The organism is Paenalcaligenes sp. GW821-LYS-B07-1 (genome assembly GCF_058803365.1).
The window spans coordinates 3,087,734-3,145,404 of sequence record NZ_CM179516.1; the positions used below are offsets into that span (position 1 = coordinate 3,087,734).

Genomic DNA, 57,671 nt, shown 5'->3' on the forward strand with positions numbered 1-57,671 from the left:
AGTCATTTTATCTAGCGTTTTTTTTGTCAGTTATATTGTTTTGTAGGTTGTTTATTACCAAGCAGCCAACAGGCTTTGCGCCATACGTTGAGCCGTACGTGCAGACTCTGGTCGACCAGAAACCATGGCCGACACAATAGAGCCGTCAATCAATAAACACCACTGCTCAGCGACCTCCTCCGGCTGCTCCAGACCTGCAGTTTTCGCTAAACCGAACACGCGTTCACGCACCAACTGCAAGTGTGTATGTGCATACGGAGCCACCCAACTCAGTTCTTTATCATGCTCTGCTACAGCATTAATAAAGATACAACCATAAAAGCTTGGGCTACTAAACCATTCATACAACAGGTCAAACAAACACAACATTTGTGTCTGCGAGTGTGGCGACAATGCTGGCAAGTCTATGTCAAACCAGTCAAACCACATCTTCGCTTCTCGCTCAAATACGGCTCTTAGTAAATTTTCTTTTGAACCAAAGTGTTCATATAACGTACGTCTAGCTACCTTCGACTCTTCGATAATGCGCGCCACTCCAGTTGCATGGATACCATTTTTACAAAATAGCTCTCTCGCCGTATTCAACAACCGTTCGTGGACTGTACCGCCAGCGGGTGTAGTTATAGTTTGCACTGCAGGTAAATCCTCCACCAATGACTCCTACCTTGTAACTACTCCTAATGCTTACGTTATCGTCACACTAGGGTATTAGATGAACGCTCATTTTACCTGCGCAGCCACAGATTGCCTTAAGCATTAACTACGCAGTTAGAGACAGCCTCTTTTACCGTTATGGACACTGTCTACACACTCAAACCGTCCATCCACTCTCTAACCACTAAAAATCAGCTAAGCTTGGCTCGCTTCGCTATTTTTATCCGTAAGGCTTACTCACATGACCGCTTCTGCATCTATCCCCACCGTTCGCATTGCTCTGGAATGGTATTTGAACCCTGATCACCTACCCCTGCTGCACGCACAAGCTGAAGCTCGTCGCGACGGTGCTCTGAATATTGAGTTGGTGGTGCCGGATGATCACTACGACGGTTTTGCCGCGTTGGCTGAGGGTGAGGTAGAAGCGGTAGTCAACGAGCCGTTGCACCTGATTGAAAAACACGAAGAAGAGGTTGCTCTGCAATCGCTAGGTACGTTTTTCCACACAGACGGTGGCGTGCTGATTACGCATGCGGCGCAAGCTACGTTAAAAGCAGGCGGCTCTATTCGCGTTGCCTCGCCAGTATCCAACCCTGTGACTGATGGCTTGTGCCAGAACATTTTGGTGGGCTGGATGCGCAAGCAATCCATCACCGTTAAGCCAGAGCAAATCTCGGTATACGAAGCTGGTTTTGATCACATCGACAATCTGCAAAAAGGCGCGGACGCCGCGTGGCTAGCCTTTGCCAACATTGAAGGTGTGCATGCCAAATTATTGGGTCTACCACTTGATCTGTGCCGCACCAGCGATGGTGATGTACCTGGATTTTCTGCATTGGAATTAATTGTGGATCGCAACGCCGATGTCACCACCAAAAACAACCTACAAACACTAGTTCATTATTTGGACAAGGCTGTAGTCGCCCTAAAAGCTGATCCTAAAGCTGCTCTGGAACTGTGGTACAGCACTAGTGGTGAAGCTCCTTCAGACTTAACTCACGCCATGGTGGACGACACGCTAACCCGTTTTGTCGCTCCCGTGAAGGCCGATGCCGCACGTTGGCAGCCTATTTGGGACTACATGCGCACCCACGGTTCTGATGTTGTAGACGCCCCTACTTTTACAGAGATTTTCCGCTGATTTCCCTCTCGTTATATACCAACGTAAGCCCTGAAACCCTTACGTTGGTTACCCTTTAGCTAAACAGCGGCATTTGCTCTGAGGTACACTACCAGCTATAAAAAAACGGCTTAGGCCACTATAGTTAGGCATTTTTGATGCCTGGTTAACCTTCCTCCACAGCATGCAATGAGCAATTTTTCCGCCATCAATGAGTTTATCGCCGCACGTGAATACTGGCCCGGCGACCAAGCAGCTCATCACCACTACATCCTCACCCTATTTGGTTTGTATGGTCGCCCGGCGGGAAAACCCATTCCTGTCTCTGCCATTGTGCGCTTATTGGCCGAGCTAGGCTCTGAGCCATCTAGTATTCGCTCCTCAATTTCTAGACTAAAAAAACGCGGTGTACTCACCAGCAAACGCAGCAAAGCTGGTAGCAGCTACGCTTTGGCAGAAAGCCTTGAGCCACACATGCAAGCGGGTGATAGTAGGATTTTCTCTCCCGTATCGGCCAGCATTGGCGATCCGTGGTTACTGGTGTCCTTTTCCGTGCCAGAAAGCGAGCGCAAAAACCGCCATATTATCCGTTCAGGTCTGACCAAAATGGGTTTTGGCTCGGTGTCTGCGGGCTTATATATTGGCCCCGCACGCTTGCAAAAAGAAGCCTCGGAATACATACAGGAATACCAACTGTGGGCGTACGTAGACTTTTTTGTCTGTGAGGTCAGTGGCATCATGGATGCCCAGCAGAAAGTCAGCCAATGGTGGGACTTACGCAGTTTGGCCACGGAATACGCGAATTTCGTAGAGCTGTATGAGCCCGTGCTAAAAAAATGGCAGCGCCACTTTTTACAGGGCCGCACTGAAACCGCACAAAGCGCGTTTGCGGACTATGTTCCTATGGTCACGCAATGGCGTAGATTGCCATTTTTAGACCCCGGCCTTCCTGCCGAATTACTACCCGAAAACTGGATTGGCATTAAAGCCAGCAAGCTGTTTAACGACTTGCATCGTCTGCTCAAACCCCTGTCTGAGCAATACGTCTTGATGACGTTTGAGAACCCATAAAAAACGCAGTGGTGAAGCACGCTTTTACGATGCCCCACCACTGCGAACCCACCCACATCAATCATTGCTGTCGTTACACACAACCGTGTTTAACGAAGTCCACCACCTCACCAATCAACGCCGTTGATAGCGCCTCGAATCGCCCTTTATCAAAGCCCGCCATCATAGGGGCGTTTTGCCACGCCTCTAGATTTCCGAACTGAAACGGCAAATCAAAACAGTGACCGCTGTGCACATCAGGCTGATGACTTTCTATGCTGAAATGCGTCATTTTCACTGGACTTTTTTTTGCCTGTAAGGCGGCGGCATACTGCTCAGGAAATCGCTGAAATTGCTGCCATGATGACGCTGCTACCAATTGCCGGTACGGTGATAGACCAGAATCCACTCCAGCAAATGCACCGTTTTTTATCAGCACTGCAGGCAAATCACTCACTGGCCATTGCGACAGCACCGCATCCACCTGCTCTTGGGTAGCATCACGTTGCGCTGGCACATTAAAGAAGAACGTCGCCGACTCATCGGCCACATGACGCACATACACCGCTTCAGCATGACACGCCTCTGCCGCCCACGTAGCATCCAATAAATGCTCAGGAAAGGCCGCACTGGCTACCGGTAAAAATGCGGCTGGCGCATGCGCCAACTGCACCTGTTTTTGTGCCACCACAGCGATGCTGGTTTTCAATAACTCATCCAGTGGAGCAGTGTGCACATTGCCGTTTAACGCAGCATCTACCTTGTGCGTCATTTCTGCCTGATACGCAGGTGTCCATGCCGTGCGCGTCCCCATGCTCAATATGGCCACTCGCTTTAACCACCCTTGGGTATACGGCAATACCGACAACAAATGCGCATACCACCCACCGGATGACTGCCCCATCACCGTCAGATTGCTCGCGTCACCACCACAGTGTGCGATGTGCTGGCGCACCCATTGCAGCGCCAGCACTAAATCGGCGGCAGGCAAAGGTAGCTCATGCGCATTCGCCGAACCTAAATGCCCCAATGCACCTAGCCGGTAATTCACATTAACCACCACCACGCCTTGCGCTGCCAATTTACTGCCGTCATACCAGCGCGTCGTGCCGCCACCCGTCATCCAGGCACCACCATGAATAAAGAACAACACAGGCAGACCTTTAGCCTGCTCAGGTGCCCAGATATTCAGGAAGAAGGCATCTTCCGATTGCGGATTACCCTCTTCTGCCCCCATCACTGCCGCTAGCCTACTGGGCAACTGCGGGAAAATGGGGACGTCGCGCTGCTGCTGTACCGCTAAGCGGCCAGTTGCAGACTGCGACGGCATGAACCTGCCCGGTGCTTGAGCATAACGCAGGCCGTACCACCCCAATACGGTAGTGCCATCCACCGATAAGGTGGTGGTTGGCACATGTAAGTCCATCACACTCATGGCATTACAGCTTGTTGGAAATGTATGGCGTACCTGTCAACGCATTACCGTGCAGCTCGTACCCCATAGGCGCGGTAATAGATGCATGGCGTGTACCCGTATTAATGTCACGCCACATACGGCCCAACACACTGTTTTCCGCAAACGATGCAGTGCCGTGCAACCAGCACAACTCATTCACCGCATCCACCAATTCATGACCCGCATGGCCAATACCACCACGTTGACGTGCGCGCTCTTCCAATGGCATAGGCACAGAACCTGATGCCGCCGCATCCACCGCCGCAGCAGTACGCTCTAACAGCATACGAGCACCATCAATTTGCGCGCTGGCCGCACCCAAATTCTGCACAAACGCCCCAGAATCAGTTTGCTTGGTGTAGTGCGTGTACGTGATGCCGCGCTTATTTGCGACGCCACGTGTGAAGTCCAACGCTGCATACGCGGCACCCAATGACGGCGCTTGAATGGTGGTGGACATGGTTAAGTGCGGGGTCAATCTACGGCCAAAAGTAGCGTGAGGATCTTTTTCTGGCACATCACCCATCAAGGCCTCAAACGTAATCACACGATCTTTGGGTACCCAGAGATTTTCCGCAATCATGGTGTTAGAACCCGATCCACGCATACCGATGGTGAACCACGTGTCATGAATCTCAAATTCATCGCGCCGCATCAGCACAAAGCCCACCTTAGGCGGCTGATGATCCATGCCATTTTCATCTTTGATAAACAAGATACCCAACGCCCACTCAGAGTGATTGCTGTTGGAGGCAAAGGGCCATTTGCCTTGAATTTTCCATCCATCGCCCTCTGGCGTTGCAGTACCTTGCGGCTGTGCAAAAATCGAGGCTGAACGTATAGGGCCGTTCGCAAACACCTCGTCTAATACCGCGTCACCAAAACGGTTCATCAACATCACGGAACCGTTAGAAATCACCACACACCATGCTGCCGCTGGGTCGTAATACCCCACAGTACGTGCCACCTCCAACAGCATGGAGGCCCCACCCTCAAAACCACCGTAACGCTTCAATGCCGAAATACGCCATGCGCCAGTTTCCTCTAGCGCAGCAACCGTCTCGGTAGGCAGCAAGCGATTACGGTCAGCGATGATGGCCTGTTCACGCAGAAAAGGGCCGATCTGATGAATACGCTCTACCACTTCCGCTGTTTGCTCATAGCTAGGAGGCAGCGAAACCACCTCACGATTGTTATCCACGATCACAGACATGACTATCCTTTATTTTTTATTTGTTGATTCAAATTGACTACGATCGTCATGGTATAGCAACAAATATTCACGCACAACATTACGCAAGATAGTGGTTTTCCCCTAATAAACTCGAAAACAAACCTGTAAACCCACGCACTGAAGCACTATCGTTTTCCCTATGAATATTGCAAATAACAAATGATCGTTTAATATTTGCACCATACAAAATTTTAGAGTTCAACCTTAGCTCTTCCTTCAAGGAGGACCTGTATGTCCAGCACCATGAGCTTCAATCAAAAAGAATTGCGCGAGGCGTTCAGCCATTTCCCCTCTGGCGTCACTGCCATTGCCGCACTACACGAAGGCCAACGTCATGTGATCGTGGCCTCTAGCTTTTCCGTGGGCGTATCACTAGACCCGCCATTAGCCGCATTTTTTGTACAACGCGGCTCGTCCACATGGCCCTTGTTGGCGCAAGCACAGCGCATAGGTGTATCGGTACTCAATGCCGAGCACTCTCTGATTTGCCGACAACTGGCCAGCGCCGACAAAGCCGCCCGCTTTGAGGGCATAGGCGAACACACTACTGAGCACGGTGCGATACGCATCCCCGATGCACCAGTTTGGTTTGACTGCACCGTCCACGACGTGCACCCCGCAGGTGATCACTTAGCCGTTCAACTACGTATTCACGATCTGCACATACAACAACAGTCCGCTCCCTTGGTATTTCACCAATCACGCTTTACTAGCCTGAGCCCTTGCCACGCGTGAAGCGCGCACTGCCATACGGCAGTCATTCATGACTGCACCACCTTGTCACACACCCACAGCCCAAAGGATCAACACATGCACGCCGAACGTATAGAAGGCAAATGGATCGCCGATTTCGTAGAAGTTTTTCAGCTCTGCAAAGTCAAACCCGGTGAGGTCGCAGCGATCTTGTCGGAAACCCAATCTCGCCCCTTGTTAGCCGACTTAGCCGAACTGGCTCTGACGCAATTAGGGCTGGAGGTTTTTCATGTGCGTTTGCCGTCGCCTCGTATTCAAGAGGCTGTGCCACTGCGTTCTACGGGCACATCGTTAGCCATCAAAGGCTTGGAGCCCGTTATCCAAGCGCTGTCTAACAGTCAATTCATTGTGGATTGCACGGTAGAGGGCTTACTGCACTCGGTAGAACGCAACGCTCTGCTGTCTAAAGGCGCTCGAATCATGATGATCAGCAATGAGCATCCAGAAATTCTTGAGCGCGTAAAACCCAGTGTGGAAACGCATAGAAAAAGCATGATTGGTGGCCAGTTGATCACAGCAGCATCCACCATGCGCGTGACCTCCGAAGCCGGCACCGACCTGACCGTAGACCTTAGCAACGTACAGGGCCGAGGCAGTGCTGGTATTGCTGACCAACCAGGCAGTTTCGGTTACTGGCCAGCAGGCTTATGCATCTGCTACCCCAGCAATGGCAGCGTCAACGGCACCATTGTGTTGGACCGTGGTGATCTGAATCTGACCTTCAAACGCTATCTGGAATCCCCAGTCATTTTCCACTTTGAAAATGACTTCATCACCCATATCGAAGGCAATGGTTTAGATGCCGAGCTGATTCGCTCGTACTACGCCAACTGGCAAGAACGCGAAGCCTACGCGATTAGTCACGTGGGCTGGGGGATGGCCAAAGGTGCTCGCTGGGATTCCATGGTCATGTACGACAAACGCGATACCAACGGTACTGAACAGCGTGCGTTTGCCGGCAACTTCTTGTTTTCCACTGGTGCCAACCCCGCAGCCGGACGCTTTACGTCGTGCCACTTTGACTACCCTATGCGCAACTGCACCATCAGTTTGGATGGCAACGTCGTGGTAGAGAAAGGCGTTCTACAGGGTAAGCTTGCATAATGGCCGCCCCACAACTGATACGCGTAATCAGTCTGACCAAAAGACCTGCCGGCCACACGCCGGTGGCCTTTTGGCAGCAACAGCGAGCGCGAGAAAACGACACCAACTGGTGTGCCGCGTTACAGCAATCTGGCTGTGTCATGTGGACACAATCCCAACCCATAGACACCGAATATACCGCTCAAGACCCTGTAGCTGACTGGGTAGATGAATACGACTTTACCGATATAGCCAACGCAGAACTATGGCGTCGCTGGTTGCTCGCCCACACCCCTGGTGCACTGACAGCATTAACCGATGTGGTCATTGCCAAAGCCTGCCCCGCACACCTTAGCCTCAACACTCTCACACGCGTTTTACGCTTCGCCAAAAAACGGGAGGACCTCACCACCTCACAATTTAGACACTACTGGAAAGACTCCCACGCCCCCATTGCCTGTGCCAGCCCTTTTCTCAGCCACTACGTGCAATTGCACGTCAACGATTGTGAGTACCAACAGCAGCCACCCGAATGGGATGGTTTCACCTTGTCTTGCTTCACCACCATAGAGGACATTTCTGCCCACGCTCAACACCCTGCCGGTGCTGAGGCCGCAAAAGACACACAACACTTTCTTAGCCCCGCCCCTTCCCCTCGCCTCATCATTCAATGCGCGGCGACCATACAACCAACCTAAGCCATAACCACTACAAAAAGAGCAACAACATGACCAAACCACAAGATCAGGGTCAAACGAAGGCAGACAACAGAAAAGTCATACTGGGCGTAGGCGTAGGCAATGCCCTAGAGTGGTACGACTGGACCGCCTACACCATTTTCGCATCCTATTTTTCACGACAGTTTTTCCACAGCGACGATGCCCTTACCTCGCTTTTAGGAGCAATGGCCGTCTTTGCCGTGGGCTTCTTTATGCGCCCTTTGGGCAGCATATTTTTCGGCTGGTTGGCCGATAGAAAAGGCCGTCGATCCTCGATGACACTTGCCATGCTCATCACGGCTGGCGGTAGTTTATTAATTGGTATTTCACCCACCTATGACACCATAGGCCCAGCCGCTGCATTCTTCTTATTGATAGGACGTTTGCTGCAAGGTATAGGCCACGGTGGCGAGGTAGTGTCCTCCTTTACCTATGTGACCGAAATGGCACCAGCGGCCAAACGCGGCTTATGGTCATCGTCGGTGTTTATTTTCGTGACCGTTGGCGTATTGGCTGCAGTGCTATTAAGCGCCACCTTGACCTCTACCCTAGGCCCTGAGCAAGTCTATGCGTGGGCATGGCGAGTACCCTTCATTATTGGCGGTTTGCTGGGTATTTACGCGATTTATCTGCGTAAAAAACTGGATGAAACCCCCATGTTTAAGGCCGAGAAAAAAGCAGCCAAAGCGCCACCTACGGGCAAACAGTTTTGGGCCGATGTCTGGCGCTATCGCAGTTCATGCATACGCGTATTCGCCTTGTCTGCCAGCGGCACAGTGCTGTATTACGTATGGGCCATCATGGCACCTACCTTTGCTATCTCATCCTTAAAAATGAACCCGGCATCCGTCATGTGGACAGGTGTGGGAGCCAACATATTCCTCATCTTCTGCTTGCTGTTCTGGGGCAAGATGTCAGATATTTTTGGCAGAAAGCTGAACTGGTATTTCTTCAGCATAGGCTCCATTGTGTGCATTATGCCGCTTACTATGATCTTCACAGGTGGCAACGGTGAAATCTGGCGCTTAGCGGTATTTATGGCAGGTGGCATGATATTAATTTCCGCCCCTACTGCCATCATGCCCGCGTTCTTCCCTGAGCAATTCCCTACGCATATTCGCGCTGTAGCAATGGGCATGCCCTATGCCATCTCAGGTGCTATTACCGGCGGTACCGCGCCTTATTTACAAGCATGGCTGTACTCTTTAAACAAAGCCTACATGTTTGATATTTACCTGATGGTGCTGTGCCTCTTAGCACTGATAGCCACCATCGTTTCGCCAGAAACCAAAGGCAAAGACTTAAACGACATCGCCTAAGTCGCACAGAGCTAACTCTCTACATGGCAACAAAAAACGCCCCATGTTGTCACACATGGGGCGTTTTATTTGGCTATTGCCTTACCACTTGTAGTTAAGATTCTCCATGCCGCTCATACCCTATGTAGCGCCTGATCCTTGCTTACGGATCAAGCGTGCTAATAACATGGTGCTGTTGCTACCCACTGCATCAAGACGCACGCCCAAACGGGACTGCACCCTATTGTTATGCTGAGCACCATAGCTAGTATCCTGCACTTCGCCATCATCACCCGACAAGCGACTATAGACTAACTGCGTTTTAGGTGTGATCAGCAGAGCGCTTTCTGGCGCATACTTCAAGCCATAGCCCACTTCAGCAACCACCTGCTACCAAACCTTGCTGGTTACGTTCACGCTCGTGGAAGCTGTGCGTAAATCAACTCAACGATGTGCTGCCAAGGACAGAGTACGGTTCAGTAAACATATAGCCTCATTTACTAACCGTAATTTTTATATCCCAATAAATATAAAGCATCCCTTGTACTTGTATACAGAAAACCCTAAATAATATAACAAGCAACATTTTATTTACTGAAAGCGATTAAGTTTTATCTATTTCAGGAATTTTTTCTTAAAAGAATAATTTATTTATACTTACAACACTATACATAAGAATTTATTAACGACTCCTTCTGGCTACAAATTTATCGTCATATTCAAAAAACTATTCTTGCTACATAAAAAAAGGCCACTACGCTGTAGTGGCCCGAGTCGGAGTTTTCTATTTACTTAATTTTCTGCAACCCTGGTACATCTTTCACCAGAGCTTGGTACGTTTCATCATCCATCTTCACAAACACGTAATTTTCATCTGGCTTAGTAAATCGAACCGCTATGACCTCATTACCTTTCATATACATCATAGTGTTGTAATGATCAGTTTCATTTACTTCTTCAGTTTTCTCTGGCTGACCATATTCTGATGTCTCGCGTTGGTAAGCATGCGACGTGAAGATATTATCCTTTTCATTAAACTCCCATCGGTAAAACTCTGTGTATTCGGACTTTGGCTTACCATTCTTCTCATCAATAGTAAGGTAATTAACCCCGATATGGTTTGGCATAAGCACAACCAGGTACAGAAAATCCACCTCGCCCTTATCACTTACCGCCCAAGCGCCATATAAGTCTTTAGTTTTGATTTCTTGCGCGACATTCGCACCATCTACAGCCCCATTATTCGCGCCGCCAATAGAGGACGTCAGCGAAGTCAACGTACTACACGATGCGAGCATGAAACTTGCGGCTATAGCCAGCAAACCTTTCTTGAATAATGTCATTTCCCACCCTCTGCATTTTGAATTCTCCATGCACAGCGAACGCTGGCACATAGCAAGAATAAAGCGTGGGCATTTTTGTTTAGTCACTAAGATGTGTCTAATCGTAATGACTACATGCACGATAAACAGTGCTCTAAACCACTAAAATCCATATAAAGCAGACAGACCTATAACTTGCACTTCCCTTCACCTAAGGCCTCAATCACATAATCCACAAAACAGGCGATACGCGACGCTAATGCAGTGTTGCGGTAATACACCGCATTAACAGCGCGGCGCATGTCTAAGGACTCTTCGGGGAACAACATGACCAATCTGCCGCTCTTCACATCCTCGCCGGTCATGAAGTCCGAGAGACTCACAATGCCTTCACCTGCCAAAGCAAGTTGCCGTAGAGTTTCACCGCTAGACGACATCATGGTGGGGCGTATTTGTAGCAGCTCACCATCCGCACCATTTAACGGCCATTGATTCAATGTTTCTGGGCTAGAGAACCCTAATAATCTATGTGACAGCAGATCTGATGCTTGTCGTGGATTACCCATTTCAGCCAAATACGCCGGGCTTGCCAGTATGCGTAAACGGCTGCTGCCTACGGGGCGTGCATGTAAAGTTGAGTCGCGCAACTGCCCTATTCGGAATGCCACATCAGTGCGCTTTTCCAGCAAATCAGTGATGCCTTCGTTGCTGTTTAGCTCTAATTCCACCTGTGGAAAACGCTCTCTAAACCCTTTCACTAGGGGCACGATCACATGCAGCATAAAGGGGGTTGCCGCATCTACACGCAAGCGCCCTGCTGGCTGGCGACGCCGTGCCGCAACTTGTTCTTCAGCTTCCACTACCGACGCCAAAATAGAACGTGCATGCTTTAAAAACGCGTCACCCTCTTCTGTCAGCTCCAACCGCCTCGTGGTACGGCGCAACAAGGTGGTTTGCAACTTTTCTTCCAACCGCCCTAAAGACCGACTAGTGGCCGAAATCGTCTGCCCCAGATGCTCAGAGGCTGCCGTAATAGACCCAGCATCTACCACTGCTGCAAAGGCTTGAAGTTCATCCAGAGTTACTTTCATATTTGATTTTTATTCAAAAGGTATTTACAGATAGCAAGCTTAATCTACAAATATGATGCTGGCAAAATGCTCTGTATACGATGACGGCATACACACACGTGATGTCACAGCCATCCCCTTACTAGACTCAGGAGCTAGAGCATGACTATCCCTTCTTTTGGTGTGGGCACATTTAGATTGTCTGGCCAAACCGTTATAGATTCGGTACACAACACCTTGGACGTAGGCTACCGCGCCATTGATACTGCCCAAATTTACGGCAATGAAGCCGAGGTAGGACAAGCAATAGTGGAAAGTGGCATTGCGCGCGCTGATCTCTTTGTCACCACCAAAATCTGGACGGACAACTACGCCAAAGACAAGCTCATCCCCAGCCTGCGAGAAAGCCTAGAAAAACTACGTACGGACTATGTAGACCTCACCTTAATTCACTGGCCTGCCCCTAACAACGGTGTGCCACTAGCTGAATTCATGGAAGCCTTGGCCGATGCCAAAGCACAAGGGTTAACACGCCAGATTGGTATCTCTAACTTCAATATCGCTCTGACCCAAGCTGCGATCAACGTGGTGGGTAAAGGCCAAATCGCCACCAACCAAATCGAGCTTAGCCCCTATTTGCAAAACCGGACACTAACAGCCTTTTTGAAAGAGCAAGGCATTACGGTGACCTCGTACATGACGTTGGCCTACGGCAAAGTATTGAAAGACCCCGTATTGACGGAAATCGCCAACAAGCATCACGCAACCGTTGCCCAAGTGGCTTTGGCATGGGCCTTACAACTGGGCTATGCCGTGATCCCGTCATCGACCAAACGCGAAAACTTATGTAGCAACCTGCTAGCTAAAGAGCTGGCTTTGGATGCTGAAGACATGGCACGTATCGCTTCTTTAGAGCGCAACGGGCGTGAAGTGAACCCGGAAGGTTTAGCCCCCGAATGGGACTAATTACACACTCACACCGCACACTGGATGTTTTGTTATGACTGCAGTATCCGCCCCATTATTCACTCCCTACACCTTGGGTGATTTGTCGCTCCCTAACCGTATTGTCATGCCACCTATGACACGGTCTCGCTCAAGCCAGCCGGGCGATGTGCCTAACGACTTGATGGCCACTTACTACGCACAACGTGCCAGTGCTGGCTTGATTGTGAGTGAGGGCACATGGATTGCCCCGCTAGGCAAAGGCTACGCCTGGACACCGGGTATTGTGACCGACGCACACATTGCAGGCTGGCGCAAAGTTACCGATGCTGTGCATGCCGCAGGTGGACGCATTTTTGCGCAGCTTTGGCACGTAGGCCGTTTAAGCCACAGTAGTTTATTGGGTGGCCAACAACCCGTGTCGTCGTCTACGCTGCAAGCCACTGGCGTCAATGTCTACATCGTAGAAGCCGATGGCTCCCCTGGTTTTGCTCAAGCCTCCGCACCACGTGCCTTGAGCGTTGAAGAAATTCACGACATCGTGGGGCAATACCATCAGGCAGCTCGCAACGCGATGACAGCGGGTTTTGATGGTGTGGAACTGCACGCTGCCAACGGTTATTTAGTCAATCAATTTATTGATTCCAACGCCAATATGCGTACCGATGAATACGGTGGCTCACTAGAAAACCGCCTGCGCTTCCTGAAAGAGGTTAGCCAAACGTTGGTAGATGCGGTGGGCGATGCCAATCGCGTAGGCATACGCTTAGCCCCCTTGACCACCTTAAATGGTTGTTCCGATGCCGACCCAGAAACCACCTACGTGGCTGCTGCAGCGCTACTAGACCAAATAGGCGTGGGCTACATACATATAGCCGAAGCCGATTGGGAAGACGCGCCGTATATGCCTGTGGAGTTCAAACAGCGTTTACGCGACGCCTACAAAGGGTGCTTTATCTATGCAGGTAACTACACCGCTGAACGCGCCAATGCGGCCTTGGAACAAGGTTGGGCTGACTTAATTGGCTTTGGTCGCTCATTTATCGCCAACCCTGATTTACCTGAACGTTTGCGCCTAGAAGCCCCGTTAAATCCCCCTAGACGTGACTCTTTCTTTGGTGGCGATGCAACAGGGCTCACCGACTACCCTACACTCGCGGAAGTTACTGCACTGTAACCCCTATAACAAACTCAGGCCGTCATCACACGGTATCAAACGGCCTGATAGAACGACTTTTTATTTGAGGAGACTTCACATGGATTTAGGTATTTCTGGACGTTGGGCCATTGTGTGTGCCGCCAGCCAAGGCTTGGGTAAAGGATGTGCTGAAGCCTTAGCCAACGAGGGCGTGAATCTGGTGATTAATGCGCGTACCGCTGACACACTGGAACAAACCGCCACTGAACTACGCACCCGCTTTCCTAGCATTACCGTGCATACGGTAGTGGGTGATGTAACACAAGAAGCCATACAACACGCCTTGCTCGCTGCTGCGCCACAGGTGGATATTTTGGTGAACAACGCTGGTGGCCCGCCACCCGGTGATTTCCGTGACTGGGATCGCAGCAACTGGCTTAACGCCCTAGATGCCAACATGCTCACCCCCATCGCGCTGATGAAAGCCGTGGTGGACGGCATGGCTGAGCGCGGCTTTGGTCGTGTGGTGAACATTACCTCAGGCGCGGTTAAAGCCCCCATTGATATTTTGGGCTTATCCAACGGAGCGCGCAGTGGCTTAACAGGCTTTATTGCGGGCGTTGCCAGACAACACCGTCTAGCCGGCAAAAACGTCACACTAAACAACCTGCTACCTGGCGCTTTTGATACCGCCAGACTGCAGAAAAACCTGCAAATCGTCAGCCAAAAAGAAGGCAATCTGGAAAGTGTTACCCAAGCCAGAATTAGCACCATTCCAGCGGCACGCTTCGGTACCGCCGAAGAGTTCGGGGCCTATTGCGCCTTCTTATGCAGTAACTATGCCGGTTACATCACCGGGCAAAACCTGCTGATTGATGGTGGTGCGTATCCGGGGACGTTTTAACGCTGCATCACACAACGTTAAACATATACAAACAGCCACAAACTCCCTACGCTGCGCGTTGGATTCACCCTGTAAATTCCTCTACAATGAATTGACAGCGGCCCTGTTTAGTACACGTGGCAGGGTCTTGGATTTAACAGAGTTTTTCAACACCAGCGTCGGAGCTCATGTCCTCTACAAACCCACAACCACAAGCTGTGGTAGCACCCATTACGCGCAGCGCTATCTACATTGTTGCCACTCTGGCTCCTAGCACTGAACAAGACGACAAGGTTCGCGCCTTATGCGGCAACTTGGCGGCTTTGGTACGTTCAGTAGGCCACCGTGTTTCTACAGGCCACCTTTCCTGTGTCTGTGGTTTCAGCGATAACGGCTGGGATCGTCTGTTTGGTAATCCCCGTCCTGCCGACCTACATCCTTTCCGCGAGTTTCACGCGGGCAACCGTCAAGCACCTGCAACGCCAGGCGACATTTTGTTCCACATCCGTGCCGAACAAATGGATCTGTGTTTCGAGCTAGCCACCCAGATCATGAATCAGTTAGGCGACGCCATCACAGTAGTAGACGAAGTACACGGTTTCCGTTATTTCGACATGCGCAGCATAGTTGGTTTTGTGGACGGCACCGAAAACCCTGTAGGCCAAGAAGCCGCCGACTTCACTCTGATTGGCGATGATGACCCTGACTTTGCGGGTGGTAGTTACGTGTTGGTGCAAAAGTACCTGCACGACATGGACGGCTGGAACCAACTGCCTGTAGAAACTCAAGAGCGCATTATTGGCCGCACTAAGCTCTCTGATATTGAGCTGGATGATGCGGTGAAACCTACATCGTCACACAGTTCGTTGACCACACTGGAAGACGAAAATGGCGACGAGATCAAAATTCTGCGTGACAACATGCCTTTTGGTAAGCCTGGCTCTGGCGAGTTTGGTACCTACTTCATCGGCTATGCACGCAAGCCTGACCCTATAGAACAAATGCTGGAAAACATGGTGATTGGTCGCCCACCGGGCAACTACGACCGCCTGCTAGACTTCAGCCGCGCCGTCACGGGTGGCCTGTTCTTTGTGCCTTCTGCAGAACTCATGGAAGCGCTAGAAGAACGCACGCCTGACTGCCAGCCTGAAGATACCCCACCAGCTGAAGCACCTGCCGCTGCACCTCACAACGGTTCCCTGAACATTGGTTCTCTAAAAGGACAGTAATATGAACAACTTGCATCGTGAATTAGCCCCAATTTCCAGTGCCGCTTGGGCACAAATCGAGGAAGAAGTAACGCGAACTTTCAAGCGTTCTGTTGCTGCTCGTCGCGTAGTGGATTTAAAAGGCCCCGGTGGTGTTGAGCTATCTGGCGTAGGCACAGGTCACCTGCTGAACCTAACTTCCCCGCACAAAGGCGTGAACGCCAAAGTACGTGAAGTTAAAGCGTTGGTAGAACTCACTGTACCTTTCGAGTTGCAACGCGACGAAATCGATAACGTTGAGCGCGGTTCTAACAACTCAGACTGGCAACCCGCAAAAGATGCCGCAACTAAGCTTGCGTTTGCTGAAGACCAAGCCATTTTTGATGGCTATAAAGCTGCTGGCATCCAAGGTATTCGCGAGGGTTCGTCTAACGCAGGCATTGCACTGCCTAAAGACATCACCGACTACCCTGCTGCTCTCGGTAAAGCCATGCAAACCCTGCGTTTGGAAGGTGTGGAGGGCCCTTACTCTGTGCTGCTGGGCGCAGATGCCTATACAGCACTGACCGAAGCCAGCGACGGAGGCTATCCTGTGATCGAGCACATCAAACGCATCATCAGTGGCGACATTATTTGGGCACCCGCACTAAACGGTGGCTGCGTACTGTCTACCCGTGGTGGCGACTTTGAAATGCATTTGGGCCAAGAGTTGTCCATCGGCTACCAAAGCCATACCGACAAAGTCGTACGTTTGTACCTGCGCGAAACACTGACTTTCTTGATGCTGACTAGCGAGGCATCGGTGTCGTTGACGCTAAAAGCCTAAGCGTACTCGGCCCTGGCATCAGGTCACACGATGCCACGTCACACCCACAAGGCGTGCCTCACAACGAGCACGCCTTTGTGCTTTTACAGCCCTCTGCACGACGCTAGCGCGATAACGCATCGAGGCTATTTCGATGTCAGCACGCCGCATATTCCTGCCTCACCTAGCGACACGCTGTACCTGACTCAATTTTTGCAGCATAATCCCACACTGTTATTGATAATCATTTCTATTCGTGGCGGTGGCATGAAAAGCCGTTCCCCCCGGCATAAAGGCTGGCTGGCACACTACACAGAGCTTATTAGCTCGTGGGCAAAAAAACACCCGCACTCTCCTGACGCAGAAGATGCTGTTCAGGATGTAGCGGTAAACATGATTCAGATGGAACACTCTGCCGTCGACTACATGCGTGCCTATTTGTTTCGTAGTGCCATCAATGGCGTGAACCGTCAGCATGTGCAGCGTCAGAAAGTCAGCCTGCTTTCGTTGGATGAACTAGAGGAAGAAGATCACCCTCTCGTTTCCCACGTGGAAACGGATGCTTATGCCTCCGAACTCACCCAACGTGTGCAGCAAGCCCTGGCCGAACTTCCCACCAAACAACAACAAGTCTTTGCATGGCACCGCTTAGAAGGCTGGACTGTGCCTGAAATTGCAGAACATATGCAACTTTCGGTCAGTAGTGTGGAAAAATACCTTAGTGCTGCCCTGCGACATCTTCAACAACGTTTACGCGAGTAGCACGAATAGAAGATGAAACCACTAGAACACCCTTACACACTGCCCATACCTTCCCATCCTGACGACGCTGCCAGCTACTGGTTCACCCGTCGCCACGGCGGCTTGATGCAACCTGGTGATGAGGAACAATTTCAATATTGGCTGGCAAAAAGTGCGGCGCATAAACAAGCGTATAACGATGTATGTGCTGTGTGGCAACTGACCCAACACGTGCCCGACGCCGTGTTCAAAGCAGTATTGCCAGCAACTCCAATTCCCAAAGCCCCTAACCCTGCTCGACGCCAGTTTCTATGGTGGGGCAGCGGTATGGCCGCTGCGGCAGTCACCGGTTTAGGGGTGCGTGCCTTGTGGCAAGACGAACCAATTCTGTTCCAAGAAAGTTATAAAACTGCCCGTGGTGAACACCAAGAACTGCAATGGCAAGATGGTAGTACCGCATGGCTGAATACCGAATCTATACTGCGAGTGATGTTCTCGGCCTCGCAACGCTTGGCTTTATTGGATCAAGGTGAGGCCTTGTTCAAAGTGGGCATGGATCAAGAGCGGCCTTTCTTGGTGCGCACCAACCAAGCTGAAATACACGCGTTGAATTCCGAATTTAGCGTGCGCCAAGACAACAACCAGACGGCAATTACCGTATTGTCGGGTGAATTAGAACTGCATTCCAATAGCTGGTGGCCTCGTTCGCGTGCGCTGCTACGCCCTAACCAACAGTTGCGCATTCCTGCACAAGGCTCGTGGAGTGACATTGAAGTGGTCAATGCCACCGCTGTCGCCGCATGGCATCGCAACCAAGTGGTGTTCGATCGCACCCCACTGCGTCACATCATTCACGAACTAAACCGTTATCGCGAACAGCCTATATTCTTGGATGCGCCTATGTATGAAGCGTCTAGGCTTAGCGGCGTGTTTGAGCTGAATCATATTGATGATTTCTTGCAGCGCTTGCCTACATTGATCCCCGTGACCGTACTGCGTCAGGCTAATGGCAGCGTACTGATCGTCGCTCGTAATAGCGCGTAAGCCACGCCACGCTTTAAAGATACAAATAGTTACAATATATTAATGAGAATGATTACGGGTTTCATTGCCAATTCTACTCTCTGTAATAGAAGCAGTGATTGCATCATAGCGCCCACTGCCTGGGAAGGCCCGCCTAGCGGGCTCGCATGGAGCAATAGAGTAGAACAACGTGAACAGCATCATCAACGCCACCCCCATTGCGTCTAACCAGACGCCCCCGACCACGCATCACTCCAGGAAATGGGCATTTGCCACGCTGTTATGCCTCAGTTGTGTCGTAGCACAACCTGTTAGCGCAGCAGAACAATCGGCACGCCATATCAGCATTCCAGCACAACCTCTGACTACTGCCCTATTGGCGTTTGGTCAGCAAAACCACGTGCAAATTTATTACCTGCCAGAAATGGTCGCTGGCTTGCAGGCTCCTGCTATTGAAGGGAATTACACACCACAAGAAACCTTGAGCCGATTGATACAAGGCACTGGTTTGATTGTGGAATGGGAAGGTAACAGTGTGACGCTAAGCCGCACCTTGGAAGGTTCTACCAGTCAGTTAGCACCTGTTCGTGTACAAGGCTCAATCAGCTCCACCACGGAAGGCACTGGCGAATACATCATGGCGGGCACCAGCAACACGGCTACTCGCTTGAACATGGACACCCAGCACACCCCCCAATCCGTCAGCGTGATGACACGCCAACAAATGGACGACTTTGGGCTGACCAACTTTGATGAAGTCATGAACTTCACCACAGGCATTACGGCTGCTACGGCATCCCCAGGGGGCGGATACCAGTTTCAATCTCGCGGCTTTTCTATTACCAACGTGCAAGTAGACGGCATGCAAAGCAGCTATCGCTCGGCGGGTCGTGGCGCCTTCAACCCCATTTCGTTGGACATGGATTTGTACGACCGCGTTGAAGTGGTGCGCGGCGCTACCGGTTTGCTATCGCCTACTGGTGAACCCTCAGCGTTGATTAACTTGATACGTAAACGCCCCCAAGCTACCTTTGGTGCGCGCTTGAACACACACATAGGCTCCTGGAAAGACCGTCGTGTAACCGCTGATGTGACCGGCCCTCTGACGGAAGACGGTCGTTTGCGTATGCGCGTGATCGGTTCGCACAAAGCAGCGGATTCCTTTATTGATCGTACCAATAACAAAAGCAATTTGCTGTCGGGTATTTTGGAATTCGACATTACCGACAACACCATTCTGACTGCTGGCTACGACTTCCAAAACTCAAAGCTACGTGGCGAGTCCAACATGGGTATCCCGCTGTTTGACTCTAACGGCGAGCGTATTGATGTGTCGCGCTCTATGTCGCTGGCACCAGACTGGACCTACTGGAACAAACGCCATCAAAACGCGTTTATCTCGGTAGAACACGAATTCGACAACGAATGGACAGCCAAGCTTAGCTATAGCCATCAACGTGACGATGGTGATGCTGTGATTACGGGTTGGGGTGCTGGTGTAGACCCAGTGGTGAATCCAGATGGTTCTGGCGTCGGTATTCGTACCAACTTGGCGGCTGAAGGCTACAGACTGCAAGACAACCTAGAGTTATCTGCCAGCGGCCCTTTCGAGTTGCTAGGCCGCAAGCACCAACTGATGTTTGGCTTTAACGGTACGCGTAAACGCGATACCTCGTACACCATGAACATCAGCGATACCAATAACTGGTACATCCCTAATATTTACGATTGGGATGGCGCCATGCCAGAGCCTATAGTCAGCCGCTCTGGCGCGTGGACACGCACTCATACGAGGGAATACGGCTTTTTTGCAGGCACACGCTTAAACATCATAGACCCACTGAATGTGATTCTGGGTATGCGTTTGTCGGACTACAAAACCTACCGCGACAACTACAACACCTCGGGTAACTTCACTGGCGTATCTGGCGAGCTGCGTAACAAAAACGAAATCACCCCCTACTTCGGTGTGACCTATGACTTTCTGCCTAACCTAACCGGTTATGCCAGCTACACACGTCTGTTTCAACCGCAAGGCTACAAAGACAAGGATGACAACTACCTAGACCCTATCACCGGTGAAAACCGTGAGTTGGGCTTAAAAGGTAGCCTGCTGGATGAGAAAGTGCAGTTCTCGGTATCGGCCTTCCAAACCAAGCAAAACAACTTGGCAGTGTTAGATCCTTCGGTACCTGACGACTTTGTGTTGCCTGACGGTAGCCGCCCTTATGTGTCTTCCGGTGCTGGTAACAAAACCAAAGGCTTTGAGATCGAGCTGAGTGGCGCGCTCACCAACAACTGGAACATGTTTGCTTCATACAGCTACGCCAGCACCAAAAATGGTCAAGGCGAACGCATCATGACCTACATTCCAAGTCGCACCTTCAGACTGGGTACTAACTACAGTTTCACAGGTGCACTGCAAGGCTTAAGCGCCGGTGCAACGATTAACTGGTTTGGCAAACGTGATCTGTGGACAGCTGGCCGTGCGTACACCGCCAAAAATGGTAAAGCACTGGATGCTACACACAGCAGTTATGCCGTAGTTGGCCTGCACGCGAACTACCGTATCAACTCACACTGGAACGCAAGGCTTACCGTGAACAACGTCTTTAATAAGCGTTACTACGACAACTTTGTGATTTTCCGTGCTCGCTACGGCGCACCACGCAACGTGTATTTATCTGTTGATTATCAGTGGTAATTCCAACTTTTTTGAGTCTACCCCTATGACACCGTTTACTTCCCGCCACTTTGTTCGTGGTTTATACCTTGCCATCGTAGTGGGCTTGTCGGCCACGCACGTGCAAGCCAAAACACCACCGCAACCCGCTTACCAACCCGTAACGGAAGCCCAAATTGTGCAGCAACCTACTGCCAAAGAAGTGCTAGAGATCGTCTACAGCCCTAGCCAAGCTAGCCTGTACGTGTCGTCCCCCAACTGGCAAGACGAAACCTTGTCGCGCACTCTGGTACTAGACCCTAAAACCTTGGCGATTCAAGGTGAGATCCCCATGGAGGTGAAAAGCTTCGGGGTTGCCTTGGATGACGCGGCCAACCGCTTGTACCTTACACAAGGTTTTAACGGCAGCATTGCCGTGGTAGACACCAGCACCAACACCGTGCTGAAACGCATTCCTATACAAGACAAAATCAACTTCCAAGACACCATTGCTGCCGCTGACTTCGGCCAAGAACGCAAAGATGGTCTGTTGAAAATGCTGGAACGCTTTAAAGTCACTGACGACTACCAATACAAAACTCGCGAACTGGTTGTGGATAAGAAAAACCACCGCTTGTTTGCACCGGGCTTGGGCTTAGGTTTTGACAGCGTAGTGTTCGTGGTGAACACCGACAGTCTAGAGCTGGAAAAAGTAATGCCAGGCTTTGGCTATAACGTTGCCGGTATCACCGTAGACGAAGCCAACAACCGCGTGTTTGTGTCCAACATGCAAGGCCAGATTATGGTGGTAAATAGCCAAACGCTGGAAATTGATGATGTGTGGGAAGTACAAGCCGATCAGCTGTTGAACTTGGTGTACGACCCTGCTCAAAACCGCTTATTTGGAGTAGACCAAGGCATTGATAGAGATGCTCCACGCAACCTGCACTTAGAACGTGAATACACCCGCCGCAGCCCGGGCCATCAGGTATTTGTGTTGAATGCCGATAACGGCGAGACCTTGGCTGTGATGCCTACAGGCGAAGTACCTATTGGCCTACGCTTTGATGAAGCCTCTCAACGTTTGTTTGTCGCAAACCGTGGTGGTGTACGTGAAGAAGAAGGTAAGGGTTCGGTTAGCATTTTTGACACCGTAACCTACCAACCTTTGCAAACGATTGAACTCGCCCCACACCCTAATAGCTTGGAATACATTCCTGCTGAAAAAGCGCTGTATGTATCAGTCAAGAATGACGGCAACAGCAAAAAAACAGAAACACCAGAAAGCATGGTGCGTATTCAGTTCTAACCGCAGTTCCTAGCAGTGACACGATTTGATTAACTACTTGACGGTAGCTTTCCTCCCCACTCTGTGGGGAGGTTTTTTTTGTGTACTGACTCGATCACACCATCAACGATGACGTATTACTCCATGTCATGCACAACGGCTTCGGTGCTGATCACATTGTTTTTAGGCTGTTCGTCTACCAACAAGCGGAACACATCAGGTCTGGAGTAATGCCCCACCACATCCAGATCAAACTTGCCACGAATGGTATCGTCCACATCAATTTCTGCATACAACACACATTCGCTATCGTGGTTAGGGCCTGCCAATATCTCACCTGTAGGGCTCACGATAACGCTACCACCACGGAAAATAACGGCATCAGCGCTATCACCTTGGATGGCATCGTAGTCTTCTGGGTAGTCACCACGCGTTGCGTACTGACACGCACTGAACACAAAACAGCGCCCTTCAATCGCAATATGCTGCATGGATGGCAGCCATACATCACGATCATCGGCGGTAGGTGCGCAATACAACTGCACACCTTTGGCGTACATGTAGGTACGGAACAAAGGCATGTAGTTTTCCCAGCAAATCACCGTACCCAATTTGGCACCCAAACTGGTGTCGTACACGGGCATAGTAGAGCCATCGCCTTGGCCCCAAATAATGCGTTCCATCGCAGTAGGCACCAACTTACGGTGTTTACCCAGTAAGGCACCATCAGGCCCAAAGTGCAGTGCGGTGCAGTAAATTGTGCCCTGCTCGCGCTCCATCACACCAATTACCACATAGGCATTGGCTTCTTTTGCAGCCGCACCAATGCGATCGGTTTCTGGCCCGGGTACATCAATGGCCCCGTTGTAATAGCGTAGGTATTCTTCTTTACCGCGCGGTTGACGGCCACCTACACGCGCACCGAAATCCAACCCTTTGGGGTAGCCCGATAACGTCGCTTCAGGAAACACAATCAGATTAGCCCCTTGCGCGGCGGCTTCTTCAATACGTGACACCACTTTATCGGTGCTTTTAGCCTTATCAAACGGCACGGCACTCATCTGTACTACTGCTGCACGAAATGTCATTTAGGTTCTCCTCCTACCTAGTAAATACGGCTTAAGCCACCAAACTGCCACGCTCAATGGTCAGAAATTGATCGGCAATAGGCTCCAATAATTTGGGATTAGACTCAGTAATCAAAATGGATAGATCGGGCTGTGCTTGGCGCAGTGCTTTCAACGATTCGGCATAGCGGATGGCGAGCGCTGGCGCTAAGCCCTGAAAAGGCTCATCCAACAAAATCAGTTTGTCGCCCGCCATCAGCGCGCGCCCTAGCGCCACCATTTTTTGCTGACCGCCAGAGATCAACCCACCTAAGCGGCTGCCTATCTGTTCGAGTTCGGGGGACAAACTGTAGATCAGTGCCAAACGGCGAGCTACTTCAGCCTGTGATAATTTGCAGGCCCACGCAGGTACCAACATGTTGTCCAGCACCGTGAACTTGGCAATCAGCCGGCGCTCTTCGGGCGCATAACCTATGCCTAACATGGGCCTATCATGCGCCTGACGTTGGTTAAGGTTGGCGCCTTGAAACTCCATCTCGCCTTCACTGACCGGCAATAAACCTATGATGGTGCGCAACAAGGAAGTTTTGCCTGCGCCATTGCGACCTATCAATGCGGTGGTTTTGCCTTTTTCTAAGGCGAAGCTCACTTGCCTCACAACGGTATTACCCGCAATTTGGCTGCTTAGCGCACGTACATTCAACGCCATCACATCACCCCCACTACGTTTTTGATCACGTCTTCACGCGTCAATATGTCTGCTGGCGTACCATCTGCGGCCACTTGGCCAGCATTCCACACCAGCACCCTATCCATGTATTTCTCTACCAGTTCCATGTCGTGCTCCACGATCAAGGCCGTAATGCCTTGTTGTCGTAGCACAGGCACCAAGGTGTCCATGATTAGGAATTTTTCTTGTGAGCTCACACCGCTGGTGGGCTCATCCATCAACAATAAGCTGGGGCGTAATGCCATAGAAGCGGCAATATCAATAAGCTTGCGTATGCCTTCGGGCAGATCAGAAATAATGGTTTGGGCGTAACGATCCAAGCCAAACATATCCAACAACTCATGCGCTTCTGTCAGCCACGCGCGTTGGTATAGCGACTTCAAATTCCAGAAACCATGACGGCTCGCCAGCGCCACCAGTAAGTTTTCCACTACCGTTTGCTCGCTGAACAATTGCGGTAGCTGAAAACTTCTAGCGATGCCTAAACGGGTAATACGGCGAGGTTTCAAGCGAGTAATGTCTTGCCCCTGAAAGCTCACACACCCAGACTGCGCCGGCACATAGCCGGTGCAAATGTTTAAGAAGGTGCTTTTACCCGAACCGTTAGGCCCGATGATGGCGGCTAGCTCACCCTGATACAGCGCCAAGTTGGCGTCATTCGCCGCCTTCACACCACCGAATTCCAGATGTATGTGCTCGGCTGTCAAAATAGCGGTGCGGGTCATGCTTGCTCTCCTTTTACGGCGCGCGGTTTCTTCTCTAACAAGCTCCAAATACCGCCTGGGGCAAACATCACCATCCCCAACAGCAACAAGCCCATCATCAATTGCCATGCATTCACGGCATAAGCACTGACCGCAGCGCGCATCAGTTCAAACACCAACGCGCCCAATATCGCACCTCGCAAATGCCCCATACCACCTAACACAGCAATAAATACGAACTCAGCAGACAACGCCCAGTACGAGAGTTCCGGGGTCACGTGCCCAGTAGAAAAAGCCACAATAAAACCACCCAAACCACACAACATGGCTGAAACCACATGCCCGGAATAAAACACGCGGTAAGCAGACAGCCCCATGTATTCCAAGCGGGTTTCGTTAGTTTTAATAGCGCGCAGCGCGGCTCCTACTGGCGAATGCAAGTACTGCACGCACAAGCGGTACGCACCGCACAACATCACTAGCGACAAACCATAGAACCACCACGCGAAGTCACGCGCTTCTAGGCTCATGCCTAATAGCGACACTTGGCGCACACCCAAGCCATCACTACCGCCAGTCAGTTCATACAGCTTGAACAACAGTGAGAAACCCACCATGGAAAAAGCCAAATTCAACATGCCGTAAAAGATGCCGCGATAACGTGCCAAAATCAGCCCCAGCACGGCACCTAACAAGGCACTGCTGACGGCACTGGCCACCATAATCCACAACACATCCCACTGCGTGACGCGGGACAATGCTGCTGCCGTGTACGCCCCACACGCGAAATACAGCGCGTGCCCAAATGACACTTGCCCTGCACGCAAGAGTAAAAACATACCCATGGCGCACAATGCCAAGGCCATTGCCACCGACAGTGACGAGCGCAATGACATATTCAACATGGGCAACACCACAAACAGCCCAAATACCACGCTGTTCATGCCCAACGATTTCAATGATGCCTTCATGTTCATAACCTTTTGATCTCTGCACGACCAAACAGGCCGTAGGGCTTCACCAGCAAAATGATGGTCATCACGATGTACGGCACTACCGTCGCCAAGTCGCTATATAAATAGGTGGCAAATGCTTGCGCTAACCCAATTAACAAGGCGGTCACGGCTGCACCTTGGAACTGCCCCAACCCCGCAGACGCCACAATGGCAAAAGACAGCACAATGGCATCTGCACCAATACCTGGCACCAGCGACGTGGTGGACGATGCCAAGGTGCCACCCAAGGCGGCTAATGACGCCCCCAACGCAAAGGTCCACAGATAGACTTTGCTGGCATTAATGCCCAATGTGGTGGCGACCTCACGGTCTTCGATCACCGCACGGATGAGCTTGCCTTGGCGACTACGGTTAAAGAACACGCTTAACGCCACCATCACCACGACGGCACTCAATGGCAGTACGAACAGTTGATAGCGTGTGTAGAAAATGTCGAACACTTCGGTACTGCCCAACAGCGCAGACGGTGCATCGTAGAAATACGGCTCTACCCCAAACACCAGCTTTTGTACGTCTTCCAAAATCATGAAGATGCCAAAGGTGGCCAGCAGTTGCAGGCTGTGTTCCTTATCGTAAATACGTCGTAGCACCACGCGTTCGATAAAAGCGCCCAACGGCACGCCAACCAATACGGCAGCAAACACCAAGAGCGGAAAGCTCAGCCAACTGCCTTCAGCACCAAACAGATACTCGCCCAGCACGGCTGCCGCATAGGCCCCCAGCGCATAAAAACTGCCGTGCGCCACATTCAAAATGCGCATGATGCCGAAGATTAAACTCAGCCCCACGGCAATTAAGAACAAAATGGAGGCCTGGGCAACGCCATCCAGCGTTGCCAGTAAGAAAATTTGTGTCATAAGCGTTCAGTTACGTATTAAGGAAGCAGCTGAACGTTTTGCACAGCATCCTGAGTCAGTTTTTTGATCCACTCGTGGGACAATTCACCAGCAGGCGGCGAGGTCAACTCAGGCTGAATGATGGCAATATCACCAATCACTTTGAACTCATGATCTGGCGAGCTACGTGTAGTACCCACCAACTGCCCTTCCATGGCTTGGTTGTCTTCACGAATCACCAAATGGCCGGTGAAATCGTTAAGTTCCAGCCCTTTGAGGCCAGCCAATAAGTCGGTTTTCAACGTGGCTCGCTCGCCATTCCAATCCTGCAATGAGGTTTGAATGGCTTGCAGCGCTTGCACCATGTGATACGACGGGAAACTTGGGTAAGCACCCGTTTTCTCGTGGAACGCCTGCACAAACTTGGCATGCTCAGGGTTGTCTTTCATCACTGGGCTAAAAGCATAGCTGTCACCTCGCACCCCTACGATGGCGTTATCAGGGAACGCTGCACCGGTTTGCTGCAAAGCGGCTTCGCCATTAGGTGATACCAAAATTGTGTTTTTAAACAGCGAGCGAGAATTAGCCTGACGCACAAAGGTGTTCATGTCACCACCCCACAAGGTAGTGAAAATCACGTCTGGACGCTGCGCCGACAAGCGGGAAATTTCAGTGGAATAATCTGATGTACCTAAGCGTGGGAACAGCTCTGCACTGATGGTGATATCAGGGCGAATGGCTTTCACCGCATCTTTGAACGCTGCCCAGTTATCGCGGCCAAACGCGTAATCTTGGTTAATGGCCGCAATGGTTTTGACCTCTGGATGCGTCTTCAGCAAGTACAGCGCAGCGGCGACGTTATTAGAGGGTGTGTAATCCCCCGTACGGTACACATATTGGTATTGATTTTCTTCGTACAAGCGTGCGGTACCGCAGTCCCACAGCACAGTAGGCATCTGCAATTGCTCTGCTACAGGTGCTACGGCCAAGCAAATAGAGCTGGATAAGCCAATAATCATGGCATCCACTTTATTGCCTTCCACCAAGCCACGGTACTCCACCACAACGCTGTCCACACCACGGTTTTCGTCGATGAATGTCAGCTCTACTGGCGCACCGTTAATCCCGCCAGAAGCATTGATGGACTCTGCCAGCATTTGTGCGGCATGCTGAGCAGGCACACCAAATACCGCCCCTGCCCCCGACAAGAATGTCGAAATACCTATACGTATAGGTTCTGCCGCCTGCGCCGACACACTTAACAGTGCACCACACGCCAAGGCCATCAGTTTTGCACGGTTAACTCCGCGTCTGTTGGCTATCCCCATGATTGTCTCCTAGTTTTTTTGGAATAAATAAGGTGCTCGCATGCCAGTGCCACTGTGCATGCTTTTATAGTTTGTTTTTTTCTAGTCTAGTTATGACGTATTTTTCCGTCAATATTCATATAATAGGGGTTTTCACCAGACACAAATCAAAACAAACACTTCAAAACCAAAGGATTACAAGACAAAAACATCCACAAAATCATTAACGGATAAAAGCGTCAAAACAAAAAATACGGTAGCATAAGCGCAAGGTTACAATGTCCAGATTCGCTGGATCATTGCTATGTCATCACTACGCTTTCACACTCTCTGACGGATCAAAAAGTGGATTTAAAAGAAAAGCTGGCACGCCTTGGCATCACAGGCAATCTGTACAAGGTTTACTGCGCCATCATGGAATTGGGCGACACTACTGTGACAGAGGTCGCCACACGCGCCAATATTGCCCGCACCACCTGTGCGGATGCCATTACTCGTCTGGCGAATGAAGGGCTGGTGCAATGGCAAGGCCGCGGGCGCGACCGCTCTGTGTCTGCACTAAACCCTGGCGTACTGCTAGAGCACATTGCTGCTCGCCGTGAATTGATTGAAGACCTGCTGCCCGAACTGCGCTCTATCTACAACCGCGCCACGGGTAAGCCACAGATACGTTTTTATGAAGGCGCCGAGGGCGTAAAAACGGTATTGTGGGATTCCTTACGCTGCAAAAATGGCCCACTACTGGCCACCTTTTCTATGTCTGAACTGGAAGCCGTGCCCGGTTTAGACGAAATCACGCACTACCAAAAAGAGCGCTTATCGTTAGGCTTAAGCATGCGCGTGATACGCTCTGCCAGCAAAGACGTGCAGCACATCTGGCCCAACGATAAAACCCGCGAACTGCGCGAGTTACGCTTCACACCACCTGGCATTACCTTGTCTATGACCACACTGATCTACGACAACTGCGTTGCCAGTATTTCATCCAAGAAAGAGAACTACGGCCTCATTATTGAGAGCGAAGAGTACGCTAACTTCCAGCGCGCCATGTACGAAGTGATGTGGCAGTCCTGCATTCCAGCGACCGACGCAGACCAGCACTAAGCACACTACCGTTCATTCGTCCCAAGCCGGATTGGGGCTGATGAACGGCCCAAAATCCAAGCCACGCATCCATTCCACTACCGTACGCACAGCTTTGTCTTCGCTACGCTCTTTGCGCACACACAGAAAATACCCTTGGCGCGCCAACTGGCAGGTAGGCACAGGCTCTACCAACTCGGTTTTATTGCGCAATTCGTCAGACACCAAACAGCGCGGCACCAGCCCCACCCCCATACCTAAGCGCGCTGCTTGAATAATCATTTCATACTGACTGAAGCTTGGGCCTATGTGCGCTGTCGCAATGGGCAGCCGGTTTTCCCTGAACCACTGCACCCACGCCTGTGGCACATTAAAGTGCTGCAACAAAGTGGCTTTCATGAGGCGATCAGGGGAATCCAGCTCTAGCTCTTGAGCATAACTGGGGGTACAAATCACCGCCTGCTCCTTACCCACCATATAGCTGGTCACCATCCCCGGCCATTCACCCTCACCATACTGAATGGACACATCCACTTCTTCATTTTGTCTGAAGTCATCCAAATGCTCATACGGTGGAAAATTCAACCGAATGGACGGGTAGGCCTGATAGAAATCCACCAATAAGCGCATGAGTAAACGTATGGTCAGCGTAGGCGGCACCGAGATAGTCACGTACTGACGTTGCCCTTTTCCCGACATCACATGCCTACTAGATTCCACCAATATACGTAATGCCTCTTGGGCTTGCTCTAAGAAAAACTCGCCCTCATCGGTCAACACCAAACGGTTATTCAGCCGCAAAAACAGGGTAGTCCCTAACCAGGTTTCTAAGTTAGCCACCTGCCTGCTAACCGCGCCCTGCGTGACAAACAGCTCACTGGCAGCCTTAGTAAAACTGGCGTGACGAGCCGCTGCCTCAAAGGCTTGCAGCTCGGACATCGACGGACAAACTTTTTTCATAACGCTTCCACACCATTACTAAAACTCATGCACGCACCAGTTTTATTGGTTTGCTGGTACTCACAGGACTTGGTTTACTTGCACGTATCAAAACAGAACAAAATGCCCACGAAGGCTACAGGAGACTACACACTATGGATACACGGGAAAGCTCGAAGCTACGCTTCAAAAACTGCACGATTTTGCACCCCCATTCTGGAACACTAGAGAGCAACAAGTGCATCACCGTTAACGGTAATCGCATTGAATCTATTACCGACGAATCTCCTGCTGATGCGATTGATGCACGCGGCTTGACGGTGATGCCGGGCATGATTGATTGCCACGTTCACGTACTTGCCTCTGACATGAATCTGGGCCGTAACGCCCTCACTCCTAACATTCTAATTAGCTTTAGAGCCATCCCTATTCTTCAAGGTATGGTCGAGCGCGGCTTTACAACAGTACGCGATGCTGGTGGTGCAGATTTCTCTTTAGCCCAAGCCACCGAGACAGGTTTAGTGACAGGCCCACGCATTTATCCATCCGGTAGAGCCTTATCCCAAACGGGCGGTCATGGTGACTTCCGTGCGCGTAACGATGTGATCGAACCTTGTGCTTGCAGTCATCGTCTAGGTGCCATTGCACGCGTGGTAGATGGTGTAGATAATGTGCGTCTGGCCGTGCGCGAAGAAATACAAAAAGGCGCGACGCAAATTAAAGTCATGGCGTCAGGCGGTGTAGCCTCTCCTAATGACCCTATACATTTCTTGGGATATTCCGAAACTGAACTGCGTGCCATCGTAGAAGAAGCCAGCAATGCGGGTACCTATGTGATGGCCCACGCCTACACAGCCGAAGCGATTTCACGTGCGGTGCGATGTGGGGTACGCACCATCGAACACGGTAACTTGCTGGACGAAGAAAGCGCCAAGGTGATGCGTGAGCACGATGCAATTTTAGTGCCCACCAACGTGACCTACGACGCCTTGTTTAACGATGGTCCTAAATTTGGCTTCCCTGCCGATCTTAGCCACAAAATTGACGGGGTACGTACCGCCGGATTACACGCCTTGCGCATTGCCCATGACGCAGGCGTCACCATGGCATTTGGCTCTGACTTACTAGGCCAAACCCATGATCAACAAGCTAATGAGCTGAAAATACGCGCCCAAATTCTGGGCAATTTGGAAGCCATACGCTCAGCCACCACGAACGCCGCCAAAGTGCTACGTGAAGAAGAGCAACTTGGCGTTGTTAAAGCAGGAGCTTATGCCGACCTGCTTTTTGTAGAGGGTAACCCCTTGGAGAACATTGAGGTACTACTTAACCAAGGCGCCCAACTTAAAGGCATTCTTAAAAACGGGGAATGGATCAAAAACCAGCTATAACCCCGGGCATACCACTCCATTACAGATGATACAAACAAGGAGAAACAGGATGAGACAAAGCCACAAAACACTCTACGCCGCCCTAACTCTAGGTGCAGCCCTTAGCATTGGCAACTACGCCAACGCCCAAGCCCCCAGCAACGAATTGCTGATTGGCGGCTTGGTTCCCATCACCGGCGCCGGTTCCCCCTACGGCGGCAACATGCTCAAAGCCATGGAAATTGCCGTTGAAGAGGTCAACCAAGCCGGCGGTATGGCAGGTCGCTCACTGCGCCTGATTGCCGAGGACTCACAAACACAGCCTCAAGCCGCCGTACTGGCCGCTAAAAAACTGATTGAAATTAATCATGTACAAGCCATCTTGGGCACATGGGCATCCGGCGTTACCCTTGCCGTCTTGCCGCTCACCGATGCTGCCAACATCATTGAAATGAACGTCTCTGGCGCACCGGCTATTTCCGAGTTGGATAAGAAAGATTTAGTCTGGCGTTACCAAGCCACCAACGACCGCTTTGGTCGTGCGTTTGCGGAGATCGCCGAGAAAAACGGCTACAAGCGCCCTGCCACAATGGCATTCAACAATGCCTCTGGCCGTGGCAACACCGATGGTTTCATCAAAGCCTGGAAAGAAAAAGGTGGTGAAGTCCTGACCAACGTAGTCTACGAACCAAACCGCAGTAGCTACCGCTCTGAACTGCAACAAGTCCTTGCCACAAACCCCGACGTGATCGTCATGGGATCATACCTGCCCGACACCACCATCATCTTGCGTGAATGGTTCCAATCTGGCGCTGAAAACGCCTGGATTATTCCCGGTTGGGCGGCGAACCCAGAACTGGTACAAGCCCTAGGGGAAGCCGCCACTGAAGGTATTATTTCCGTTGATACCGTTTCCAATACCAACGCTGACAGCTACAAAGACCTAAGCGAACGCTACCGTAAAGCCACCAACTCCGAGCTGGCCGATAACGTGTATGCCGCCATGACCTACGACATGGTGATCAGCTTGGCTCTAGCCGCCCAAAAAGCCGGCCCAGACGCCACGCCACAGCAAATCAGTGATCAGATCCGTGCCGTATCCAACCCCGAAGGCACTAAGGTGTACTCCTTTGCCGAAGGTAAAGCGCTGTTAGATCAAGGTCAGGAGATTGACTACGAAGGTGCATCAAGTCGACTGAACTTCGACGAGTACGGTGACTCCAACCCCGACTTTGGCGTGTACGTCATTAAAAAGGGTCAGTTTGACCGTGTAGACACCGTATCCCTTGACTGATAGATCGCCCCGGAGCGTTGTTATACATGTCCAGTATTTTGTTAATTAATCTGGTCATCAACGGGTTGATTGAAGGCATGATCATTGCCTTGCCAGCACTAGCGTTAACGCTGGTGCTGGATATCTCTAAGTTCCCTAACGTTGCGGTGGGTGACACCATGACGGTAGGGGCTTATGCGGCTTTGGCCTTTCAATCCATTGGTGTGCCCTACTTCTTCTTGTCCGTTGGCGGCGCCATGCTGCTGTGCATGCTGATTAGCTTGGCCAGTTACCAACTGATCTTCCGTAAACTGACCCGTGCGCCCATGGTGGTGAACCTGTTGGCTGCCGTAGGTTTAGCGTTTTTCATGCGCAGTATTTTGCAGCTTAGCGTGAGCAGCCAACCGCAGGTTTATGACTTCCCCTTAGTGCGTGCGTGGAACTTCAATGGCGTACGTATTTTGCCGTCCGACCTCTGGATAGTCTTTACCAGTGCCGTCACCTTGGCGATTGTGTTTGCTATTTTCCGCTACACCAACTTGGGTCGCCGTTTACGTGCCATCGCGGATAACCCAGAACTCGCACGTGCCAGCGCCATTCGCCCCAAATACCTAATCTGGTTCTTGTGGTGTTTGTTTGGCGTGCTGTCTGCCCTAGGTGGTGTGCTGATTGCCTCTAAGAGCGTACTGCTGCCTGAGTTCGGCTGGGAATTCATTATTCCTGCGTTTTCGGCAGTCATTCTTGGTGGTATTGGTAACCCTGTAGGTGCGGTATTGGGCGCTGTCATCATGGGCGTAGTCCAAGAGCTGTCCGTTGCCTTTGTAGGCCCCAGCTACAAGATTGTTGCGGCTTTTTCCATCCTGATTCTGGTGCTCCTGATTCGCCCTGCCGGCTTATTAGGTTCTGCAGAAAAAACCCGCTAGAGGACTCGCATGGAAGCCTATTTATTATCCATTGGCATCATTGGTGCCATTTACGCCCTGCTTTCCATAGGTTTAAACATCCAATATGGTGAAACAGGCCTGATCAACTTTGGTCACGTCGCCTACTTTGCTATTGGTGCTTATGCCTCGGCAATTTTGTCGCTAGCAGGTATGTCGGTGGGTTTATCCATGGTGTTGGCCGGCTTGATTGCCGCCTTAGCCGCCATTCCCATTGGCTTTGCCGCCCTGCGCTTAAAAGAAGACTACTTTGCCATTGTCACGCTGGGTTTCGCCGAAACTGTACGCTTGGTGATTCAACAAGAAGACTGGCTCACTAACGGTGTGCAAGGTTTAGCCTCTATCCCGCCATTGTTCTCGTTGTCATCCAGCTTGGCGCAAAACCGGCTGTTTGCCGTGGTGATTGCTGCAACCGTGCTGCTTGCAATGGTGGCCGTTTATCTGCTGCAACACAGTAGCTTTGGCCGTATTTTGCGCGCCATTCGCGACAACGAAGTGGCTGTTACTGCCCTAGGCAAAAAAACCTCTACCTTCAAAATCAAAGTTCTGATGTTTGGGTCGTTCTTAGCTGGCTTAGCGGGTGCGTTTTATGCGCATTTCATCAGCTACATTTCGCCCGAACAGTTCATCGCCCTGATTACTTTCTATGTCTGGATGTCCATCATTCTGGGTGGCGTAGGCAGCATGCGTGGTGCTTTATTCGGCAGCTTAGTTCTGGTGATGATCCTAGAAGGCTCGCGCTTTATTGGTGACTTCCTGCCCGGTGTATCCGACGTACAAATTGCACACATACGTTTGGGTGCTATTGGTTTGATTTTGATGGGCTTTAGCCTGTTCCGCCCGCAAGGCCTGTTCGGGCGTAAAGACTAGGAGAGCCTCATGCTAAAAGTAGAAAACGTCAGTGTGAGCTATGGCCCTTTTCTGGCAGTCAACAATGCCAGCATGCACGTAAATGCCGGTGAAACCATTGGCTTGGCGGGCACGAACGGTGCGGGCAAAACCACTCTGTTCGCCGCTATTGCCGGCCAGCTCACCGCCACCTCTGGCAACATCAGTTTTAATGGGCAAGACATACTGCATCAGCCCACCTATAAACGTGCTGGCATAGGCTTATGCCGTACCTTCCAAATTCCGCGTGAATTTGGAAAATTGTCGGTACTAGAAAACCTGTTAGTGGCTGCACAAGATCACTCACAAGAAAACATGCTGACGGCGTGGCTACGTCGCGGCACCATGAAAGACACCACCACACAGCGTACCGCCCAAGCCGATCAAATTTTAGACACGCTGGGTATTACCCATGTGCGCGACCTACCTGCCTCACAGCTATCCGGTGGTCAGAAGAAACTGCTGGAATTGGCTCGCGTACTCATGCAGCAACCCACGTTGATTTTGTTGGATGAACCCTTTGCGGGCGTGAACCCCGTTCGCATCGGCGAGATGATGGATATTTTCCGCCGCCTCAAAGAACAAGGCATTGCTCTACTCATCGTAGAGCATCACCTACAAGCCCTCAAAAGCTTATGCTCGCGCCTCTACGTCATGGACCAAGGAGTGGTGATTGCCGAAGGCGACCCAGACGACGTACTGAACTCTACAATTGTGCAGGAAGCCTACATGGGAGGTGTGATATGAACGAAGTCCTTACCATTGATGGGCTGGCTGGCGGCTACACCGATGTGGATATTATTCACGGCATAGACCTGTCGGTGAACCCTCAAGAAATCGTCACCATTGCAGGCACCAACGGTGCTGGTAAATCGACATTTCTGAAAGCATTACTAGGGCTGCTACCCCGCACTAAAGGGTCGGTAAAACTGTACGGGCAAGACATCAGCCATTTAGGCACCGAAGCTCGCATCGAACAAGGCTTAGCCTACGTGCCGCAAGTAACCAACGTCTTTCGCACGCTTAGCGTCTACGAAAACCTGTTGGTGGCGGATAAACGTGTCACGCGCAGCCAAATCGATGAAATGCTGCAGGTATTCCCCGCTCTGAAGACACGCCTTTCTCAACAAGCCGGCACCTTATCCGGCGGGGAGCGCCAACAGCTAGCCTTTGCTCGTGCGCTCATACGTTCACCCAAACTCATCATTCTGGATGAACCCACAGCCGCCCTAGCACCCAAACTCATTCAGTCTATTTTCGATGTGATTGTGCAGCTTAAACAGCTGAATGTAGCGGTGTTAATGGTGGAACAACGTGCTCGCCAAGCGCTGGACATCAGTGACCGTGCGTATATTCTGGATCAGGGCAAAGTGGTACTGGCGGGGGCGGCGCATGAACTGCTGAATAATCCGGAGATGGTGGAGCTGTATTTGGGGACGCAGACGCATACCTAAGTGGATGCAGATGGTGCAATTCTGGCGTCAGTATTCATCGCAGGCGCTGGGGGACTGCGGAAATACTTTTTGTGATTTGAGACACCAAATCAAAAAAGTTTTCCTCCGCCTCCCCGAGCATTCCGCTATTGGTAGGTTAACTGCCCTTTCTTATGTAGAGCTTCAGTCAAGATTCGCAGCAGCGACATAGCTTGCGCACGTATGTCACCTTGGCTACACAACCCTGTAAGGCACTAAGCCAGTCATCCGATTTGCCATCCAACCAAAACACCTTCTCTTATCTGTCACAGAAAGAGAAACACCAATCAGTAATCACCAACGCAAAGCCCCTAGCCAGCGATGAAGGGAAGGCGGATGGAAGTATTTTTTATTTGGTGTCTCAAATAAAAAAACTTTCGCAGCCTAAGGCTACGGCAGACAGTCGCTGCTAGGCGGGCTTTTACCCCCTCACAGCAGCAACAAAACACACCATGGCCAGCAAACCCTCGCCAGCCATGATGTTCCCCCATCTCTTACTCTACGTGATACAGCAACGCGCCTTTCTGCACAAACTCTATGGCTTTTTCTTCCATACCTTTGTGCAAAGCAGCTTCTGCTTCCACCCCTTTCTGCGCCGCATATTCCCGTACGTCTTGGGTAATTTTCATGCTGCAGAAATGCGGGCCGCACATGGAGCAAAAGTGCGCCACTTTCATGGAATCTTTAGGCAAGGTTTCATCGTGGAATTCACGTGCTGTGTCTGGGTCTAAACCTAGGTTGAACTGGTCTTCCCAACGGAATTCAAAACGTGCTTTAGACAAAGCGTTATCACGTACTGCTGCACCCGGGTGGCCTTTGGCCAAGTCCGCGGCGTGTGCTGCAATTTTGTAGGTGATGATGCCGTCTTTCACGTCTTTTTTGTTGGGTAACCCCAAGTGTTCTTTGGGAGTGACGTAGCACAACATGGCTGTGCCGTACCATGCGATCAAGGCTGCACCTATACCTGAGGTGATGTGGTCGTAGCCCGGTGCGATGTCTGTTGCCAATGGCCCCAAGGTGTAGAACGGTGCTTCTTTGCAGTGCTCTAACTGCAAATCCATGTTCTCTTTGATTTTCTGCATGGGCACGTGACCAGGGCCTTCGATAATCACCTGCACGTCATGTTTCCACGCGATTTGTGTCAGTTCACCCAAGGTTTTCAGCTCGGCAAACTGGGCTTCATCGTTGGCATCGTAGGTGGAACCGGGACGTAAGCCATCGCCTAGCGAGAAGCTCACGTCGTAGGCTTTCATGATTTCACAGATGTCTTCAAAGTGTTCGTAGATGAAGCTTTCACGGTGATGCGCCAAGCACCATTTGGCCATGATAGAACCACCACGCGACACAATACCGGTCATGCGATTGGCCGTCATAGGGATAAACGGTAAACGTACCCCTGCGTGGATAGTGAAGTAATCCACTCCCTGCTCAGCCTGCTCAATCAGCGTGTCACGGAAGATTTCCCATGTGAGGTCTTCGGCTTTGCCGTTGACCTTTTCCAGCGCCTGATAAATAGGCACGGTGCCAATAGGTACGGGCGAGTTACGAATGATCCACTCACGCGTTTCGTGAATATGTTTGCCTGTGGACAAATCCATCACGGTGTCACCACCCCAACGAATAGCCCACGTCATTTTTTCCACTTCTTCGGCAATGCCAGAACTCACTGCCGAGTTACCGATATTGGCGTTAATTTTCACTAAGAAATTGCGGCCAATAATCATGGGTTCACACTCAGGGTGATTGATATTGGCAGGAATAATGGCTCGACCACGCGCCACTTCATCACGTACAAATTCAGGGGTGATGATGGCTGGGATAGACGCACCAAAGCTTTCACCCGCATGCTGGAAGGTTAGGCGTTGCGCCATTTTTTCGCCTTCAGGGCCAGTGTTACGCAGAGATTCTAAGTACTGCTCACGGCGTAGGTTTTCGCGTATGGCGATGTACTCCATTTCCGGCGTAATAATGCCGCGACGGGCGTAGTGCATCTGGGTCACATTCGCGCCTGCTTTGGCACGGCGGGGTTGGCGTGTCAGGTTAAAACGCATATCGGCCAAGCTGGGATCAGCCTGACGCTGACGCCCATAATCACTACTTACGCCGGGCAATACTTCGGTATCGCCGCGCTCTTCGATCCACGCATGACGCACAGAAGGCAAACCGTCGCGCAAATCAATGCGCACGTCAGGGTCTGTGTAGGGACCACTGGTATCGTAAATGGTCAGCGGTGGATTTTTATCGCCACCAAGCATGGTGGGTGTGTCGGCCTGTGTAATTTCTCTAAAAGGCACACGAATGTCTGGGCGTGACCCTACCTGATAGATTTTGCGTGAACACGGTAATGGCTGGATAGCGGCTTCGTCTACTGTTGCCGTGTTAGCCAAGAATGGGGAAGTGGTTTTCATTGAAGCTCCGAAAGTAAAAAACCGGAGCCGAGTGGAGGAGTTCTGCCTACGTCAGGCATCGGAAGGCACGAAACTGTGCACACTGAGGCCCTACATTTTGCATATAACTACAGCAGAACGCGCTTCCAGCGTCGGCATTATCCGTACTGGTGCGAAGGGACTCTCTCAACCCAATAAAGCTAAAAAGCTCATTGAGTACCCCTGCGTCTGTTGGCGAGTATAGCAACAGCTTTTGTGCCATGACCAGCCCACTTCTCACCTACCTAGTGCAAACCCTTATATTTTTCCTTTGTAGCGATCATGCAAGTATTTAGCTTTTTCTGCCTGCATTTGCCCACAAAAAACGCCTGCAAACAAAGCCTGCAGGCGTTCTTTTACTTTCTTACAGCACCTTCATAAAAGGCGTTTAGCGTGGCACATTATGCAACCAAGTAACCGCCATCCACAGGCAGGATTACCCCTGTCATGAATGCCGCTGCATCCGAGCACAAGAAGGCTACTGCTTTAGCCACATCTTCAGGCGTTCCCCAGCGGTTAAGAGGAGTACGGCCCAAAATAGCCGAAGATCGTACAGGATCGTTCTGTAAATCTAGAGTCAACGGTGTTGCAATCCAACCAGGAGCCACCGCGTTCACACGAATACCATCAACAGCGTAAGCAATGGCCAACGACTTGGTTAATTGCGATACACCACCTTTACTGGCAGCATAAGCAGGCACCAAACCACCACCAAAAAAGCTCAGCATAGAAGCCATATTCACAATAGAACCCTTGGTGTCACGCAGCTTGGCACGTGCATCACTGCTGATGCGCATGGTGCCTGTCAGGTTCACATCCAATACTTGCTCGAACACATCCAGTTGGTGCTCGGCTTGGCGTTTGATAATGCCGGCGCAGTTCACCACATGGTGCAGGGGCTCATCGTTGTCGAACAAAGCGTGCACAGACGCTTCATCGCTCACGTTTACCAGCTTTACTTGAATATCGGGATGCAATACGTTTTCGGTACTACCCAAACCAGCCGCCGTTACCGTCGCACCCAAACTGTGCAGGTAGTTCGCAATGCCTGCACCAATACCCTGTGTAGCACCAGTCACCAAGATATGCTGCCCTTGGAAGAGCTGTTCTTTGAAACTCATAATTACTATTTCTCGTAAAGTCGTTTTAGTGAGTGGCAGCGCCAGACGTGGCTGGTTTTCTAAAGATCAACTTGCGCAAAACGCCACCAAAGATCAGGAAGAACCAGATCAACAACGTGATCCCACCCAGCCACATGGCCAACGGGCGGTCATAGAACATGGACAGATCACCTTCAGCTTTGATCAAGGACTTCATCAAGTTCTCTTCGATCAGCGGACCCAAGATCAATGCCAAAATCAGTGGCGCAGTGGGGAAGTCGTTTTCTTCTAAGAAATACGCCACCAACCCCATCACCAGCATGATGCCCACATCAAAAATGGAGTTGTTTGCCGAGTACGCGCCCACAATACAGAACATCAAAATAATGGGGTACAAGATGCTGCTAGGCACGGACAACACGCGGCCCGCACTACGAATAGCCAGCCAACCCAGAGGGATCATCAACAAACTGGCGACGATAAAGGTGATGTAAACGGAATACACCAGTGGCGCTTCGGTGATGAACACCATTGGGCCGGGGGTGATACCTTTCATTAGCAACACACCGATCACAATGGCTGTGACGGTATCACCCGGAATACCAAACACCAACGCAGGCACATACGTACCGGTTAAGGAGGTGTTATTGGCCGATGCCGCAGCGATCAAACCTTCAGGGTGACCCGTACCGAATTTTTCGGGTGTTTTAGAGAAGCGCTTGGAGATGGCATAGGCCACCCAGGCGGCAATATCTGCACCCGCACCGGGCAAGATGCCCACAATGGTGCCTACTGCGGTACCACCCGCTGCTTGGCCTTTGTATTTGTAAAGTATTTTGCCTGTACCTTTGAACACCTGATCGGTTTTCAATGGCTTAGGTGCTTCTTGAGCAAAGCGCATACTAGGCAATTTACGCAGCAACTCTGTCACCGCAAAAATACCAATCATGGTGGGCAGCACAGAAATACCCGCACTAAGCTCAATGCTGTCAAAGGTTAGGCGAGGCATACCCACTACCGCATCAATACCAACAGTGGACAGCAACAAACCCAGACCCAAGGAGATACAGCCTTTCAGTGGCTGCCCCTGAGACACCAACACTGCACTGGACAAGCCCAGCAGTGCTAACCAGAAGTATTCGTAGCTGGTGAAATTCAGCGATACGCGAGCCAACGATGGCGCGAATTGCGAGATCACCATAATGGCCAGAATGCCCCCTATAGAGGAACACAACAGCATTACGCCCAACACCTGACCGGGGCGGCCTTTCTGCCCCATCAAATAAGCATCATTGGTGTAGGCTGCCGACGCTGGTGTACCCGGAATACGCAGCAAGGCAGAGGGAATATCCCCCGCGAACAAGGTCATTACAGTGGCAGATACAATAGCTGCAATCGCCTGTATAGGACCCATGAAAAATGTGACAGGCACCAACAATGCCGTAGCCATCGTTGCAGTCAGGCCGGGGATTGCCCCCATGAACAAACCGAAAATGGCCGAACCCACGATCGTCAAAAAGACGTGCAGGCTGAATACCTGATCTAAGGCTTCAAGAAATGCAGACACAATTATTCCTTTGTAGTGATATCAGAACGGCATGGTTGGCAAAGGAACCTGCAAGACTTCGGCAAACACCAGCCACATCACCAGCGTTGTGCTGAGGGCTACTAGCGCCGCCATTTTCCAACGTTGTGTTAGCCACCCAATCATGGAGAACACAATGACAAAACACAGTGGTGCGAAGCCCAACCACGACTCAAACACCATGTACACCACAATGGCCGCCGGCACACTCATGGCGTAGGCAAAGGCAGCCAGCCATGGCTGGCGTACCTTCTTGGCCTGCCCTTTATTCGCCAGGTATTGACGCAGGCCTGAATACATCAGCCCCACACTACCCAGCAGCAGACCGCATGCGATCACCGATGGAAAAGTGCCAAGTCCATAAGGCAGTCCTGATAATTTGGGCAATGTCTGTGCATAGATAAGCAGACAAATACTGCCTACCGCCAAAATCAGTCCAGTTAATGCATCATTGATTCGCATGCTACTTCCTAAGAATTACTGCTGTACCAACTCAAGATCAGCGATCAATTGGCCGCTAACTTCGTCGGATTGCTGCATGAACACGCCAAACTCTGCTGGGTTGCTCCACTTCACACCAAAACCCGCACGGTTCATCGCTTCCAGGAACTCAGGAGACTGCGCTACTTTTTCTGCTGCAGCCGCAATCACTTCAATGGCTTCATCGGGCATGCCTTTAGGGCCTACCAGACCGCGCCATGTACCTGCCGCCAATGGACGACCTGTGGCTTCACCAATCGTTGGGATATCAGCAAAAGAAGGCAAACGCTCATCAGACATAACTGCCAAGGTTTTCACCAAACCGGCGTCACGCATGGTTTTGCCTTCTGGCAATGCGGAAGCAACAATTTGCACACCACCTGCGGCCAATTCTTGGAAACCAGGCGCTGCACCTTGGCTAGGTACTACAGTCACTTTCTTAGGATCGATGTCAGCCAACTTCAGGGCTTGTGCCAATGCCAAGTGGTAGGCTGCACCAGCAGGAATGCCAGACAGTTTGTATTTACCCGCTTGCTCAGCACGAATGGCTTCAAAAGCAGCGTCGATGTTGTCCCATTCGCTATCTGCATTCACGCTAAACGCGGCTGCATCAAAATTCATTTGAGAAATAGGTTTTACATCGCTAAACGCTAATGGAGAGGTCTTCATCCAGCGGTACGTTACTAACTCTGCTGTAGCCAAACCAATGGTGTAACCGTCAGATTTTGCGTTGCTAATAGCGGTATGACCAATAACGCCACCTGCACCAGGACGGTTAATCACGTTGATGGGCTTACCCAATTCACGCTCCAAACCAGCAGCGATCAAACGCGCTACGGTATCGGTACCGCCACCCGCGGACCACGGCACAATCATCTGAATGGGACGCTCTGGATACGCAGCCAGCGCTGGGCTAGCAGCCAAGCTGCTAAGAACTGTCAAAGAGAAAGCGGCAAAAATTTTGTGCTTGAGCATACTTGTGTCTCGCATTTGTGGGGTAGTTATTGTTGGAAAAACGATGCGGGCTGATTAGTAGGTAGCCCGGCCTCCGGACAGGTCGAACACTGCACCGGTACTGAACGAACACGCAGACGAACACAACCACGCTGTCAATTCAGCGACTTCGTCTACGGTTCCTAAACGTTGCATGGGGCTTTTGTTGATCATGGTCTGCACGTGTTCAGCAGACATTTGCGCCAACAATGTGGTATTCACGGCGGCAGGGGCAATCGCATTCACCAGTACGTTACTGGTAGCCAGCTCTTTACCCAGTGATTTGGTCAGGGCCAATACACCAGCCTTGGCGGCGCTGTAGGCAGACGCATTAGGCGTACCTTCTTTACCGGCTAGCGACGCGATATTCACGATACGGCCTGACTGCTGTTGCAACAGGTACGGCACAACCGCTCTACAGGTGTTAAACACCCCTACCAGATTGATATCGATGATCTTTTGCCAGATGTCAGCAGGGTATTCCCACAAGGTGGTGGTTGGACCCGCATAACCGGCATTGTTCACCAGCATATCGATGCGTCCGGCATAGTCATGCAGGCGTGCAGCGGCTTGCTGCAACGCTTCTGCATTACTGATGTCAACGCGATAGTGCAAAGGCAAGGACTCATCCGCTTCCAAATCCCAGATGGAAACGGTAGCGCCAGCGCTGGCCAATTTGTCAGCGATGGCCTTGCCTATGCCAGCCCGGCCACCGGTAACGATGGCGACTTGGCCGCTAAAATCGTATTGAACGTAATTTTCCATGATCAACGAATGAATTGATCAACGAAATCTTCACCCAGACCCACTTCGGTATAGTGCTTGCGGCACATATCAATTTTGGTGAACACATCTTCAAAGCCTACGCCTTTGCCCCATGGGTCGGTGTAGTACATCAAGCCGTTCACCGTGAAGTAGGTGATCATTTCTTCTACGTCTTCGGGCACGTACAGCGTGTGTGTCTCACCAGGTGGTTCGTACACGTAGCTGCCCTCTGTGGCTTCCCAATCGTGCTCTAGGTAGCGCCAGCGACCTTTCAACACAAAACCATGCACAGCTTGTGGGTGACGGTGACGGCTCAACACGCCAGATTTACGCACACGCAGCAAGTTAGTCCAGTAGCCCTGGCTGGCGTTCAAACAGAGTGGGCGGAACCACACGTTTTCTGCCTGAGGCACCCAAACGCGCTCATCTTCAGGAATCGCGTGAGAAACCACGATTTCTGGGGAGGCTTCTTTAGGGTTGGGGTATTGGTAAGGGGTCATCTCACCGAACTCTTTAGTATCTGTAGTCATAGTCTTGTCCATATTGTGGGCAATTAGTCCATATAGTGGATAGAATTTTATTGACTAGCTCTCCCTAACAACTATTAGGGATAACCCTAAAATGTTGAAACTTGAAGTGTTTTTACGGGATTTGCACTACAAAGCGTCGCTGGGTAGACCACAAAAACGAAAAAACTAGCGCAGGTACATCACCTGCGCCGATTTACCCAGGAAAGATAACGGCACAATGCCGCCCAGCATTACCAGATATGTGCGCTGTCTGCCAAAGCCGGGCTTTGCGCAATACGTTGAGAGATTTTTTTGCAGGTTTCCAGCAGCGGTTTCACATACGTCTGCATAGGGTCGTCTGCCTGACGAAAGCGCAGCGTGCTGACGCTAATGGCGGCAACGGGTTGCTGTTTAGCACCCAAGATCACGGCACCGAAACAGTAAATACCTGCTTCGTTTTCTTCGTCGTCTACCGACCAACCACGCTGCTGCACGGTTTTCACCTGTTCAGCCAGTTGCGTAGGATTAATCACCGTGTTTTCGGTATAGCGCTCGTAAGACAGACTGTTAATCAGTGCCTGACGTTCGGGCTCACCCAACGCCGCCAGATACGCTTTGCCTACCGACGACGAGTGCATAGACACGCTAGAGCCTATGTAAGATGCCATGCGTACCGCACTGGTACTTTCCAACTTTTCTATGTACACCATGCGATCGCCACTGGGCACAGCCAAGTGCACCGTTTCGTTGGTTTGATCACGCAACGCTTGCAAGGCCTGCACTGAGACCAAACGCAACTCTGATCGGTCCCAACTGCGACTGGCCAACTGCACCAGACGTGGCCCTAACTGGTAGGCCTCGCCATTTAGTGACTCCACAAGCAAACCTTCGGACACCAGTCCACCCACGCTACGGTACACCGTGGAACGTGGGTATCCGCTCAACTGTGCCAATTGCGGGATGGTTAAGGGCTCGGCACTATCTGCAACCAGTTGCAGCAGATGAATGAATTTGGAAAACGCGGCGGTTCCCGTCGCTTTGGCCGTACCAGAGTGAGGCTGAGTCATATGTCACTGTAAACCAATGTATGAGCCGACCTGCTGGTCATGGCCAGAGGTCGGCTTACGATGTCTCCTTGCTGGTTAAGGTACTAAAACCCCAACCACATTGGTACGTAGTATATAACGCCACTGCAAGAGACTGCAGCGCTCTTTTATTCGCTTACGACTTCGCCGCTTGCTGGTACTCGCACTGCTGGTTTTCCACAGGCTTGGCCACGACACGGTCATACAACCCTGCCGCTTGGTTGACGACAGCCTGCACATCTTGCTCTAACAGCACACGTTCTTGCACCTGTTCACGAGCCACTTTTTCTACCTGCTGAACATACGCTTCACGCGATGCATAACGCTGTGCCAATTGCTCGGCAGACCATGGTAAGAACGAGCCATACAAGCGCGCCAAGGCATCCGGTGCGCCAGCTTCTGCATTGCGCAAATTCCAGCCTAAATAAGCACCTACTGGCACAGCGACTTGAGGGGTTTGCAAACCCGCCAACTCATTACCTTCTGCATTCACCTGAGGCACCAAGGTGTTGTAGGTTTTGCCGAAAACAGGTGGTTGTACATCCGAAATACCTTGAGTATCGAAACGTTCACCCAATTGCAAACGTGGTGGCTGCAAATACCGGGTAGGTTGTCGCAAACCTTCAGGTACGTCGGTTAACGCCACCTTATAATCCGCCAATGACACCAAAGTACCGTCTTGGATGCTAGGAATTTTAGAAGCTGGCGGCGCTTTATCGTCTACCACCCACTCATCCAAGGCCACCAGCAATGCACGCAGTTGCGGACGATAGTCCGTAGGCAACAAGCAATTCTCGTAAATGCCACGAGCTGGAGGGGTAGCAATTACGTGTTGAGCACCACTGAGCAAATAGGCTCTGGCGTGATCATCTAACGGTAGGTCGGTTTTACCTTCGGTATCTGTGTGCAGCAACGATGCTGCTCGCGCCCAGTAATCCGTAGAACTGGCGGTGTACACCAGTTTAGGCACTATCCCTACTTTCTTGGCCTCATCCAATACACTGGCCTCTTTACCTGATACTTCATCACGCTGTGTAACCGTGGCAAATGGGAAGTAGTCGGTAGGGTAAATGGACTCTTCGTGTGGGCTGAAATGACGCGTGGTTTGCGCAAAGCGGTGATTGAAACTGCCTTTACCGCCACCAGCTACATGCAAGAAACCACCATCAAAGGTAGGACGCTGTTTCTCGTCTACATGCAAACCATCTAGCAACATGGTTTGCAGCACACGACCAGACTGCGAAATACCAAATGCCAAGACATGTTCAGGCAACGAGCCCTGCTGGTCTAGCAAGGGGTTTGTCTGGCCCACTTTGTCTTGCTCTTCATAACGGAAGAAAGACAACGCATCGCGCACCGCTGCCAAGCCTAAGCCTGTTACCACAGGGTCTTGAGCGGTATAGCGCAGTTCATAAATACGACCGGGCTCAAAGCCTGCAGGCAAGTACACGCTGGTGTCGTCGGCCACCACTTTACCGTCGTCCAGTTTCGCCAAGCTCCATTGGTCACGTGGGATAACGGTGCGTTCTCCTTCTGGCGTATCGCGTACTGTCAGCTCGGCTTTTTCCTGAGCTCCCGGAGCGAACGGGTAACCTCTGGCCAAAATCCCCAAATGTGACGAGGCTTTGGTAGGGGCATTCACGACAATTTCATTCACCACAACGCCTTGAATCGCATCGCCATTGGCTTCACGTGCGATTGGCAAAGTCAGTTGTTGACGTTGGCCACCTTCTACTACATCCCAGTTCCAACCCGTCCACAACAAGCTATAACCTTGGTTTAGCAGCCAGTTATCACCTTGTGCTTCAGCGCTATTCAGATCATTACTGAACACACCGTTCTGGAACAAATTAAACAGCCAATAGTTGCCTCGGTTATTCACCTCGTACAGCAATTTACCGTTAGACGCTTTGCCATCCACGGGGCGAATCAGCGTGAAGTCTCCGCTGAACTCCACCAAACCCTGTGCATTACGGGGTGCCAGTTTGACATCCACAATAGGCGCATTGGACGCATCCTCAGGATCTACGGCATAGTGCAAACGCCCTTCTATGCGTTCAAATTTGTTGTCTCCCTGCTGTGTCGCAAAGGGTGTGCGTGACACAATCTCTACACGCTCTACCGCCGCTTGTGCCAGCATAGGCATGCTCAACGCCCCCGCTACGGCTAACGAACGAGCCAAGACAGTGGGTGAAAAGACCGAAGCCGCTTTTTTTACTGGTGCCTGAAACAAGGGGAAAGACGTGTGATTCAACATGGGCCTACAACTTTTAAAAAGTAACAATATTCAACGTACTGCTAGTATCTCCCCCACCACATATAACCATCAAAGCCAATTTGTTAATTTTCATATAACAAAAAGCTATTATTTATACCTCGCTTTATTCGTTATCCTTACCCTGTGCATCGCACTGCGGTCGCCTTCTACGCTTCAGCCATTCCGGCACTTTTTCCCATACTTTTTCTCTACTAGGTCATTGACCACGCGTTGCCGTGCTCGTTTCCTGCGCCTAGCGGTTATAGACACGGCTGTACCTTCCTTTTATTTTGGAGTTTTTATGCATAGATTTGTGGTGATTTCTGGCTGTTCTGGCGGCGGGAAATCCACCTTACTCACTGCCTTGCAGCAGCATGGCCATCGTATTGTGGCTGAGCCTGGTTTGCGAGTGGTTCACCAGGCACAAAAAAGCGGTAGTCGCGCACTGCCCTGGTGTGACATGGGCTTGTTCATCGAACACATCATTTCCCTTGCTACTGCCGATCTCGCTGCAGCAAAGGACTCACCTTCTGGCATTGTCTTTTTTGATAGAGGACTAATTGATGCGCTAGCGGCTCAGCAACGGCTACATCCAGAATCACAAAGCCTGAACAATACGCTGCTATCACAGTGCTATGATCGCTGCGTATTCCTGACCCCACCGTGGCCCGAGATTTACGAGGAAAATGACGATCGCCAACACAGCTTAGCAGCCGCCACAGCAGAGTATGAGCACTTGCTACAGGTGTATGCACAACTGGGTTATCACATACACCTGCTGCCCAAAACCAGCGTTCAGAAACGCGTGGATTTCGTGTTGCACCACCTAGCGCTTATGGCGTAGGCACAGTGCCTGTGCTTAGTTATAACTGCTTAACAGCAGCACCCCTACAATCAGCACACCACAGCCTACCAAGCGCCAGATGCCTACCGCTTCACGCAGCACCACCATACCTAGCAATGCCCCTACCATCATGGACATTTCTCTGGCGGGTGCAACAAAACTCACTTCCGCCCCCATCTGCAACGCTAACAGCACCAAAATGTACGACAGCGGTGACAGTATCCCAACTGCAATGGCCAAGGCCCACTTACCACGCATACGTTCACGCACTTTATGGCGTGCGCCCCACTGCCATGGTGTCATGAATAACAAACGTGCCGAGTTAGAAAACCAATCTAACACTACTGGGTGGATGAGCAAGGCTTTTACGCCAAACGCATCCACCAAGGTGTAGCCGGCAATAATGACACCCGTCAGCCCACCCCACTGCACGCCTCGGTATGCGCCAGGCTCTTTAAAACTCGCCAGATTGCCCTGCGTAGAAATCAAGGCAATACCCAACACCACGGCAATCAGGCCCATCACCCCGTAAAGCGATGGCTGCTCACCCAGCAAGATGAATGCCCCGACCGACGACATCAGTGGCGCACTACCCCGTGCAACGGGATACACCACCGAGAAGTCCGCTACCTGATAGCCCCGCTGCAGGCAGAGGTTATAAATCAGATGTAAGAATCCACTCAGGGCAATGCACAGTAGAGCCTCCCAACCCCAGAAGCTCTCGCCATGAAACAGTAGCCACATCGTCCATGGCAAATACACCACCATCGCTACGAAGGTGAACACAAACACGAACGTAGGCCCCACATCTGCCGCACGTTTGGCCAATAAATTCCATGTTGCATGAATCAGCGCAGCCGATATCACCAACACCAACGGCAACCACGTAGCGCCCATTTGAGACGTCCTTAAGTAGACAAAGCGGTTAGCTACTGACCCAGCAATTTACAAAACTGATGTATATCTACATTGCCGCCACTCAGCACAATACCCACGCGTTTGCCGCGCAACTGCTCTTTCATGTTGCTGGCAGCAGCAAAGCCCAAACACCCTGTAGGTTCTACCACCAGTTTCATGCGCTGCGCCATAAAACGCATGCACTCTACTAGCTCGGCATCGGTCGCCGTCAAAATCGCCTTCACATCGCGCTGAATAATGGCAAAGGTCAATTTGCCCAAGGCTTGGGTTTGTGCACCATCCGCAATGGTTTTAGGGGTAGGAATAGAGACAATTTCGCCTTGCTCAAACGATTGCTGGCCATCGTTGCCCGCTTCTGGCTCTACACCATACAACGCACAGTTAGGTGATAGCGCACGCGTGGATAATGCCGTACCCGATAGCAAACCACCGCCACCTAATGGGGTAAACAAGGCATCCAACTCACCCACTTCTTCAAACAATTCTTTGGCTGCTGTACCTTGGCCGGTGATCACATCGGGATGATCAAAAGGCGGGATCATGGTGTAGCCATAACGCTCTACCAAGTCACGACCAATCTGTTCGCGGTCTTCAGAATAGCGGTCGTAACGGATAATCTTGCCGCCATAGCCTTCTGTGGCGTTTGCCTTAGCTTCTGGCGCATCAAGCGGCATGATGATAGTAGCGGGTATATCCAAAATGCGCGCCGACAAGGCAATTGCCTGCGCGTGGTTTCCTGACGAAAACGTCACCACGCCAGCCTTGCGTTGCTCGGGGCTGAACTTCGCCAACGCATTAAACGCGCCTCTGAACTTAAAGGCGCCCATGCGCTGCAGGTTTTCACATTTAAAAAAGACCTCGGCACCCCATAGTTCATTCAGGGTTCTGGAGGTCATCACCGGTGTGCGGTGCGCGTATCCGGTTAATCGCTGGGCGGCGGCTTGCACATCATCATAAGTGGGTAAAGGAAGAGTAGTCATAGCGCCGCCTGATACGTATAAAGAAAGAGAAAAGCTAAAGAATCACCTTAACAAATCTGCCTCTATTCTGACATCAAGCTCACATTGACTACGTTCTATCGTTACACTTGAGCAACACTGTTTAGGCTTGTACAGTTTGCAGCCCTACGCTTTTCACCCAACGTCGACTTAGCCACAGCAACATCGCGCTGACGCCACTCAGTAAACCGGCCACCAACATCGCCACCTGAAAGCCACTGGCCATGGATAACGAATAGCTAGAGACCATTTCTGGCACTGCCGTTACCCCCTCGTGATACAGCACCGCCTGTTGCGCCACCTGCGCAGCGCTGTCTACACCATCTACCACCAAACGCCGTGTGAGATCGGCTATGGCTTGCGCACTCAAGATCACACCTAGCAATGAAATACCCATGGTCATCCCTGCTTGGCGTAACGCATTCATGGTGCCCGATACCGAACCTGTCAGTTCAGCCGGCGCCATGCCCATGATGGTTAAGCTAGTCCCTGGCACGGACAACCCTGCCCCCACACCCATGATCAGCAGCAATGAACCCATCATCCAATACGGTGTATCTACCGAGCACCACACCATCGCCATCATAGACACTGCAATCAGTACATAGCCCGTGATCATCAATATAGGCACCGAGCTTTTAGCACTTAAACGTCCAAACAAGAGCGAGACACAACCAGTAGCCATAAACAACGGCATCATGCGCCAACCAGCTTCAGCCGGAGACCAATCCTGTACTTGCTGGAAATACAGCGAGAAGAAAAACAAACTGCTGTAGTACGAAAAGCCCAAAAAGAACGAGGCAATATTCGCCACCACAAACACGGGTTGCTGAAATAGTTTTAATGGCACCAAAGGACGTGCGACACGGCGCTCAACGACAATAAACATCAGCCCACCGACTAATGCAATCGCCCAGCACCACATGGGCACTGTAGCGGTCACACCGTCTTGCCCTGCTGCGATCGTGCCGTACGCCAACGCCCCCAACACCACCAGACTCAAGAACTGCCCTACAGGATCTTTAGCGGCCTGCGCGGTATAGCGACGCTCTGGAATCGCCCACGCACCCAGCACGATAGCGCATGCACCTAATGGCAGGTTGATCAGGAAAATGCTCTGCCAACCCCATTGCTCTAACAACACCCCACCCAACAGTGGCCCTACGATCAATGCCAATGCCGTAAAGGCAGACCAACCACCTATGCAATGCGCTCGCTCAGCAGGGTCAACGTATAAGTGCGTCAAAATAGGCAATGCACCAATGATCAAAAAAGCCGCTGACAACCCCTGTAAAGCTCGCCCCCAGAGCAATAACGACAAACTAGGCGCTGCCCCACATAGCCACGACGCCAAGGTAAATACCAACGCACCCAGTAACCAGCAACGCTTATGGCCTACTTTATCGGCCACCGAGCCGGCTGACAGCATGATGGCTGACAAGCCAATGGCATACACACTCACCACCCATTGCATACCGGCTATATCGGTTTGCAAAGCGGTTTGCATGGAGGGTAATGCCACGTTCACGATACTAATGTCCAACGTAGCCAAGAATGTGCCCAAATACGCCGCTAAGACGGCTGCTCTACGTTTAGATACTTGCATAAATCTGGTTTTCCTTAGGTCATTGGTTTTTATACTAGCAATTGACTGACCGACGGTCAATGAAAAATTAAAAGAGCAAAGACTTTGTAGCTGGCTTGTTTTACACTGCCGGGAAATGGACTCTTTTGTTTTGGTAAGATTACCGTATGTCTACATCACAGCCTCCCTCTGCCCCTTCCGCATCACCCCGCACTAAACCCGCCGAAGTGCGTCTAGATGAGCTGATGACAGCCGCTGAATCCCTCTTCATGGAAAACGGCTTTGAAGCCACTACTATTGCCGACATCACCCGTGTCGCCAATGTAGCTAAAGGCACCTTCTACCATTACTTTGCGTCCAAAAATGAAATGCTGGCGGCCTTGGCCAACCGCTACACGCAACAGTATTTAGCGGAACTGGAAAAGGCCGTGGCGTCTTGCCCTCAGCAAGACTGGCCCGCTCGCCTACGTACATGGATAGAAGCCAGTGTGCACACCTATGCGCGCACCTTCCGTACCCACGACATGGTGTATGGCGGCCATCACCATCATGAGCGTGATAATGCCGAGAAAAGCGCCATCTTGGCGCAGCTAGAACACATACTGCTGCAGGGTCAGCAACAAAACGCCTGGTATTGCCCCAACCCGCCTATGGTTGCTTTGCTGCTGTACTCTGGCGTGCATGGCGCTACTGACGCGCTGATTGCCTCCCCTCAGTTAGATGCTGAAAGCTACGCTCGCGAGTTAGCCGACACCTGTTTGCGCTTACTGCCGCCACCACGCAAATAAGGCTGGCTTTGTCAGCACTAAAGCCTGTCTTCACTAAACAGCAATAGCCAAAGCCAGAAACATACGGCACAGTTTGCCGGGTCAGCCGTCCGTTGTAGAGACGGCTTTATCCTGCTTTATGCCTATATCCATGACGACTACGCATTACTCACGTCAGTTGGCTGAATTTGCGGCCAACCTGCGTTATGAAGACATCCCTGCTGCGGTTATTGAGCGCACCCAAGCCCTGTTTTTAGATACCTTGGCATCTATCATTGCTGGTGCGTCTACGCGCCCTGTGCAGACCATTGATCGCGTATCTACACACATGCGTCCCGACCATGGGCCTTCGGAAATTTTAGTTTCCGCTGCACATAGCTCGCCGTTCTTTGCCGCCATGATTAATGCAGCAGCAGCACACGTGGTAGAGCAGGATGACTTGCACAACAGTTCCGTACTGCACCCTGCTGCCGTGGTGTTCCCACCCGCATTAGCCGTTACCCAAGACCTAAAAAAATCCGGTAAAGACTTACTAACAGCCGCTGTCGCTGGCTACGAAGTGGGCATACGTGTGGGCGAATTTCTGGGGCGTTCACACTATCAAATCTTCCACACCACAGCTACCGTTGGCACCCTAGCCGCCGCCGCTACCGCAGGCAATTTACTGCGCCTGGATAATGATCAAATGCTGCATGCCTTTGGCTCTGCAGGTACTCAAGCCGCTGGCCTGTGGGAGTTTCTGCGTGATGCCGCCGACTCCAAACAACTGCATACCGCCCATGCGGCCAGCAGCGGATTGTGGTCGGCTTACCTAGCCCAAGCCGGGTTCACGGGTGCCTCGCAAATTCTGGAAGGCAAAAAAGGGATGGCAGCGGGCATGTCCAACGACTCAGATGCCACTCGCCTGGTTGACGGTTTAGGCGCACGTTGGGCGTTGAGCGAAACTTCGTTCAAATTCCACGCGTCTTGCCGCCATACCCACCCATCCGCCGATGCCCTGCTGCAAATAATGCGCGAGCACAATCTTGCCGTCAGCGATATTGACCAGGTCACGACTCATGTGCACCAAGGTGCTATTGATGTGCTAGGCGCAGTCACCAACCCGCAAACCGTACACCAGTCTAAATTCTCAATGGGAACAGTCTTGGCGCTGGTCGCGTTGTTTGGCAAAGCAGATCTCACCACTTTTGATCAACAAGCCCTACAAAACCCTGCTGTGGCCGATTTCCGCGATCGCGTACAGATGACACTGGACGAGGAAGTAGACAGCGCCTACCCGCGCCGTTGGATTGGTAAAGTCAGCGTGCGCACTACTGATGGCCGTACCCTGCAGACGCGTGTAGATGAGCCCAAGGGCGATCCCGGCAACACCCTGACCCGTGAAGAGCTAGAGGACAAAGTACGTCGTCTGATTGAGTACGGTAATCCTACTCAATCCACCGAAGGCAATACTGCCTTGGCTACCAAGTTGATTGATCTGGTCTGGCGCTTGCCCGAGTTGGATCAGGTTAACCTGCTATAGCCCCATCCCGCTATTCCGGGGAGGGCACCTTTGCTGACTCCGGAATAGCATTGGCATCCGCCAATAACAATTGAATTAGCTCGTGAGTGAATGAGGGCAAAGACTCTACATCGCGCACACAAATAAGCAGATCGCGTATCGCCCATTCGTTGGTCAGCCCCACGATGCGTATGGGCAGCACCGTGGCATGCCGTTTCGCAACAGACTCGGGGATTAACGAAATACCGGCATTCGCCGCCACCATTCTGCACGCCGCCTCAAAACTACCCACTTGAATGCGGGTTTGCAGCGGCCTACTCATGCTGTCCGTCACCCGTTTTAAAAACGAGTAGATGGCGGTGCCTTCATGCAGCATGATATACGAGCTGTCTATGGTGTCCTCAAAAGCCACCACGTCATGTTCTGCCAAGGGGTGCTCTGGAGCTACCACCAACACCAATTTATCTTGCCTATATGGCAGCACCTGCAAGCCTTCGGTGTTCACCGAGCCCGCCACAATGCCCACATCAGTAGCCCCTGACAGCACAGCCCTTACGATGTCATCGCTGGGGCGCTCGCGTAAATCCACATTAATGTCAGGCCACTGCGCCAGATACTGACTGAGCACATGCGGCAGAAATTCCGTCATGGCCGTGGTGTTCGCTTGTAGGCTTACGCTGCCTTTGATGCCTTGCGCATATTCTTGTAAATCTGAACGTAACAGCTCTACTTGCTGCAGCACTTGCCGTGCATGCGTCAAAAAGGTCTCCCCCGCTGGACGCAACGTAATGCCTTGCGCACTACGGTTCAGCAACGGCACACCTATGGATTGCTCCAGATTCTTGATGCGCATACTCGCAGCAGGCAAGGAGATAAAAACGCGTGCGGCTGCACGCGTCAGGCTTTTCTCTTCGGCCACATAACTGAACAAGCGTAGATCAACAAAATCAAATTGCATGGCCATGTTCGTGCCTCCAAGAAGTGCTACTGCATTGCGGGTGACCGCGAAACACCGTCACCCTTTTCTATACATCACCACCTATTAGGCTTTCTGGCTACCTTCGTACACCAAAATGGCTGCAGTCAGATCTTCCAGCGCATTGCCTACAGATTTGAATACGGTGATGTCATCGTCATTCGTTCTACCAGCGTGCTGGCCACGGCACAGGTCAAACAATGTGGCCTTAATATCTTCGGGTTTAAGCGTGCCGGCTTCAAAGGCTTGCAACAAATCACCGGCTTTTTTCGCTGCTTCATCGGTATCCACGAACACCGAACCACGCGCAAAACACTGTGCATCAGTTTCAATCATGTGCCGCGCGAAGCTACCTATTAAATCTAAGTGTTGTCCGGGTTTTAGCCAGTCGCCATGCACTAGCGGTGCTTCAGACAAGGTAGCACAACTGATAATATCGGCTTGTGCTACGCCCTCTTCTACCGTGCTGACCACGTGGGCGTTATAGCCTTTTTCACGCAGTTCTTCCGCCAAACGCTCAGCACCTTCAGGGCGGCGATTCCAGATAAACACATCTTTAATAGGACGCACCACGCTGTAGGCATCTGGCAAGAAGCTGGCCACACGCCCTGTACCCAACACAAACAAACGGCTCGCGTCTTTCTTCGCCAAGTAGCCACCGGCTAAGGCCGACGCCGCAGCGGTTCTGCGTGATGTCACGGCATCACCATCCACATGTGCCAACGGCTTACCCGTACAACCGTCGTACAGCAAGTACGTAGAGTGTAAACCTGGCAGATCCAACTCGTGGTTAGCCGAGAAAATATTCACGGTTTTCAGGCCAAAGTATTTCTTGTTATCCCATGCCGGCATAATCAAGGTAATACCTTTACGACCATCACACTCAATAGTGTGGGTGTGTCGTAGCGGTACGGTGATATCCGCTTGAAAAGCCTGACGTAGCGCAGGTACTAGTTTGTCAAAGCCCAACAACGCATTAGAAACATCAGCATCAATCAGCTGCATAGTTTTTTTCCTTACTCGTATTCTTTCTTGTCTGCACACGACCAAACCGGTGTCGCCGCCCTACGCCACAACCCACGCGCGCAGAATCACACAACCCTACAGAGTATTTTGGTTGCACCTTTATTTTTATTATGGTTAACCCTTGATTATGAAAATAAATCAGGGACAGACACTCTGTTTAGCGTGCGCGAGCCAAGAATCGTCGTGCTTGTAGCACCACAGGCTGGTCTACCATTTTGCCGTCCACTTGTACGGCAGAGCCCCCCGCTGACGCGTCAGCCGCCACCACGCGCGTTGCCCAATCCAACTCTTCGGCAGACGGCAGCATCGCTTGATGCACACCTTCCACTTGCTTGGGATGAATACACAACTTGCCACCAAAGCCAAAACGTAGCGCACGTTGCACATCTATACGCAATTGCTCGCCATCTTGTAGCGCGGTAGTCACCCCATCAATCGCTGGTGCTAAATTACCCAAACGCGTCGCCATGGCCATCGCAAAACGTACAGGGGATAACTCTGGCTCACCTTCCGAGCACTGTATGCCGGTGTCTGCCATGAAGTCCAAATGTCCCAGCGCCAATCGGCATACACCGGGCGCTGCTGCTAACTGCTGTAGCTCTACATAGCCGCGCGCCGACTCAATAATGGGGATCAGTTGCACCTGCGGCAACTGCGCATGCACTTCCGCCAACGCGTGTGCCGATTCTGCTTTAGGCAGCAACAGGCTAAATCCGCCCGGCAGTGTTTTTGCCCACGCAATGTCTTGCTGCCCAAGTTCAGAGGTCACACTATTGGTACGCACCACCAGCGGCACCCCATGCTGCTGCAAGGTAGACCATGCCGATGCAATTTCTATTCTGGCCTGTGCTTTATCAGCCAAACCCACGGCGTCTTCCAGATCAAAGACCACCGCATCAGCCCCTGTTTGCAAGGCTTTCACGAACCGGTCTGGTCTATTACCCGGTACAAACAAAAACGTACGTGCTTGCGCAATGCTGGTTTGACTGATGCTGCTCATGCTTTCCCCTGCTCTACAAAAAATGGTGATCCGACGATGTTATACCGCACCCGCTGCACGCAGCGCCTCAATTTGTTCGGGTGTTTTGCCCAATTCCTGCAAAATCGCATCCACATGTTCACCCAAGCCAGGCACTGCATCCATACGCGGCGTGTAGGCATTGGTACGACCAGGCGGCAACAGCGCTGGTAACTCACCCACCGGGCTAGGTACTGACGTCCATCGCTGTCTGGCTTGCAACTGCGGATGCTGCCACACATCGGCCATGGTGTTGACCCGTGCATTCGCAATTTGTGCAGTTTCCAAACGTTCCACCACCTGATCTGCTGTTAAGCTGGCAAAGCGTTCCAGTATCAATGCTTGCAAAGCAGCACGGTTTTCAGAGCGCTTAGAGTTTGACACAAAGCGCTCATCCGTTGCTAACGCTGGTTGCTCCATGATCTGCTCACAAAACACCGTCCATTCACGCTCGTTTTGCAAACCCAACATCACCGTATTGCCATCGCCCGCTTGGAAAGGGCCATAGGGATAAATGGTGGCATGAGCAGCGGCAGAACGCCCGGGTGGTGGTGCGCCATCAAAGGCGTAATACAAGGGGTAGCCCATCCACTCCACCATGCTTTCCAGCATGGACACGTCAATGTTGCTGCCCTTACCTGTTTTACCCCGCTGCAATAACGCCGCCAGAATATTGGTATAGGCGTACATGCCCGCCGCAATATCCGCGATAGAACAACCCGCCTTAGCAGGGTGTTCAGGCGTACCGGTGACCGACAAA

54 protein-coding genes and 1 pseudogene (1 of these 55 cut by a window edge) are annotated in these 57,671 nt (G+C 51.4%); 25 read left to right on the top strand and 30 right to left on the bottom strand.

Annotation, left to right across the window (positions count from 1 at the left end; translation table 11 throughout):
* Positions 1-54: 54 nt before the first annotated feature.
* Entirely contained in the window at positions 55-429 is a 375-nt protein-coding gene (locus tag AC3QL0_RS14850) for a hypothetical protein (protein ID WP_493011033.1), read from the bottom strand.
* A 30-nt stretch (positions 430-459) separates the two neighbouring features.
* Positions 460-651, bottom strand: a pseudogene (locus AC3QL0_RS14855) (helix-turn-helix domain-containing protein); the annotation flags it as partial.
* A 244-nt stretch (positions 652-895) separates the two neighbouring features.
* On the opposite strand from AC3QL0_RS14855, the gene AC3QL0_RS14860 reads away from it, so the two are divergent.
* Positions 896-1,795 (top strand): ABC transporter substrate-binding protein, encoded by a 900-nt coding sequence (locus AC3QL0_RS14860; RefSeq protein ID WP_493009169.1) that lies wholly within the window; start codon positions 896-898, stop codon positions 1,793-1,795.
* 168 nt (positions 1,796-1,963) lie between these two features.
* A complete protein-coding gene (locus tag AC3QL0_RS14865; protein WP_493009170.1) occupies positions 1,964-2,845 on the top strand; it encodes a PaaX family transcriptional regulator in 882 nt (293 codons plus the stop codon).
* Positions 2,846-2,918: 73 nt separating this feature from the next.
* On the opposite strand, the gene AC3QL0_RS14870 is transcribed toward AC3QL0_RS14865, so the two are convergent.
* Complete coding sequence (locus AC3QL0_RS14870; protein WP_493009171.1) at positions 2,919-4,259, bottom strand: carboxylesterase family protein; 1,341 nt, start codon at positions 4,257-4,259, stop codon at positions 2,919-2,921.
* Positions 4,260-4,263: 4 nt separating this feature from the next.
* Entirely contained in the window at positions 4,264-5,493 is a 1,230-nt protein-coding gene (locus AC3QL0_RS14875; protein WP_493009172.1) for an acyl-CoA dehydrogenase family protein, read from the bottom strand.
* Between the two features lie 252 nt (positions 5,494-5,745).
* Here AC3QL0_RS14875 and AC3QL0_RS14880 point away from each other — a divergent pair, with 252 nt between their 5' ends.
* From AC3QL0_RS14880 to AC3QL0_RS14895, 4 genes are all read left to right on the top strand, one after another.
* On the top strand, positions 5,746-6,249 hold the full coding sequence (locus tag AC3QL0_RS14880; protein WP_493009173.1) for a flavin reductase family protein: 504 nt from the start codon (positions 5,746-5,748) through the stop codon (positions 6,247-6,249).
* 75 nt (positions 6,250-6,324) lie between these two features.
* Complete coding sequence (locus AC3QL0_RS14885; RefSeq protein ID WP_493009174.1) at positions 6,325-7,371, top strand: 2,5-dihydroxypyridine 5,6-dioxygenase NicX family protein; 1,047 nt, start codon at positions 6,325-6,327, stop codon at positions 7,369-7,371.
* Positions 7,371-8,048, top strand: coding sequence for an EthD domain-containing protein (locus AC3QL0_RS14890; RefSeq protein WP_493009175.1), 678 nt, complete (start codon positions 7,371-7,373; stop codon positions 8,046-8,048). Before AC3QL0_RS14885 ends, AC3QL0_RS14890 begins: the two co-directional genes overlap by 1 nt.
* A 29-nt stretch (positions 8,049-8,077) precedes the next feature.
* A complete protein-coding gene (locus tag AC3QL0_RS14895; RefSeq protein ID WP_493009176.1) occupies positions 8,078-9,388 on the top strand; it encodes an MFS transporter in 1,311 nt (436 codons plus the stop codon).
* Positions 9,389-9,508: 120 nt separating this feature from the next.
* On the opposite strand, the gene AC3QL0_RS14900 is transcribed toward AC3QL0_RS14895, so the two are convergent.
* The 3 genes from AC3QL0_RS14900 to AC3QL0_RS14910 form a co-directional block, all read right to left on the bottom strand.
* Positions 9,509-9,754, bottom strand: a complete 246-nt coding sequence (locus AC3QL0_RS14900; RefSeq protein WP_493009177.1) for an autotransporter domain-containing protein — start codon at positions 9,752-9,754, stop codon at positions 9,509-9,511.
* Between the two features lie 401 nt (positions 9,755-10,155).
* The gene (locus tag AC3QL0_RS14905; protein WP_493009178.1) at positions 10,156-10,710 is read right to left on the bottom strand and encodes a hypothetical protein; all 555 of its coding nucleotides are present in this window, start codon (positions 10,708-10,710) and stop codon (positions 10,156-10,158) included.
* 167 nt (positions 10,711-10,877) lie between these two features.
* Entirely contained in the window at positions 10,878-11,780 is a 903-nt protein-coding gene (locus AC3QL0_RS14910) for a LysR substrate-binding domain-containing protein (protein ID WP_493009179.1), read from the bottom strand.
* A gap of 141 nt (positions 11,781-11,921) precedes the next feature.
* Here AC3QL0_RS14910 and dkgB point away from each other — a divergent pair, with 141 nt between their 5' ends.
* The 9 genes from dkgB (at position 11,922) to AC3QL0_RS14955 (ending at position 22,473) form a co-directional block, all read left to right on the top strand.
* Positions 11,922-12,725 (top strand): 2,5-didehydrogluconate reductase DkgB, encoded by an 804-nt coding sequence (gene dkgB / locus AC3QL0_RS14915; protein ID WP_493009180.1) that lies wholly within the window; start codon positions 11,922-11,924, stop codon positions 12,723-12,725.
* Between the two features lie 34 nt (positions 12,726-12,759).
* Positions 12,760-13,881: an alkene reductase gene (locus AC3QL0_RS14920; RefSeq protein ID WP_493009181.1), complete on the top strand. Its 1,122-nt coding sequence runs from the start codon at positions 12,760-12,762 to the stop codon at positions 13,879-13,881.
* Between the two features lie 79 nt (positions 13,882-13,960).
* A complete protein-coding gene (locus AC3QL0_RS14925; RefSeq protein WP_493009182.1) occupies positions 13,961-14,746 on the top strand; it encodes an SDR family oxidoreductase in 786 nt (261 codons plus the stop codon).
* Between the two features lie 167 nt (positions 14,747-14,913).
* Positions 14,914-15,954, top strand: coding sequence for a Dyp-type peroxidase (locus AC3QL0_RS14930; protein WP_493009183.1), 1,041 nt, complete (start codon positions 14,914-14,916; stop codon positions 15,952-15,954).
* Position 15,955: 1 nt separating this feature from the next.
* Positions 15,956-16,759, top strand: coding sequence for a family 1 encapsulin nanocompartment shell protein (locus AC3QL0_RS14935; RefSeq protein WP_493009184.1), 804 nt, complete (start codon positions 15,956-15,958; stop codon positions 16,757-16,759).
* Positions 16,760-16,789: 30 nt separating this feature from the next.
* Complete coding sequence (locus tag AC3QL0_RS14940) at positions 16,790-17,500, top strand: RNA polymerase sigma factor (protein WP_493009185.1); 711 nt, start codon at positions 16,790-16,792, stop codon at positions 17,498-17,500.
* A gap of 12 nt (positions 17,501-17,512) precedes the next feature.
* Positions 17,513-18,523, top strand: a complete 1,011-nt coding sequence (locus AC3QL0_RS14945) for a FecR family protein (RefSeq protein WP_493009186.1) — start codon at positions 17,513-17,515, stop codon at positions 18,521-18,523.
* 169 nt (positions 18,524-18,692) lie between these two features.
* Entirely contained in the window at positions 18,693-21,206 is a 2,514-nt protein-coding gene (locus AC3QL0_RS14950) for a TonB-dependent siderophore receptor (protein ID WP_493009187.1), read from the top strand.
* A gap of 25 nt (positions 21,207-21,231) precedes the next feature.
* Positions 21,232-22,473 carry a YncE family protein gene (locus tag AC3QL0_RS14955; protein WP_493009188.1) on the top strand — a complete coding sequence of 414 codons (1,242 nt, stop codon included), beginning with the start codon at positions 21,232-21,234 and terminating at the stop codon, positions 22,471-22,473.
* Positions 22,474-22,589: 116 nt separating this feature from the next.
* Here the strand turns inward: AC3QL0_RS14955 and AC3QL0_RS14960 are convergent, their stop codons facing one another.
* Genes AC3QL0_RS14960 through AC3QL0_RS14985 form a run of 6 tightly spaced genes read right to left on the bottom strand, consistent with a single transcriptional unit; the run spans position 22,590 to position 28,133 of the window.
* A complete protein-coding gene (locus tag AC3QL0_RS14960) occupies positions 22,590-23,540 on the bottom strand; it encodes a carbon-nitrogen hydrolase family protein (protein WP_493009189.1) in 951 nt (316 codons plus the stop codon).
* A 31-nt stretch (positions 23,541-23,571) separates the two neighbouring features.
* Entirely contained in the window at positions 23,572-24,228 is a 657-nt protein-coding gene (locus AC3QL0_RS14965) for an ABC transporter ATP-binding protein (protein ID WP_493009190.1), read from the bottom strand.
* Positions 24,228-24,974: an ABC transporter ATP-binding protein gene (locus AC3QL0_RS14970; RefSeq protein ID WP_135865934.1), complete on the bottom strand. Its 747-nt coding sequence runs from the start codon at positions 24,972-24,974 to the stop codon at positions 24,228-24,230. The genes AC3QL0_RS14965 and AC3QL0_RS14970 overlap by 1 nt, the downstream gene beginning before the upstream one ends.
* Complete coding sequence (locus AC3QL0_RS14975) at positions 24,971-25,924, bottom strand: branched-chain amino acid ABC transporter permease (RefSeq protein WP_493009191.1); 954 nt, start codon at positions 25,922-25,924, stop codon at positions 24,971-24,973. Before AC3QL0_RS14975 ends, AC3QL0_RS14970 begins: the two co-directional genes overlap by 4 nt.
* A 2-nt stretch (positions 25,925-25,926) precedes the next feature.
* Positions 25,927-26,826 (bottom strand): branched-chain amino acid ABC transporter permease, encoded by a 900-nt coding sequence (locus AC3QL0_RS14980; protein WP_430222580.1) that lies wholly within the window; start codon positions 26,824-26,826, stop codon positions 25,927-25,929.
* Positions 26,827-26,843: 17 nt separating this feature from the next.
* Positions 26,844-28,133 (bottom strand): ABC transporter substrate-binding protein, encoded by a 1,290-nt coding sequence (locus tag AC3QL0_RS14985; protein WP_493009192.1) that lies wholly within the window; start codon positions 28,131-28,133, stop codon positions 26,844-26,846.
* Positions 28,134-28,457: 324 nt separating this feature from the next.
* Between AC3QL0_RS14985 and AC3QL0_RS14990 the strand changes: the two genes are divergently transcribed.
* Entirely contained in the window at positions 28,458-29,216 is a 759-nt protein-coding gene (locus AC3QL0_RS14990; protein WP_493009193.1) for a TrmB family transcriptional regulator, read from the top strand.
* A 12-nt stretch (positions 29,217-29,228) separates the two neighbouring features.
* On the opposite strand, the gene AC3QL0_RS14995 is transcribed toward AC3QL0_RS14990, so the two are convergent.
* On the bottom strand, positions 29,229-30,155 hold the full coding sequence (locus AC3QL0_RS14995; RefSeq protein WP_493009194.1) for a LysR substrate-binding domain-containing protein: 927 nt from the start codon (positions 30,153-30,155) through the stop codon (positions 29,229-29,231).
* Between the two features lie 134 nt (positions 30,156-30,289).
* Between AC3QL0_RS14995 and AC3QL0_RS15000 the strand changes: the two genes are divergently transcribed.
* From AC3QL0_RS15000 to AC3QL0_RS15025, 6 genes are read left to right on the top strand one after another with little or no spacing between them, the layout of a single operon-like run.
* Positions 30,290-31,525, top strand: coding sequence for a metal-dependent hydrolase family protein (locus AC3QL0_RS15000; protein WP_493009195.1), 1,236 nt, complete (start codon positions 30,290-30,292; stop codon positions 31,523-31,525).
* 49 nt (positions 31,526-31,574) lie between these two features.
* Positions 31,575-32,798, top strand: a complete 1,224-nt coding sequence (locus tag AC3QL0_RS15005) for an ABC transporter substrate-binding protein (protein ID WP_493009196.1) — start codon at positions 31,575-31,577, stop codon at positions 32,796-32,798.
* 26 nt (positions 32,799-32,824) lie between these two features.
* Positions 32,825-33,700: a branched-chain amino acid ABC transporter permease gene (locus tag AC3QL0_RS15010; protein ID WP_135866276.1), complete on the top strand. Its 876-nt coding sequence runs from the start codon at positions 32,825-32,827 to the stop codon at positions 33,698-33,700.
* 9 nt (positions 33,701-33,709) lie between these two features.
* Positions 33,710-34,588, top strand: coding sequence for a branched-chain amino acid ABC transporter permease (locus AC3QL0_RS15015; protein ID WP_135866278.1), 879 nt, complete (start codon positions 33,710-33,712; stop codon positions 34,586-34,588).
* Between the two features lie 9 nt (positions 34,589-34,597).
* On the top strand, positions 34,598-35,353 hold the full coding sequence (locus AC3QL0_RS15020) for an ABC transporter ATP-binding protein (protein ID WP_493009197.1): 756 nt from the start codon (positions 34,598-34,600) through the stop codon (positions 35,351-35,353).
* Positions 35,350-36,060 carry an ABC transporter ATP-binding protein gene (locus tag AC3QL0_RS15025; RefSeq protein ID WP_135866281.1) on the top strand — a complete coding sequence of 237 codons (711 nt, stop codon included), beginning with the start codon at positions 35,350-35,352 and terminating at the stop codon, positions 36,058-36,060. Before AC3QL0_RS15020 ends, AC3QL0_RS15025 begins: the two co-directional genes overlap by 4 nt.
* A 512-nt stretch (positions 36,061-36,572) precedes the next feature.
* Here the strand turns inward: AC3QL0_RS15025 and thiC are convergent.
* The 9 genes from thiC to AC3QL0_RS15070 form a co-directional block, all read right to left on the bottom strand.
* Positions 36,573-38,486 (bottom strand): phosphomethylpyrimidine synthase ThiC, encoded by a 1,914-nt coding sequence (thiC, locus tag AC3QL0_RS15030; protein ID WP_493009198.1) that lies wholly within the window; start codon positions 38,484-38,486, stop codon positions 36,573-36,575.
* 419 nt (positions 38,487-38,905) lie between these two features.
* On the bottom strand, positions 38,906-39,625 hold the full coding sequence (locus tag AC3QL0_RS15035; RefSeq protein ID WP_493009199.1) for an SDR family NAD(P)-dependent oxidoreductase: 720 nt from the start codon (positions 39,623-39,625) through the stop codon (positions 38,906-38,908).
* 25 nt (positions 39,626-39,650) lie between these two features.
* Positions 39,651-41,171 carry a tripartite tricarboxylate transporter permease gene (locus AC3QL0_RS15040; protein ID WP_493009200.1) on the bottom strand — a complete coding sequence of 507 codons (1,521 nt, stop codon included), beginning with the start codon at positions 41,169-41,171 and terminating at the stop codon, positions 39,651-39,653.
* A 21-nt stretch (positions 41,172-41,192) separates the two neighbouring features.
* On the bottom strand, positions 41,193-41,651 hold the full coding sequence (locus AC3QL0_RS15045) for a tripartite tricarboxylate transporter TctB family protein (protein WP_493009201.1): 459 nt from the start codon (positions 41,649-41,651) through the stop codon (positions 41,193-41,195).
* Between the two features lie 15 nt (positions 41,652-41,666).
* Positions 41,667-42,644, bottom strand: a complete 978-nt coding sequence (locus tag AC3QL0_RS15050) for a tripartite tricarboxylate transporter substrate binding protein (protein ID WP_493009202.1) — start codon at positions 42,642-42,644, stop codon at positions 41,667-41,669.
* A gap of 54 nt (positions 42,645-42,698) precedes the next feature.
* Positions 42,699-43,427, bottom strand: a complete 729-nt coding sequence (locus tag AC3QL0_RS15055) for an SDR family NAD(P)-dependent oxidoreductase (protein WP_493009203.1) — start codon at positions 43,425-43,427, stop codon at positions 42,699-42,701.
* Positions 43,428-43,429: 2 nt separating this feature from the next.
* Positions 43,430-43,957 (bottom strand): 2,4'-dihydroxyacetophenone dioxygenase family protein, encoded by a 528-nt coding sequence (locus AC3QL0_RS15060; RefSeq protein ID WP_493009204.1) that lies wholly within the window; start codon positions 43,955-43,957, stop codon positions 43,430-43,432.
* A gap of 230 nt (positions 43,958-44,187) precedes the next feature.
* Positions 44,188-45,003, bottom strand: a complete 816-nt coding sequence (locus AC3QL0_RS15065) for an IclR family transcriptional regulator (protein WP_493009205.1) — start codon at positions 45,001-45,003, stop codon at positions 44,188-44,190.
* 154 nt (positions 45,004-45,157) lie between these two features.
* Complete coding sequence (locus tag AC3QL0_RS15070) at positions 45,158-47,278, bottom strand: alpha/beta hydrolase domain-containing protein (protein ID WP_493009206.1); 2,121 nt, start codon at positions 47,276-47,278, stop codon at positions 45,158-45,160.
* A gap of 301 nt (positions 47,279-47,579) precedes the next feature.
* Here AC3QL0_RS15070 and AC3QL0_RS15075 point away from each other — a divergent pair, with 301 nt between their 5' ends.
* Positions 47,580-48,122, top strand: a complete 543-nt coding sequence (locus AC3QL0_RS15075; protein ID WP_493009207.1) for an AAA family ATPase — start codon at positions 47,580-47,582, stop codon at positions 48,120-48,122.
* Positions 48,123-48,137: 15 nt separating this feature from the next.
* Here the strand turns inward: AC3QL0_RS15075 and AC3QL0_RS15080 are convergent, their stop codons facing one another.
* The 3 genes from AC3QL0_RS15080 to AC3QL0_RS15090 form a co-directional block, all read right to left on the bottom strand.
* Complete coding sequence (locus tag AC3QL0_RS15080) at positions 48,138-49,019, bottom strand: DMT family transporter (RefSeq protein ID WP_493009208.1); 882 nt, start codon at positions 49,017-49,019, stop codon at positions 48,138-48,140.
* A 32-nt stretch (positions 49,020-49,051) separates the two neighbouring features.
* A complete protein-coding gene (locus AC3QL0_RS15085; protein WP_493009209.1) occupies positions 49,052-50,020 on the bottom strand; it encodes a threo-3-hydroxy-L-aspartate ammonia-lyase in 969 nt (322 codons plus the stop codon).
* Positions 50,021-50,141: 121 nt separating this feature from the next.
* Positions 50,142-51,644 (bottom strand): MFS transporter, encoded by a 1,503-nt coding sequence (locus tag AC3QL0_RS15090; protein ID WP_493009210.1) that lies wholly within the window; start codon positions 51,642-51,644, stop codon positions 50,142-50,144.
* Between the two features lie 146 nt (positions 51,645-51,790).
* Between AC3QL0_RS15090 and AC3QL0_RS15095 the strand changes: the two genes are divergently transcribed.
* A complete protein-coding gene (locus tag AC3QL0_RS15095; RefSeq protein ID WP_493009211.1) occupies positions 51,791-52,411 on the top strand; it encodes a TetR/AcrR family transcriptional regulator in 621 nt (206 codons plus the stop codon).
* 118 nt (positions 52,412-52,529) lie between these two features.
* Positions 52,530-53,912 carry an MmgE/PrpD family protein gene (locus AC3QL0_RS15100; protein ID WP_493009212.1) on the top strand — a complete coding sequence of 461 codons (1,383 nt, stop codon included), beginning with the start codon at positions 52,530-52,532 and terminating at the stop codon, positions 53,910-53,912.
* 10 nt (positions 53,913-53,922) lie between these two features.
* On the opposite strand, the gene AC3QL0_RS15105 is transcribed toward AC3QL0_RS15100, so the two are convergent.
* The 4 genes from AC3QL0_RS15105 to AC3QL0_RS15120 all read right to left on the bottom strand — a co-directional run.
* Positions 53,923-54,855 carry a LysR family transcriptional regulator gene (locus tag AC3QL0_RS15105; protein WP_493009213.1) on the bottom strand — a complete coding sequence of 311 codons (933 nt, stop codon included), beginning with the start codon at positions 54,853-54,855 and terminating at the stop codon, positions 53,923-53,925.
* A 78-nt stretch (positions 54,856-54,933) separates the two neighbouring features.
* Positions 54,934-55,872, bottom strand: a complete 939-nt coding sequence (lhpI, locus tag AC3QL0_RS15110; protein ID WP_430222565.1) for a bifunctional Delta(1)-pyrroline-2-carboxylate/Delta(1)-piperideine-2-carboxylate reductase — start codon at positions 55,870-55,872, stop codon at positions 54,934-54,936.
* 178 nt (positions 55,873-56,050) lie between these two features.
* Complete coding sequence (locus AC3QL0_RS15115; protein WP_493009214.1) at positions 56,051-56,893, bottom strand: HpcH/HpaI aldolase/citrate lyase family protein; 843 nt, start codon at positions 56,891-56,893, stop codon at positions 56,051-56,053.
* A 39-nt stretch (positions 56,894-56,932) separates the two neighbouring features.
* On the bottom strand, positions 56,933-57,671 hold the 3' portion of the coding sequence (locus AC3QL0_RS15120; protein WP_493009215.1) for a CaiB/BaiF CoA transferase family protein. 443 nt of this gene lie beyond the right edge of the window; only the last 739 of its 1,182 coding nucleotides appear in the window; the start codon falls outside the window, past its right edge — the gene reads right to left on this strand; it ends in the stop codon at positions 56,933-56,935.

Excerpts from the sequence above, each read along its gene's own strand:
- AC3QL0_RS15020 (WP_493009197.1), top strand. The coding sequence starts at position 34,598 with ATGCTAAAAGTAGAAAACGTCAGTGTGAGCTATGGCCCTTTTCTGGCA.
- AC3QL0_RS14960 (WP_493009189.1), bottom strand. The coding sequence starts at position 23,540 with ATGACATTTCGTGCAGCAGTAGTACAGATGAGTGCCGTGCCGTTTGAT.
- AC3QL0_RS14955 (WP_493009188.1), top strand. The coding sequence starts at position 21,232 with ATGACACCGTTTACTTCCCGCCACTTTGTTCGTGGTTTATACCTTGCC.
- AC3QL0_RS15045 (WP_493009201.1), bottom strand. The coding sequence starts at position 41,651 with ATGCGAATCAATGATGCATTAACTGGACTGATTTTGGCGGTAGGCAGT.
- AC3QL0_RS14850 (WP_493011033.1), bottom strand. The coding sequence starts at position 429 with ATGTGGTTTGACTGGTTTGACATAGACTTGCCAGCATTGTCGCCACAC.
- dkgB (WP_493009180.1), top strand. The coding sequence starts at position 11,922 with ATGACTATCCCTTCTTTTGGTGTGGGCACATTTAGATTGTCTGGCCAA.
- AC3QL0_RS14985 (WP_493009192.1), bottom strand. The coding sequence starts at position 28,133 with ATGGGGATAGCCAACAGACGCGGAGTTAACCGTGCAAAACTGATGGCC.
- AC3QL0_RS14870 (WP_493009171.1), bottom strand. The coding sequence starts at position 4,259 with ATGAGTGTGATGGACTTACATGTGCCAACCACCACCTTATCGGTGGAT.
- AC3QL0_RS14880 (WP_493009173.1), top strand. The coding sequence starts at position 5,746 with ATGTCCAGCACCATGAGCTTCAATCAAAAAGAATTGCGCGAGGCGTTC.
- AC3QL0_RS15090 (WP_493009210.1), bottom strand. The coding sequence starts at position 51,644 with ATGCAAGTATCTAAACGTAGAGCAGCCGTCTTAGCGGCGTATTTGGGC.
- AC3QL0_RS14925 (WP_493009182.1), top strand. The coding sequence starts at position 13,961 with ATGGATTTAGGTATTTCTGGACGTTGGGCCATTGTGTGTGCCGCCAGC.
- AC3QL0_RS14935 (WP_493009184.1), top strand. The coding sequence starts at position 15,956 with ATGAACAACTTGCATCGTGAATTAGCCCCAATTTCCAGTGCCGCTTGG.
- AC3QL0_RS15080 (WP_493009208.1), bottom strand. The coding sequence starts at position 49,019 with ATGGGCGCTACGTGGTTGCCGTTGGTGTTGGTGATATCGGCTGCGCTG.
- AC3QL0_RS15070 (WP_493009206.1), bottom strand. The coding sequence starts at position 47,278 with ATGTTGAATCACACGTCTTTCCCCTTGTTTCAGGCACCAGTAAAAAAA.
- AC3QL0_RS14865 (WP_493009170.1), top strand. The coding sequence starts at position 1,964 with ATGAGCAATTTTTCCGCCATCAATGAGTTTATCGCCGCACGTGAATAC.
- AC3QL0_RS15005 (WP_493009196.1), top strand. The coding sequence starts at position 31,575 with ATGAGACAAAGCCACAAAACACTCTACGCCGCCCTAACTCTAGGTGCA.
- lhpI (WP_430222565.1), bottom strand. The coding sequence starts at position 55,872 with ATGCAGCTGATTGATGCTGATGTTTCTAATGCGTTGTTGGGCTTTGAC.
- AC3QL0_RS14945 (WP_493009186.1), top strand. The coding sequence starts at position 17,513 with ATGAAACCACTAGAACACCCTTACACACTGCCCATACCTTCCCATCCT.
- AC3QL0_RS14895 (WP_493009176.1), top strand. The coding sequence starts at position 8,078 with ATGACCAAACCACAAGATCAGGGTCAAACGAAGGCAGACAACAGAAAA.
- AC3QL0_RS15095 (WP_493009211.1), top strand. The coding sequence starts at position 51,791 with ATGTCTACATCACAGCCTCCCTCTGCCCCTTCCGCATCACCCCGCACT.
- AC3QL0_RS15075 (WP_493009207.1), top strand. The coding sequence starts at position 47,580 with ATGCATAGATTTGTGGTGATTTCTGGCTGTTCTGGCGGCGGGAAATCC.
- AC3QL0_RS14885 (WP_493009174.1), top strand. The coding sequence starts at position 6,325 with ATGCACGCCGAACGTATAGAAGGCAAATGGATCGCCGATTTCGTAGAA.
- AC3QL0_RS14930 (WP_493009183.1), top strand. The coding sequence starts at position 14,914 with ATGTCCTCTACAAACCCACAACCACAAGCTGTGGTAGCACCCATTACG.
- AC3QL0_RS15060 (WP_493009204.1), bottom strand. The coding sequence starts at position 43,957 with ATGACTACAGATACTAAAGAGTTCGGTGAGATGACCCCTTACCAATAC.
- AC3QL0_RS15055 (WP_493009203.1), bottom strand. The coding sequence starts at position 43,427 with ATGGAAAATTACGTTCAATACGATTTTAGCGGCCAAGTCGCCATCGTT.
- AC3QL0_RS15100 (WP_493009212.1), top strand. The coding sequence starts at position 52,530 with ATGCCTATATCCATGACGACTACGCATTACTCACGTCAGTTGGCTGAA.
- AC3QL0_RS14940 (WP_493009185.1), top strand. The coding sequence starts at position 16,790 with ATGCCACGTCACACCCACAAGGCGTGCCTCACAACGAGCACGCCTTTG.
- AC3QL0_RS14965 (WP_493009190.1), bottom strand. The coding sequence starts at position 24,228 with ATGGCGTTGAATGTACGTGCGCTAAGCAGCCAAATTGCGGGTAATACC.
- AC3QL0_RS15015 (WP_135866278.1), top strand. The coding sequence starts at position 33,710 with ATGGAAGCCTATTTATTATCCATTGGCATCATTGGTGCCATTTACGCC.
- AC3QL0_RS14910 (WP_493009179.1), bottom strand. The coding sequence starts at position 11,780 with ATGAAAGTAACTCTGGATGAACTTCAAGCCTTTGCAGCAGTGGTAGAT.
- AC3QL0_RS14995 (WP_493009194.1), bottom strand. The coding sequence starts at position 30,155 with ATGAAAAAAGTTTGTCCGTCGATGTCCGAGCTGCAAGCCTTTGAGGCA.
- AC3QL0_RS15010 (WP_135866276.1), top strand. The coding sequence starts at position 32,825 with ATGTCCAGTATTTTGTTAATTAATCTGGTCATCAACGGGTTGATTGAA.
- AC3QL0_RS15105 (WP_493009213.1), bottom strand. The coding sequence starts at position 54,855 with ATGGCCATGCAATTTGATTTTGTTGATCTACGCTTGTTCAGTTATGTG.
- AC3QL0_RS15025 (WP_135866281.1), top strand. The coding sequence starts at position 35,350 with ATGAACGAAGTCCTTACCATTGATGGGCTGGCTGGCGGCTACACCGAT.
- AC3QL0_RS15115 (WP_493009214.1), bottom strand. The coding sequence starts at position 56,893 with ATGAGCAGCATCAGTCAAACCAGCATTGCGCAAGCACGTACGTTTTTG.
- AC3QL0_RS14970 (WP_135865934.1), bottom strand. The coding sequence starts at position 24,974 with ATGACCCGCACCGCTATTTTGACAGCCGAGCACATACATCTGGAATTC.
- AC3QL0_RS15065 (WP_493009205.1), bottom strand. The coding sequence starts at position 45,003 with ATGACTCAGCCTCACTCTGGTACGGCCAAAGCGACGGGAACCGCCGCG.
- AC3QL0_RS15000 (WP_493009195.1), top strand. The coding sequence starts at position 30,290 with ATGGATACACGGGAAAGCTCGAAGCTACGCTTCAAAAACTGCACGATT.
- AC3QL0_RS14875 (WP_493009172.1), bottom strand. The coding sequence starts at position 5,493 with ATGTCTGTGATCGTGGATAACAATCGTGAGGTGGTTTCGCTGCCTCCT.
- AC3QL0_RS14980 (WP_430222580.1), bottom strand. The coding sequence starts at position 26,826 with ATGACACAAATTTTCTTACTGGCAACGCTGGATGGCGTTGCCCAGGCC.
- AC3QL0_RS15050 (WP_493009202.1), bottom strand. The coding sequence starts at position 42,644 with ATGCTCAAGCACAAAATTTTTGCCGCTTTCTCTTTGACAGTTCTTAGC.
- AC3QL0_RS14860 (WP_493009169.1), top strand. The coding sequence starts at position 896 with ATGACCGCTTCTGCATCTATCCCCACCGTTCGCATTGCTCTGGAATGG.
- AC3QL0_RS15035 (WP_493009199.1), bottom strand. The coding sequence starts at position 39,625 with ATGAGTTTCAAAGAACAGCTCTTCCAAGGGCAGCATATCTTGGTGACT.
- thiC (WP_493009198.1), bottom strand. The coding sequence starts at position 38,486 with ATGAAAACCACTTCCCCATTCTTGGCTAACACGGCAACAGTAGACGAA.
- AC3QL0_RS15085 (WP_493009209.1), bottom strand. The coding sequence starts at position 50,020 with ATGACTACTCTTCCTTTACCCACTTATGATGATGTGCAAGCCGCCGCC.
- AC3QL0_RS14920 (WP_493009181.1), top strand. The coding sequence starts at position 12,760 with ATGACTGCAGTATCCGCCCCATTATTCACTCCCTACACCTTGGGTGAT.
- AC3QL0_RS14975 (WP_493009191.1), bottom strand. The coding sequence starts at position 25,924 with ATGAAGGCATCATTGAAATCGTTGGGCATGAACAGCGTGGTATTTGGG.
- AC3QL0_RS14905 (WP_493009178.1), bottom strand. The coding sequence starts at position 10,710 with ATGACATTATTCAAGAAAGGTTTGCTGGCTATAGCCGCAAGTTTCATG.
- AC3QL0_RS14890 (WP_493009175.1), top strand. The coding sequence starts at position 7,371 with ATGGCCGCCCCACAACTGATACGCGTAATCAGTCTGACCAAAAGACCT.